General features: G+C 47.3%; 45 protein-coding genes (1 of these 45 only partly in view). 24 read left to right on the top strand and 21 right to left on the bottom strand.

The annotated features are described in order from the left end of the window. Together DFP83_RS05330 and DFP83_RS05325 are read left to right on the top strand one after the other, a co-directional pair. On the top strand, nt 1-1,393 hold the 3' portion of the coding sequence (locus tag DFP83_RS05330) for a RimK family protein (protein WP_110573908.1). The gene continues 65 nt to the left of window position 1, outside the view; the window shows 1,393 of its 1,458 coding nt (coding positions 66-1,458); its start codon lies beyond the left edge, outside the window; the stop codon is at nt 1,391-1,393. Next, the gene (locus DFP83_RS05325; RefSeq protein ID WP_110573906.1) at nt 1,383-1,859 is read left to right on the top strand and encodes a GNAT family N-acetyltransferase; all 477 of its coding nucleotides are present in this window, start codon (nt 1,383-1,385) and stop codon (nt 1,857-1,859) included. Before DFP83_RS05330 ends, DFP83_RS05325 begins: the two co-directional genes overlap by 11 nt. Here DFP83_RS05325 and glpQ read toward each other — a convergent pair. Then, complete coding sequence (gene glpQ / locus DFP83_RS05320; RefSeq protein WP_110573904.1) at nt 1,834-2,862, bottom strand: glycerophosphodiester phosphodiesterase; 1,029 nt, start codon at nt 2,860-2,862, stop codon at nt 1,834-1,836. The genes DFP83_RS05325 and glpQ overlap by 26 nt on opposite strands. After that, nucleotides 2,859-3,917 (bottom strand): cysteine synthase A, encoded by a 1,059-nt coding sequence (locus tag DFP83_RS05315; protein ID WP_110573902.1) that lies wholly within the window; start codon nt 3,915-3,917, stop codon nt 2,859-2,861. Before DFP83_RS05315 ends, glpQ begins: the two co-directional genes overlap by 4 nt. 234 nt (nt 3,918-4,151) lie before the next feature. Here DFP83_RS05315 and DFP83_RS05310 point away from each other — a divergent pair, with 234 nt between their 5' ends. The 3 genes from DFP83_RS05310 (at nt 4,152) to cfa (ending at nt 6,872) form a co-directional block, all read left to right on the top strand. Next, nucleotides 4,152-4,490 (top strand): P-II family nitrogen regulator, encoded by a 339-nt coding sequence (locus DFP83_RS05310; RefSeq protein ID WP_006956391.1) that lies wholly within the window; start codon nt 4,152-4,154, stop codon nt 4,488-4,490. 16 nt (nt 4,491-4,506) lie between these two features. Then, complete coding sequence (locus DFP83_RS05305) at nt 4,507-5,685, top strand: ammonium transporter family protein (protein WP_110573900.1); 1,179 nt, start codon at nt 4,507-4,509, stop codon at nt 5,683-5,685. A gap of 71 nt (nt 5,686-5,756) precedes the next feature. Continuing rightward, the gene (gene cfa / locus DFP83_RS05300; protein WP_110573898.1) at nt 5,757-6,872 is read left to right on the top strand and encodes a cyclopropane fatty acyl phospholipid synthase; all 1,116 of its coding nucleotides are present in this window, start codon (nt 5,757-5,759) and stop codon (nt 6,870-6,872) included. Here cfa and DFP83_RS05295 read toward each other — a convergent pair. Beyond that, a complete protein-coding gene (locus DFP83_RS05295) occupies nt 6,869-7,915 on the bottom strand; it encodes an AI-2E family transporter (RefSeq protein ID WP_110573896.1) in 1,047 nt (348 codons plus the stop codon). The genes cfa and DFP83_RS05295 overlap by 4 nt on opposite strands. Before the next feature lie 100 nt (nt 7,916-8,015). Between DFP83_RS05295 and DFP83_RS05290 the strand changes: the two genes are divergently transcribed. The 6 genes from DFP83_RS05290 (at nt 8,016) to DFP83_RS05265 (ending at nt 15,351) form a co-directional block, all read left to right on the top strand. After that, nucleotides 8,016-9,704, top strand: coding sequence for an EAL domain-containing protein (locus DFP83_RS05290; RefSeq protein ID WP_110573894.1), 1,689 nt, complete (start codon nt 8,016-8,018; stop codon nt 9,702-9,704). Beyond that, nucleotides 9,686-11,899, top strand: coding sequence for a GGDEF and EAL domain-containing protein (locus DFP83_RS05285; RefSeq protein WP_110573892.1), 2,214 nt, complete (start codon nt 9,686-9,688; stop codon nt 11,897-11,899). The genes DFP83_RS05290 and DFP83_RS05285 overlap by 19 nt, the downstream gene beginning before the upstream one ends. Before the next feature lie 153 nt (nt 11,900-12,052). After that, nucleotides 12,053-12,772 (top strand): glycosyltransferase family 25 protein, encoded by a 720-nt coding sequence (locus DFP83_RS05280; protein ID WP_110573890.1) that lies wholly within the window; start codon nt 12,053-12,055, stop codon nt 12,770-12,772. A 1-nt stretch (nt 12,773) separates the two neighbouring features. Next, nucleotides 12,774-13,895 (top strand): glycosyltransferase, encoded by a 1,122-nt coding sequence (locus tag DFP83_RS05275; RefSeq protein WP_110573888.1) that lies wholly within the window; start codon nt 12,774-12,776, stop codon nt 13,893-13,895. Next, entirely contained in the window at nt 13,892-14,911 is a 1,020-nt protein-coding gene (locus tag DFP83_RS05270; RefSeq protein ID WP_110573886.1) for a glycosyltransferase, read from the top strand. The genes DFP83_RS05275 and DFP83_RS05270 overlap by 4 nt, the downstream gene beginning before the upstream one ends. Before the next feature lie 140 nt (nt 14,912-15,051). Next, entirely contained in the window at nt 15,052-15,351 is a 300-nt protein-coding gene (locus DFP83_RS05265; protein ID WP_110573884.1) for an ArsR/SmtB family transcription factor, read from the top strand. Nucleotides 15,352-15,497: 146 nt separating this feature from the next. On the opposite strand, the gene DFP83_RS05255 is transcribed toward DFP83_RS05265, so the two are convergent. Continuing rightward, nucleotides 15,498-16,073 carry a gamma-glutamylcyclotransferase gene (locus DFP83_RS05255; protein WP_110573882.1) on the bottom strand — a complete coding sequence of 192 codons (576 nt, stop codon included), beginning with the start codon at nt 16,071-16,073 and terminating at the stop codon, nt 15,498-15,500. Nucleotides 16,074-16,191: 118 nt separating this feature from the next. Here DFP83_RS05255 and DFP83_RS05250 point away from each other — a divergent pair, with 118 nt between their 5' ends. The 4 genes from DFP83_RS05250 to kynU are packed head-to-tail and all read left to right on the top strand — an operon-like array spanning nt 16,192 to nt 20,068. Continuing rightward, on the top strand, nt 16,192-16,683 hold the full coding sequence (locus DFP83_RS05250; protein WP_110573880.1) for an Mpo1 family 2-hydroxy fatty acid dioxygenase: 492 nt from the start codon (nt 16,192-16,194) through the stop codon (nt 16,681-16,683). Beyond that, complete coding sequence (locus DFP83_RS05245; protein WP_110573878.1) at nt 16,680-17,936, top strand: mechanosensitive ion channel family protein; 1,257 nt, start codon at nt 16,680-16,682, stop codon at nt 17,934-17,936. The genes DFP83_RS05250 and DFP83_RS05245 overlap by 4 nt, the downstream gene beginning before the upstream one ends. Before the next feature lie 55 nt (nt 17,937-17,991). Continuing rightward, nucleotides 17,992-18,840 (top strand): alpha/beta hydrolase family protein, encoded by an 849-nt coding sequence (locus DFP83_RS05240; protein WP_110573876.1) that lies wholly within the window; start codon nt 17,992-17,994, stop codon nt 18,838-18,840. After that, on the top strand, nt 18,827-20,068 hold the full coding sequence (kynU, locus tag DFP83_RS05235) for a kynureninase (RefSeq protein ID WP_110573874.1): 1,242 nt from the start codon (nt 18,827-18,829) through the stop codon (nt 20,066-20,068). Before DFP83_RS05240 ends, kynU begins: the two co-directional genes overlap by 14 nt. Here the strand turns inward: kynU and DFP83_RS05230 are convergent. The 6 genes from DFP83_RS05230 to DFP83_RS05205 all read right to left on the bottom strand — a co-directional run bounded on the left by DFP83_RS05230 (nt 20,054) and on the right by DFP83_RS05205 (nt 28,181). Further along, on the bottom strand, nt 20,054-21,658 hold the full coding sequence (locus DFP83_RS05230) for an amino acid ABC transporter ATP-binding/permease protein (protein WP_110573872.1): 1,605 nt from the start codon (nt 21,656-21,658) through the stop codon (nt 20,054-20,056). The two genes, kynU and DFP83_RS05230, sit on opposite strands and share 15 nt — an antisense overlap. Further along, nucleotides 21,651-23,285 (bottom strand): ABC transporter ATP-binding protein/permease, encoded by a 1,635-nt coding sequence (locus DFP83_RS05225; RefSeq protein WP_110573870.1) that lies wholly within the window; start codon nt 23,283-23,285, stop codon nt 21,651-21,653. The genes DFP83_RS05230 and DFP83_RS05225 overlap by 8 nt, the downstream gene beginning before the upstream one ends. A 6-nt stretch (nt 23,286-23,291) precedes the next feature. Then, complete coding sequence (cydB, locus tag DFP83_RS05220; RefSeq protein WP_110573868.1) at nt 23,292-24,299, bottom strand: cytochrome d ubiquinol oxidase subunit II; 1,008 nt, start codon at nt 24,297-24,299, stop codon at nt 23,292-23,294. Nucleotides 24,300-24,310: 11 nt separating this feature from the next. Next, nucleotides 24,311-25,693, bottom strand: coding sequence for a cytochrome ubiquinol oxidase subunit I (locus DFP83_RS05215; protein WP_110573866.1), 1,383 nt, complete (start codon nt 25,691-25,693; stop codon nt 24,311-24,313). 144 nt (nt 25,694-25,837) lie between these two features. Continuing rightward, nucleotides 25,838-27,130, bottom strand: a complete 1,293-nt coding sequence (locus DFP83_RS05210; protein WP_241971593.1) for a ribonuclease J — start codon at nt 27,128-27,130, stop codon at nt 25,838-25,840. 193 nt (nt 27,131-27,323) lie between these two features. Next, nucleotides 27,324-28,181: a LysR family transcriptional regulator gene (locus DFP83_RS05205; RefSeq protein WP_110573864.1), complete on the bottom strand. Its 858-nt coding sequence runs from the start codon at nt 28,179-28,181 to the stop codon at nt 27,324-27,326. 134 nt (nt 28,182-28,315) lie between these two features. On the opposite strand from DFP83_RS05205, the gene DFP83_RS05200 reads away from it, so the two are divergent. The 4 genes from DFP83_RS05200 to yghU all read left to right on the top strand — a co-directional run bounded on the left by DFP83_RS05200 (nt 28,316) and on the right by yghU (nt 33,186). Then, nucleotides 28,316-30,313, top strand: coding sequence for a ligand-gated channel protein (locus DFP83_RS05200; RefSeq protein ID WP_110573862.1), 1,998 nt, complete (start codon nt 28,316-28,318; stop codon nt 30,311-30,313). Between the two features lie 3 nt (nt 30,314-30,316). Beyond that, nucleotides 30,317-31,360: a PepSY-associated TM helix domain-containing protein gene (locus DFP83_RS05195; protein WP_110573860.1), complete on the top strand. Its 1,044-nt coding sequence runs from the start codon at nt 30,317-30,319 to the stop codon at nt 31,358-31,360. 1 nt (nt 31,361) lies between these two features. Next, on the top strand, nt 31,362-32,192 hold the full coding sequence (locus DFP83_RS05190; RefSeq protein WP_110573858.1) for a DUF4198 domain-containing protein: 831 nt from the start codon (nt 31,362-31,364) through the stop codon (nt 32,190-32,192). A 130-nt stretch (nt 32,193-32,322) separates the two neighbouring features. Then, entirely contained in the window at nt 32,323-33,186 is an 864-nt protein-coding gene (gene yghU / locus DFP83_RS05185; protein ID WP_110573856.1) for a glutathione-dependent disulfide-bond oxidoreductase, read from the top strand. Nucleotides 33,187-33,360: 174 nt separating this feature from the next. On the opposite strand, the gene DFP83_RS05180 is transcribed toward yghU, so the two are convergent. Further along, entirely contained in the window at nt 33,361-34,791 is a 1,431-nt protein-coding gene (locus DFP83_RS05180) for a YdgA family protein (protein WP_110573854.1), read from the bottom strand. A 183-nt stretch (nt 34,792-34,974) separates the two neighbouring features. Between DFP83_RS05180 and DFP83_RS05175 the strand changes: the two genes are divergently transcribed. Then, complete coding sequence (locus DFP83_RS05175; RefSeq protein WP_110573852.1) at nt 34,975-37,164, top strand: OsmC domain/YcaO domain-containing protein; 2,190 nt, start codon at nt 34,975-34,977, stop codon at nt 37,162-37,164. Between the two features lie 158 nt (nt 37,165-37,322). Further along, a complete protein-coding gene (locus tag DFP83_RS05170) occupies nt 37,323-38,123 on the top strand; it encodes a CsgG/HfaB family protein (RefSeq protein ID WP_110573850.1) in 801 nt (266 codons plus the stop codon). Nucleotides 38,124-38,142: 19 nt separating this feature from the next. Here DFP83_RS05170 and DFP83_RS05165 read toward each other — a convergent pair whose 3' ends face one another. After that, the gene (locus DFP83_RS05165) at nt 38,143-39,099 is read right to left on the bottom strand and encodes a DMT family transporter (RefSeq protein ID WP_110573848.1); all 957 of its coding nucleotides are present in this window, start codon (nt 39,097-39,099) and stop codon (nt 38,143-38,145) included. A 154-nt stretch (nt 39,100-39,253) separates the two neighbouring features. Here DFP83_RS05165 and DFP83_RS05160 point away from each other — a divergent pair, with 154 nt between their 5' ends. Beyond that, a complete protein-coding gene (locus tag DFP83_RS05160) occupies nt 39,254-40,279 on the top strand; it encodes a LacI family DNA-binding transcriptional regulator (protein ID WP_110573846.1) in 1,026 nt (341 codons plus the stop codon). 44 nt (nt 40,280-40,323) lie between these two features. On the opposite strand, the gene DFP83_RS05155 is transcribed toward DFP83_RS05160, so the two are convergent. The 4 genes from DFP83_RS05155 to DFP83_RS05140 all read right to left on the bottom strand — a co-directional run bounded on the left by DFP83_RS05155 (nt 40,324) and on the right by DFP83_RS05140 (nt 48,985). Then, nucleotides 40,324-42,711 (bottom strand): glycoside hydrolase family 15 protein, encoded by a 2,388-nt coding sequence (locus DFP83_RS05155; RefSeq protein WP_110573844.1) that lies wholly within the window; start codon nt 42,709-42,711, stop codon nt 40,324-40,326. Nucleotides 42,712-42,726: 15 nt separating this feature from the next. Continuing rightward, nucleotides 42,727-44,226, bottom strand: a complete 1,500-nt coding sequence (locus tag DFP83_RS05150) for an MFS transporter (protein ID WP_110573842.1) — start codon at nt 44,224-44,226, stop codon at nt 42,727-42,729. Continuing rightward, complete coding sequence (locus tag DFP83_RS05145) at nt 44,226-46,058, bottom strand: alpha-amylase family glycosyl hydrolase (protein WP_110573841.1); 1,833 nt, start codon at nt 46,056-46,058, stop codon at nt 44,226-44,228. The genes DFP83_RS05150 and DFP83_RS05145 overlap by 1 nt, the downstream gene beginning before the upstream one ends. A gap of 95 nt (nt 46,059-46,153) precedes the next feature. Continuing rightward, nucleotides 46,154-48,985: a TonB-dependent receptor gene (locus tag DFP83_RS05140; RefSeq protein WP_110573839.1), complete on the bottom strand. Its 2,832-nt coding sequence runs from the start codon at nt 48,983-48,985 to the stop codon at nt 46,154-46,156. Between the two features lie 667 nt (nt 48,986-49,652). On the opposite strand from DFP83_RS05140, the gene DFP83_RS05135 reads away from it, so the two are divergent. Next, on the top strand, nt 49,653-51,272 hold the full coding sequence (locus DFP83_RS05135) for an alpha-glucosidase family protein (RefSeq protein ID WP_110573837.1): 1,620 nt from the start codon (nt 49,653-49,655) through the stop codon (nt 51,270-51,272). A 227-nt stretch (nt 51,273-51,499) separates the two neighbouring features. Here the strand turns inward: DFP83_RS05135 and fic are convergent, their stop codons facing one another. From fic to DFP83_RS05120, 4 genes are all read right to left on the bottom strand, one after another. Then, nucleotides 51,500-52,603, bottom strand: a complete 1,104-nt coding sequence (fic, locus tag DFP83_RS05130; protein WP_110573835.1) for a protein adenylyltransferase Fic — start codon at nt 52,601-52,603, stop codon at nt 51,500-51,502. 560 nt (nt 52,604-53,163) lie between these two features. Then, nucleotides 53,164-54,156: an ATP-binding protein gene (locus DFP83_RS13595; RefSeq protein ID WP_198679846.1), complete on the bottom strand. Its 993-nt coding sequence runs from the start codon at nt 54,154-54,156 to the stop codon at nt 53,164-53,166. 111 nt (nt 54,157-54,267) lie between these two features. Further along, nucleotides 54,268-54,801, bottom strand: coding sequence for an ATP-binding protein (locus tag DFP83_RS13590; RefSeq protein WP_198679845.1), 534 nt, complete (start codon nt 54,799-54,801; stop codon nt 54,268-54,270). Between the two features lie 173 nt (nt 54,802-54,974). Further along, a complete protein-coding gene (locus DFP83_RS05120; protein WP_110573833.1) occupies nt 54,975-56,180 on the bottom strand; it encodes an AAA family ATPase in 1,206 nt (401 codons plus the stop codon). Nucleotides 56,181-56,368: 188 nt separating this feature from the next. On the opposite strand from DFP83_RS05120, the gene DFP83_RS05115 reads away from it, so the two are divergent. Then, nucleotides 56,369-56,845, top strand: coding sequence for a hypothetical protein (locus DFP83_RS05115; RefSeq protein ID WP_110573831.1), 477 nt, complete (start codon nt 56,369-56,371; stop codon nt 56,843-56,845). Nucleotides 56,846-56,913: 68 nt separating this feature from the next. Here DFP83_RS05115 and DFP83_RS05110 read toward each other — a convergent pair whose 3' ends face one another. Further along, complete coding sequence (locus DFP83_RS05110) at nt 56,914-57,345, bottom strand: hypothetical protein (RefSeq protein WP_110573829.1); 432 nt, start codon at nt 57,343-57,345, stop codon at nt 56,914-56,916. Between the last annotated feature and the right edge of the window lie 326 nt (nt 57,346-57,671).

Here is a 57,671-nt window from a genome sequence, read left to right as displayed (position 1 = left end):
GTCTTTGCTTACGGCTCACGAATATCTGCAAACTCCTGCGGCGAGTAAAAGCCATATTCTCAATTTGTGCGATGACTTAAGTTACCTATCGACAGGTTATTACGTCAGTTTGCTTGCTGAAGCGCGTGGTCAGCGCGTGCTGCCTTCGGTAAACACGATTAATGATCTTAACAACTTTAATCATTACCAATTATTAGCGAACCCGGTCGATAAAGCAGCAAATAAATTTCTTACCAAGCAGACGGATAGCTCTCTTCAACTCGTCGTGTGCTTTGGACAGACTGCTATTGAACCGTTAAAACACTTGGCAAGACAACTCTTTGATCGTTACCCGTGCCCAATTATTAATATTCATTTCGTCAAAGAGAACGACCGTTGGCTGATCCAGTCCCTCAGTGCCGGTCGTCTTGCTGACTTAACCGATGATGAACAAACCCTGTTTGGTGAGTCATTGGATTTGTTTAATAAACGTGTTTGGCGAAAGGCCCGTGCTAAAAAAGAGTATCGTTACGATTTGGCTATCCTCTACAACCCAGACGAAGCCATTCCGACAAGCGATAAAAAAGCATTAAGCCTATTTATTAAAGCGGCCAAAGAGTGCGATATTGAAGCTGAACTTATTACCGCGGATGACTTTAACCGTCTGCTTGAGTTTGATGCGTTGTTTATTCGTGAAACAACTAAAATTAGTCACTACACGTACCATTTTGCCAAAAAAGCAGAAGCAAACGGTATGGTCGTCATTGACCATCCTGACTCTATTGTTAAGTGCGCTAATAAGGTCTTTTTGAAAGAGTTATTAGACAAACATCAGGTCGCTACACCGAAAACTGAGCTGTTGCTGCTTCAGTCCGATATCGATTACAAAGAGCTCGGTGAACAACTGGGTTATCCTGTTGTGCTTAAGATTCCTGATGGCTCATTCTCGATTGGTGTTGAAAAAGTTGAAAACGAAGATGAGTTCAGAGCAGCTGCAGCGCGATTGTTTGAGCAATCTACCATCTTACTGGCGCAAGAGTTTTTAAAGACAGATTTCGACTGGCGTATTGGCGTACTCAACAACCGCCCTATTTATGCTTGCCAATACTTTATGGCACGTAATCACTGGCAAATCTATAACCACAGTGAATCCAGTCGCGCTAAGAGTGGTTCATTTGAAACCTATGGTGTGCATCAAGCCCCCAAGGAAGTCGTTAAGCTCGCGCTGCAGGCAACCAAGCTCATCGGTGATGGGCTGTATGGTGTAGACGTCAAGATGACACAAAAGGGTCCCGTCATTATTGAAATCAATGACAACCCGTCAATTGAATCCGGCGTCGAAGATAAGTTGTTAGGCTACGAGCTCTACCGATTAATTATGGCTGATTTCGGACGTCGGTTGGATGAATACTGATAGCAATCTCAGCATACAACCCTGCCAGCGCGATGATATCAACGCGCTGGTCGAGCTCGAAAATCAGGTGTTTGACTATTCTCGCATCAGTCGGCGTAACTTTAATCGTCTGCTTCGCAGCCCCGCAGCTCAGATGTTGCTGGCAAAGGACCACACCCAGCAGCTTGCCGGCTATGTGGTTATTCTGACACGGCGAAACAGTCGATATGCACGTATTTACTCCATTGCCGTCGCGCCCGCGTTCCGCGGTCAAGGGGTCGCTAAACGCTTAGTGAAGGACGTCATCGAGACACAGCGTCAGCAAGGTCGTCATGGACTATCACTGGAAGTCAAGTTGGACAACAAACACGCTATCCAACTCTACCAATCCTTTGGCTTTGAAACCATTGATGTGCTTGCCGGTTACTACGATGATGGTACCGACGGATTAAAAATGCGCCTTACTTTTGATCCGGAAAGTCGCTGAAGACACCCTCAACACCGGCTTCCTTAAGCCAACCACGTAATTGCTTGAGCGACTCGACGCCTTCAGGCAATTGATCAGCTCTCAGCGTATAAACGTGAACTTTAAGACCGACTTTCTTGGCATTATCAAGTACGTCGGTCCACTCGGGCTGTCCGTCTTTAACTCCTTTCAATACATGCCCTAGCCACAATCCAACGTGATCCGCATAGGATGTCAAAGATTCCATTCCCGCATAAGTTCTCAGCGCATCATAATCAACCGGCGTTTCAGCCCACGAATTGTCAGCAATCAACTGAACCAATGGGAAATCACAGTGAAATTCACGCTTTACGCGACGCAACGTCTCGGGATCAAATGACTGTAAATAAATAGGTGTCGCCTGTTGCTTATCGGAGTAACCATTTTTATTGAGCACGTTCATTACAACCGCTAATGGATCGTAATCCTGATCGCGATACCACCGAGCCGCTTTCACTTCGATGTACACACCGGTGTCCTCGCCTCGCACTCGATTCAGTTCTTGAATCAGATTCAATGATTCGGCCAGGGTTTGTATCTTAAATTCGACTTGGTCATTTTGAAATCGTTCTGGGTAACGCGGTTGTCCGTCACTCTCTTTTCGCGACGTCAGCTTCAGTTGCTTTAAGTGATTCAAAGTAAAATCGACCACATAGTAACTTCCATCCGGACGGTGCCGCTCGGGAAACACCTCTTTCACATTGCTAATTGCATCAAGTTGCACATCGTGCAAAACCACCGCTTTGCCGTCGCGACTCAACTGAATATCCTGCTCGATATAGTCGGCACCCAACGCATAGGCCATAACGGTTGCCGCCTGCGAGTGCTCGGGTAAATAACCCGAAGCACCACGGTGCGCAATATCAATAAAAGTCGGTAATTTAATAGGCTCAACAGCGAGCTGTTCTGTCGAGTTATCGGCCTGCGCCCAGGTTGTTAATGACCAAGCTAATGCCCCTACTGCGACACCCAATGTCCACTTCATGAATTATCTCCCGACCAGTTAACAGCTATCAGCCGTTCACCGAGCTGCTTATATCGCGCCGCTAGTTGGTCAATAGGCTCCGGTTCGACAGCGAGACCTTTTTGCTTTAAGTAATCATTGTTGTAAAGCTTACTCGCAGACCGTTCACCCAGGTCGCAGGCAAACGTCACAATATTCCGTCCAGGCTGTCCATTTAAAGCGGCGGCAAAAGCCGCTGCCAAATTAAGTGCTGAGCTACTGCCAAGTACGAGACCATCTTGCTCGCGTACATAGCGAGAAATACTAATCAGGTCCTGATCTGGCAAATTAACAGCATGGTCAATACGCGCCTGTCTAAAGTTATCCACCAAGCGCATAATGCCGATCCCTTCGGTCATTGAGCTGCCATTAGACACATACTCGCCAGTTCTTAAGAACTCAAAAATCCCAGAACCATCGGGGTCAGCAAGCCATACATCGATATTAGGGTTTTGCTCTTTTAGGTAGCGGCTATTACCGCCAATGGTGCCGCCAGTGCCCGCAACCGAAACAAAGGTATCAATATTGCCATTAAGCTGTTGCCAAATCTCAGGGCCGGTGTGCAGGTAATGGGCACGCGCATTACTGGTATTTTCAAACTGATTAGCCCACCAGCAGTCGTCGCGTTCTTCGGCAATTCGACGCGCTGTATGATAAAAGTGGTTCGGGTTTTTAAACGGCACAGGGTCAACAGTCTTTAATTGACCACCATGCAGTGCAATCATGCGCTCTTTCTCAGGCGACTGATCATTTGGCATAACCGCCAACATATTCAGTCCAAACGACTTCGCCACCAGCGCTAAGCCGATTCCGGTATTACCGGCAGTGCCCTCGACGACTGTCATGCCAGGTTTGAGCTCGCCGCGTTCCATTGCATCTTCAATCAGTTGCTTGGCAGCGCGATCCTTTATTGAGCCACCGGGGTTCTGAAACTCACATTTTAAGTAGATGTTACTACCACTCAGTTCAGACAGTGAGTGCACTCTCAGCAAATCCGTTTGCCCGACGAGATCACTCGTGCGTTGACCTACCAACATTTATACAGTCCTCTACTTCGTTATTGCATAGTATGCAGTATCCCTGCTGAGTAAATTCGGTTCAACTCTATTTGCATTGGATTTACTGCACTCTAGAGGTGCGATTGCACCACAGTTACGCCTGTTTGCTGAGCGCACCTATCAATAGATTATGTAACCAATTGTTTTATATACGTTTTATATTTGGCACGGTTTGTGAATTAACATTTCATCTACATTAACGGAGTGCTGGCTATGAAAATGATTACTGCATTAATTAAGCCGTTCAAATTGGACGATGTGCGTCAAGCGTTAGCCGATATCGGCTGTACCGGAATGACGATTGCCGAAGTACGCGGTTTTGGACGGCAAAAAGGTCATACTGAACTGTATCGCGGCGCCGAATATCGCGTCGACTTTCTACCTAAAATTAGGCTTGAGCTCGCCGTCAGCGATGACCAACTCGAGCGCGCTGTTGAGGTCATTTCTGAAGCAGCTCACACCGGCAACATTGGTGACGGGAAAATTTTTGTCACTCATCTCGAGCACTGCGTACGCATCCGTACCGGTGAAGTCGATCAAGAAGCCCTTTAATTAAGGAGAACATGTGATGGATTCTACTTCACTCGCAAGCACCGAATACGCGTTAAATACACTCTATATCCTGTTGTCAGGCGCGTTTGTCATGTGGATGGCAGCTGGCTTTGCAATGCTTGAGGCTGGTCTCGTGCGCAGCAAGAATACCACTGAGATCTTAACCAAAAATATCGTGCTGTTCGCTTTGGCGTGTATTGCCTACCTAATTGTTGGTTATAACCTGATGTATGGCGCTGGCGGCTCCGATAGTTTTGCCGACGATGCCGACTTTTTCTTTCAAAGTGTTTTTGTTGCCACAGCAATGTCGATTGTTTCCGGTGCTGTTGCAGAACGCATGAAGCTACTCGCGTTCTTCATATTTGCGGTTGTGTTGTCCGCTGTTATTTATCCCTATCAAGGAAGCTGGAGCTGGGGCGGCGGTTTCCTCGCCGAGGCCGGGTTTGTTGATTTCGCCGGTTCAGGGATCGTGCACATGGCAGGCGCAGCGGCCGCACTTGCAGGCGTTTTACTGCTTGGACCGCGCTTGGGCAAATATAAAAATGGCAAACCTACCGCGATTCCAGGCGCTAATATGCCACTCGCCGCTTTGGGCACTTTAATTCTTTGGTTTGGCTGGTTTGGATTCAACGGAGGCTCTCAACTCGCCATCCACGATATCGACAATGCCAACGCTGTCGCGCGAGTATTTGTCAACACCAACACGGCTGCGGCGGCAGGCGCCGTGGGCGCTTTATTGATGACTGTATTTATTTGGCGTAAAGCAGATTTAACAATGATTGTTAATGGCGTATTGGCGGGTTTAGTGGCCATTACTGCGCAGCCTCTTACACCGGATCCGATACACGCAGCGGTGTTTGGTTTTATCGCCGGGTTGCTGGTGGTTATCTCGATCATCACGCTCGACCGACTGCGAATCGATGATCCAGTGGGTGCCTTATCCGTACACGGTGTAGTAGGTTTATATGGCTTGATGTTAGTTCCGTTTACTGACTCGAACGCTACTTGGTCAACACAATTGTTAGGTGCTGGTAGTATTTTTGGCTGGACTTTTATCACGAGTCTCGCTATTTGGTATCTGTTGAAAGTCACAATTGGCATTCGTGTCAGTGAAGAACAAGAGTACCTGGGCGGTGATATCAGTGAGTGTGGTATCGAGGCGTACCCTGAGTTCACTGGCTCAACAAAGCGTTAACGAATAGCGTTTGCCTGTGGCCTACTCCATTGTTAAGTTAAGAAATACTTAATACGAAAGGGTTAAGTCTCATGGCATCATCAAAAGAATACTGTAACGAACTACTTAATAGAGCCGGCATTCAGATTAATGGTTCCCACCCATGGGATATGCAAGTTCACGATGACAGCGTTTTTGACCAAGTGTTGTCGCGTGGCAACTTGGGGTTGGGCGAAGCTTACATGGCAGGGTTATGGGACGCTGAGCGCTTAGATCAGTTTTTCCACCGCTTGCTTCGCTCGGGCGTGCAAGATGAAGTCAATCCTGCTCGCCTGATCTTCCACTCGCTGAAAAGCCGGCTGTTCAACCTGCAGGACGATAAGCGCGCATGGGAAGTCGGACAGAAACACTACGATATCGGTAATAACCTATACCAAGCCATGCTTGATGAACGCATGGTATACACCTGCGGCTATTGGCGTAACGCCGACAACCTCGATGAGGCACAACGCGACAAGTTAGAACTCAGTTGTCAGAAACTTCAGCTCAAGCCAGGCATGAGGATACTCGATATAGGCTGCGGCTGGGGTAGTTTTATGCAGTATGCCGCCGCAAACTTTGGCGTCGAATGTGTCGGTGTGACGATATCAAAGGAACAAGTACGGTTAGGCGAAGAGCGATGCAAAGATCTGCCTGTGGAGTTTCGCCTGCAGGATTACCGTGATTTAGATGAACCTTTCGATCGCATCATTAGCTTGGGCATGTTCGAGCATGTCGGTCAGAAAAATTATGAGGACTACATGGAGGTCGCTCGACGCTGCTTAAAAGATGATGGGCTGTTTCTGTTACATACCATCGGCAAGAACGTATCGGATACGGCCGCTGACCCGTGGATTAGTCGCTATATTTTTCCAAACGGTGAAATCCCTTCAATTGCGCAAATAGGGAGCGCGCTTGAAGAGCGTTTTGTTTGCGAGGACCTGCACAATTTCGGTGCTGATTATGACCGCACATTAATGGGTTGGTTTAAAAACTTCGATGACGCTTGGCCCCAGCTACAAGATAATTACGAAAAGTCATTTTATCGTATGTGGAAATATTACTTACTTTCCTGTGCGGGCGCGTTCCGCGCCCGCGACATCCAACTCTGGCAATGGGTGCTCAGCAAGGAGGGTATTGAGGGTGGTTACCAACGCCCGTTTGTCTAAGAACCCACATTAAATTCGTTTGTGAACATATCCCAAAACGCTAAAAACAGGGCTGCAATCAGCGGCCCTATGACGAATCCTGTAATCCCAAACAAGCTCAATCCGCCGAGCGTTGAGAATAGCACGATATAGTCAGGCAATTTAGTATCTCGTCCTACGAGTAATGGGCGCAACACATTATCTGCAAGCCCGATAATAATGACACCGTAAAGCACCAACACAACACCATCAAAAATGGCGCCCGTCGCTAACAAGTATACTGAGACAGGTAACCACACAATTCCGGCGCCGATGGCAGGGATAAGTGATAAAAAGGCCATCACGACTCCCCATAATACGGGCGCTGGAATACCCAACAATGCAAAAATAATCCCGCCGAGCGCGCCTTGCACCATAGCAACAACAATATTGCCTTTTACGGTTGCCCGCGTAACCTCAGCAAACTTCTTAAACAATTGATGCTCGCGCTCATCACCTAACGGAAGCGCTCGCACCATCAAACGGATTAACTTATTACCATCACGCAGTAAGAAAAACGTCAGATACAGCATCAGACCTAGGTTCATCACAAACCCAAAGGTATTCTGCCCTACCACTAACGCTTCCTGCGCAAAAAACTGGCTGGCGCTCATCGCCCAGTCAGAAATACGCTGGGGAAGCGATTCTATATCGATTCCGAGTCGTGCTAATATATCGGGTAGGAATGGAAGCCCCTTCTCAATTTTGTCCACGACTTGCGCGATACTTACGTCACCAGAGGATAACCTTTGATAGAGTTGCACGCCCTCTTGGATAAAGGAATAGGCAACCGCAAGGACTGGAATCACGACAATAACGGTCGCAACAAGTAATGTTAACAATGCTGCTCGATTACTACGACGCCCGAGCATCCGCTTTAGCCGTATTTGAAGTGGGTAAAAGATGACTGCCACCGCACAAGCCCAAAAAATTGATGCCCAAAACGGCTTTAGTATCAGCGCAAATGCAACACTCACTGCTAGCAGCATGAGCAAAAACGAACGTGTTTCCAATTTATCTTGCATATTTATTCCGTTTAATAGAAGCTTGTGACGTGAGCATGTCCCATATTAGTAAATGATTTACGCTTAAGATAGTGCGAAGATCGCACATATATGGAAGCAAATGGACGATACATCAAACCCTTACAGCTTTTCGACATGGTGTCGAGAAACACTTGTAGAATTCACTGAGTTGAATGCAGAAAAACAAGTGTTCAGCGGATTCCTCATTGCTGTGTTCATTACAGCTTGTGTGCAACTGATCGAATACACAGGTGGTTTACCGAGTGTTTTCGAACACCTCATTTATTTGCCATTAATATTTGCCGGTCTTTTGTTAGGTCCCCGTATAGGAGGTTTAGGCGGTTTTGTTACTGGTATTGCACTGACACCGTTATTTTTCCCCGCTGAACTGATTGACCAAACAAGCGTTGTCAGTGATTGGCCAGTCCGCCTTTTAATGCTGACCTTAACACCGCTGATTGCAGGACTTATAAGCCGCTCTGTTCAGCAGCTTCATCACTTAGAAAATAAAGCTAAAAAGACGTTTCACGGTACTGAGCTCCCTAACCAAGAGGCCCTGCTCGAACAAATTAATGCATGGTCCGAAAATAACACAGTCCCTGAAAACGCCTTAATGGATATTATTAACCTGCGGTTAAGTAACATTGACAAGCTTCGCAACCAAGTCGGTCACCAAAAAGCCGATAAAATTGTTGCTGAGTTAGCAAGGCAACTGAAAGAGGCGCTAGGCGCCTCAGCACAAATTGGTCAGACCGCAACGAATGAACTTGTCGGCTTACATGCCAATACAGAAAACTCTCGCGAAGAGTTGCAAGAGAAACTACAACAATTACTCAGCCAACCTATCGTTATCGATGGGACAGAGTTCAGCCTCGATACCACAGCCGGTGTATTTCGTGTCAAACGTGAGAACACCAAAGACAAAGCAAACATGGTCATTCATGATGCCCACCAACATAGCTATCAAGCGGCTGAAAATAATCAGGCTTTTTCCTTTTTGGATCAAGATGGCGATCTAGACGATGAGCAAGATGAACCCTTGTCGAAACAGCTTATCTCAGCTATTCAAAATGAAAACATAAAGCTCTACTATCAACCAAGGCTAAATACGAGCTCTGGCTATTTTTCAGTTATCGAAGCCATTGTGCGTTGGCGCGATAATCAGCGCGGCTACTTATCAACGGAAGACTTTAAGCCGCTGATAGAAGAGCCTGCGCTAGCTAAGCAATTTACCGGTTGGGTGATCAACACAGCATTTAGTGATATCGCCGAATGGATGAAAAAAGACTACATTGTTAGGCTATCCCTTCACATTACACTGAATGATGTGTTAGAACCCACAGTGCTTAACGCTGTAGCAAAAGCGTTAAATAAAACTAAGTTTCCGCCATCTAGCCTCAGCTTAGAGGTGAGCGAGCGATCGCTTGTACGCATTGGTGACCAAGCGAAAGCCTATTTAAAGAAGCTTCGCTCCATGGGCGTCACCATTATCGCTGATCAATTTGGTGAAGGACAACTGACTCTACAAAGTATATTTGTACTCCCAGTAGACGCGATAAAACTATCAGAAAACTTAGTTATGAAAGCAACATCCAATAGCGATAAAAAGCGCACCCTAATTTCGATGATAAAAATGGCTCGTTCTCGTGGTCTTAAAACAATTGCAACGGGCGTTGACAATCGCGCTAAATTGTTACTATTAAAACACATTGGGTGTGATGAACTTCAAGGATCGATTTTAAGTAAACCGACGGACAAAGATGATATTCCATGGGCAAGAATCCGATAGAAAACACAGATCAGCAAGCAACCACTTCAACACAATCACGCTGGCTAATCGCCTACGCTGTAACCACGTCTGCAATAATCATTCTTGCCACGATAGTACTCTATTTCTATCCCTTTGATGTCAAAGCCATACATTATGGCGTTGTGACGCTCTGCGTTGCAGTAGTCGCCGAATCAGTTTTCTTTATCTGGCGAACACTACGCGCCTCTAACGCGACGATTAAGTCGATGCAGTCTTCGATTAATCAACTCGACGAAGGCTCAACTATTATTTACGAACTTCATAAACAAGATGGTTTTTACCAACCTGTGTATGTGAGTTCTAATATAAAGCAAATCTTGGGTTACTCCGTTACAGAATCATTGCAACCCAACTGGTGGTTCGAAAACGTGCATCCAGAAGATCGCGCACTTACGTTGAGTGCGCTGTCTAAAGTTGAAGCGAATCATACCTTCGTTCATAGGTATCGCTTTAAGACCAAGTATGGAACCTATATTTGGCTTAGAGATGAGCTCCGTACGTTCCAAAACAACGTCGATAAAATCGCAGGTCAATGGTCGGATATCAGTCAAGATCTAAGCTGGTTGCAAGACAATAAAGCCATCACTCAACGGCACTTGATTGGCTTTGCAGAGTTAAATGGTGACGACACTATTTTCAGAGCCGACACTAACTTTCGCAACTTGATTGGGTTGAAGGATAATGAACCCAGTACGCACCATATTTTAGATTTTATTTCGCCAACAAACTTCAACAGTGACACTCCTACCCTAGAAACAGGCATAGAATATCTGGTCGAATTTAATCGCCCGAGCGGTCAGGTGTTACATGGGCTACTTAAAATCAGTGAGGACAAACAAGGTACTATCCGTTTTGTCACGCTTATCGATCTTTCCGCGTTTACATCCGAACAACGAAGACTTAAACAGATCGCATATACACAACCTCTCACTGGATTACCCAATATTGAGCAACTCAAACTTGATTTACAGGCATCGTTGGAACGCGCCAGAGACGATGAGTTAGTTGCTGTATTGAACGTTAACATTAGGGAGTTTCATAAGGTAAACGATTCTTATGGTGTAACCAATGGCGATCGCGTTTTGCAACGCGTAGCACGACGCTTTCAGAATGTACTACCCAATAACGCATCACTCTACTGCGCTTGGGGCGATGACTTTTGGATTTTATTGTCTGATGTTAAAGAATATATGGAACTGCAGAGTTTAATGGATGAGCTTAGTCAATCACTTAATAAACCGCTTATGCTTGAAAAGCACATTCAACTTCAGGTTGCTGCAAATATTGGTGCCTGCACTTATCCATTAGATGCTCTTGATACTGCTTCGCTGCTATCATATGCGAGCTCTGCGTTGCAGCGCGCCCGCCGTTTGACGCACGCAAGCCAAGTCATTTTTAATCAACAAATGGCGAGTGACTCGTTTTCTCAGCTACTCGTCAAACAGCAGTTGCAACAAGCTCTTGAGCAATCGCAGTTTGAGGTTTACTTTCAAAAAATATCAGACTTCGAGGGGGCGAACCGAGGTTATGAAGCGCTTTTGCGCTGGAACCATGAAGATCAGGGTGTAATACCCGCCTCGGAATTTATTCACAGCTGTGATGAGGCGCTTAAACAACGCCTCGGTCTGTGGATTATTGAGCAAGTCATTACCAGCCTCTCCTCCATTCCATGTACGCCTGACGGCAAACGCTATGTGGCAATTAACCTGTTTTCCTGCCAGCTAGATAGCGAATTTGTAGAGCAAATGAAGGAGTTCTCTGATCAACTGAAAGCTCAAAATGCGCATATTTGTTTTGAATTAAAAGAAGCATCACTTATCGATCCATCAGATGACTTACGTGCGACTCTGAGAGAACTAACCAATGCTGGTTTTTCACTGACTATTGATGATTTTGGAGCAGGTTTCGCCGGCTTGACCTACTTACGAGAATTTCCGATATCTTCGATAAAAGTGGACCGTGAATTTATAAACGCGCTAGATAGCGATCGGGGTTACGCGATTGTTGATGGCATCGTCGAACTTTCTCACCGTGCTAAAATTAAGGTACATGCTCTTGGTATCGAGACTGAAAAGCAATTCGCTTTGGCTCGGAAACTGAATTTTGATTTTTGCCAAGGGCGTTTCATTCATTCCGCACAAGCGCTGAATGAGCTTATTACTCACACCGACTAACAATTAGCCGCTTGAGCGGTAAGCTCGGCGGTCTCAACGGGGGATGAATTGCGTCCCCCCAAAAAAACGTGTTTAATAGAGTCACTTTAAAACGGCTTCCGCATACACTGCATATAGCTGTGTTCATAAACACTCACCCAGACAAAACACTGAATGAACTACAAAACCTTTTTGATCAACTTAGATCGCTCGCCGCAACGCTTGGCAGATGCTAAAAAACAGCTCGATGCGCTTGATATGTCATTTGAGCGTGTCAGTGCGGCTGACGGCAGCCAACTCACGCCAGAAGAGCGTGCTTGTTTTGATAAAAACACGGCCCAAAAGCGCTACCATTATGATCTGACGTGGGGCGAAGTAGGATGCTATTTAAGCCACCTTAAATGCTGGCAGAAAATCGTCGATGAGAAGCTTGATTACGCGATTATTCTCGAAGATGACCTGCATTTACAGGACGACTTTAACAAGGTCCCCGAACTGTTAGAGCAGCTCAAAACGCCGTGGTCATTTATCAAACTCGGTAATCCATTTAAGCCTCGTAAAGAGACCCCAGTTGAAACGCTCGCGAGGTTCAATCTTGTTCGCTATGATAAGGCGCCTTCTGGCACCTGCGCACAAGTGGTCAGTTACCAAGGTGCTAAAGCACTGCTTGCTGCTCGATCACTTTTTTTCCGGCCTGTTGATGTTGATTTACAATGGCAATGGGAAGTGCCAATTAAGATTCTCGGTTTAACGCCCTATGTTGCTGGGCACAACTTAAGCTTTGACAGTGATATCCAACAAATCGACCAACGCAAAAACAAAGCTAAGAGAAGCGGAGTGCGTTTGCGCGAACAATTGCGGTTTTTCTATCATTCGAAACTACGTGGAGAATAGTATGCGCGCGCTAGTTCATGTCATTCCCACTTTAAGTAGTGGAGGCGCTGAGAAAGTATGCGTACGGCTGCATAAAGCCGCACTTGAGCATGGCTACCCATCACACCTTATTGTGCTCAGCGAAATCTGCTCATATGACATCGAGGGCATTCCCAACCTACACCGGCTCGCACTGAATAATGCCAAAAACCTCGACCTCATTTGGAAGCAAAAAAAAGCACTAAAGCTTTTAGCAGAATGCCTGCAAACAATTGAACAACAACAGGGCATTCTTGCGGTCTACGGGCATTTGGACGAAGCCAGTATGTTGCTTCGCAAACTTTCCATCAATGCCCCTGTGCTGCACATCGTACACACCTCAATTGCCAACGAACTAGCAAGCTATCGACGCATGAGTTGGCTCAAGTTTAAACGCCTTAAAAGCAAAAAGAAGGCACTCATTGGTCAGCACCTGATCGCGGTTTCGCCTTCACTAAAAAGCGAAACAGAACAAGAGCCTTGGTTGAACCCACGCAGCGTAACGGCAATCTTTAACCCGTTTGACGTCGAAGAAATCCGCCGCCTGGCTGATGTGAGCAGTACACCGCCCGTCGCTGACGAATATGTCATTCATGTTGGCCGTTATGCTAAAGCTAAGCGCCATGACATCTTGTTTGACGCGTTCGAACAGATGCTTGAAACATCACCGCAACTCAAGCTGGTCCTGTTGTGCCGTGTTTCCTCAAAGCTCAAAAAGGAATTAGCGCGACGTCAACTCACAGAGCAAGTCATCCTTCCAGGGCAAGTCGATAATCCTTACCACTGGATGAAACACGCCAGATTGCTTCTGCTCAGTTCGGATTACGAGGGCTTGTCGAATGTGCTCGTCGAGGCATTGGCATGCGAAACGCCTGTTGTCTCGACTGACTGTCCCTCAGGGCCGAGTGATGTACTGAAGCAGTTTCATGAAGACTGGTTAGTGCCCTGTCGTGATGCCCACGCACTGGCAGAACGCGCCAGCGAACTGCTAAAAACCTCACCTAAAGTGGATTTGACCGCTTGGCCATTGTTGCAAGAAATTGATTCAAAACGCGTTCTTGAAAACTATATCAATGCTGCAAAATCGGCGGGGACCCAGCAATGAATATCGTCCATGCAATTTTGACGCATAGCTTTGCTGGCAGCGAGCGTCACGCAGTCGACCTTGCAAACCTGCAAGCGCAAGCAGGACATACTGTGAGCATTATTTTGCATCGTCGCGGCACAGAAAAGCGTGAAAATGCAATCGTTCAACATGTCGATGACCGCGTTAAAGTTCATGTTGTCGACGGCTTCCGCTGGCTAGCAACGCGCCGCTGCCGCCAGCTGATTGGCAAGCTTAAACCAGACGTCGCTCACGCACATTTAAGTGCAGCATGCAAAGCACTCAAAGGTGTCAAAGCAGGATGTCTTCGGGTGGCAACCTTACACATCTACTATAAACCTCAGCAACACCAACACTTGGATGCATTAATTGCAATCGCTCCTTGGCAACTTGATGCCATTCCCGCTGAGCTTCGTGAACACACGCGGCAGATCAACAACTGGAGCCAACCGGTTGCAGCCAATCCAGATGCACGTCAGCGCCTTCGCAACCAATATAAGATTGCCGAAGATGCCGTTGTTTTTGGTGCACTCGGTCGCGTGGTGACTAGCAAGGGACACGATACGCTCGTAGAAGCATTTAAATTGGCCAATATTCCCAACAGCCGACTGGTTATTGTTGGTGATGGCAAAAACTGGCAGGCTATTCGGGACAGTGCAGACAGCGACATCATCATGCCAGGGTTTTCAGCGTACCCTCATGACTGGTTGAACTGCTTTGATATTTTTGTAAGCGCGGCCAATAGCGAACCTTTTGGATTGGTATTTTTAGAAGCGATGCACGCAGAGCGACCCATCGTTGCAACAGCATCAGAGGGCGCACAGTACTTGCAGCCGTACTTCAACTACCCATTGAGTGAACGGGGCAATGCGCAACAACTCGCGCAACAGATGCGTCAGGCGGCTCAAAGTCCAGCACCGATCCAGTATGATATGAGCGCCTTTGAACCTGAGGCTAAGTGTAATGAGGTTGTTGATTTTTATCGAACAGAATATCGCCGATTACAGCAACAGTGAGTCATCACTAAAAATATGATCGCACCCGCGTTTAATTCATCCCGCTAAACCGTTAAATAAACTCGTTGCTGATACAAATGACTAGCGAAGGCGAATCGGTTTGATATTATTCATCGTGTTCTTTGTGATGGTATAGAGTTATGAATCCGGAAACGCTAAAGGCTTCGTCGCAAGAGGCCGCAAAAGTCATGCAGCTGCTATCGCACCCCGATCGCTTGTTGATATTGTGCTTGTTAAGCGAGCAAGAATGCTCTGTGGGTGAAATTGAGCAACAACTCGACATTCACCAACCGATGCTTTCCCAACATTTAAATCGCCTCAGGCAACAAGAACTCGTATCTACGCGCCGCCAGGGTAAGTATATCTATTATCGACTGTGCGATGGTAATACCAAGACTATCATGGAACTACTCTACCAGCTTTACTGTCCAACCAATTAATTAAGTTGGCGTAGGTAACCCGTTAATGACAGAACGACATCGTGTGTACCAAGTGTCGGCGAATCGCGAGCGAGCAAGCCACAAACTCCGTTATGTAGAACGCTCTGTGGCTAGTGACGGCGAATGTCGATTATGTGTAGGCGTACCTACTCCTGCCCCTTCAACAAGGGTTCAAGATGTTGTCGAATCCCCTCAACGTGCGGATCGACCACGCCCAGATCACGAAGCCCCTGAGAAAGCTTAAGTAGGTACTCACTGTTTTCACCACTCGGACCACGGCTTCGCGCAATGTGCGCCGCTATATCGCTTAAAGGTGCATCCCCGAGAAAAGCCGCATTGTCCTTACTGGCGATATACACCAATCCATCCGCTTGATGACCATCATTAAATTGCATCGGCGTAAAAAAGCGTAGGTAGCCATTCTTTTCACGATGATCGAGGTGTTCAAACACTTCGGGTGAAACACGATAAGCCATGCCCGTACATTGCTCACCCGGAGTTTCAATCAGCGTAAGCACGCGTCCTGGAGATTCAGGGGTACCGCGATGGTCATGCGAGCCTTGCCAAAAGCGACGACTCCAACCCGTGATACTGGCGGGTTTGCGTTCAAGATAAGGGAAGTCAACCTTATAAATAAGCGAGCCATAGCCAAACAGCCATACCGACTCATAGGCTGACAAATCTTGACGTTGTTTATTTAACGAACTGGTATCATGAGACATCGAATACTCCTTTCAGATACACCTCAATACGCCTAAGTCTAACAAGCTTTTGTAATTGACAGTAGCTTGGCTTCGTTGCACTCTTACTCGCATTAAATTCTGTCAAAAAGGTTACTCTATGAGCCGCTCACTCGTCGAGCACTTGGCACACTATGCAAAGTATCATCGTGACTCGCGCAATATACTAACCCATCTTATTGGTATCCCGCTGATTGTAGTGGCTATTCTGACCTTGCTTAGTCGCCCTGAGTTTAGTGTTGGATACCTATTATTGACGCCAGCCAACTTAGTGGTATTTATTGCAGTAGTCTTCTACATACGACTCGATATACCTCTTGGACTGCTGATGACCGTGCTTCTGTGGCTAGGTTTGTCCGTCAGTCGTGAGCTTGCTGCACTCCCGACAACAGCATGGCTGGTATTTGGAATCGGGTTATTTATCGTCGGCTGGATCTTTCAATTTATCGGTCATTATTTTGAGGGTAAGAAGCCTGCATTTGTCGACGATATTATGGGACTCGCTATCGGCCCATTATTTGTAGTCACCGAAGTTATCTTCTTTTTAGGCTTACGCAAACAACTAAAACATGAGGTTGAGAAACGTCAGTGAGTTACCCGGATTGGTTTATCGAATGGGCCGAGGGGCGTCCGTACGCGTACACACTCAGTGCATGTATCTTGCTTGCTTTAGCAGTTTGGTTAGCACAGTTTTTTACCAAACACATCTTGCTACGCGGTGTGGCGCGACTCTTAACACGCACTGAAATAGGTCGAGACCCCAGTGTGGGGCTTAAAAAAATTATCAGTCGACTCTCGCAAGTGGTGCCTGCATTACTGCTTACCGCTGGTATACATTGGGTTCCAGACCTGTCTGATACCGTCATTACTATCGTGCAAAATGTCGCGGTGGCGTACATCGTACTCACCATCGCGCGCGCATTTAGCGCTGCAATGAGCAGCATTAATGAACTATACAGCCGTCGCCCCAATGCTCATTTAAAACCGATTAAAGGCTATTTGCAGATTGCGACCATTGCTGTATATCTTATCGCGGCGATTTTGATTATCGCAGCACTGATCGATAAATCCCCTGTAATCCTGCTATCCGGTATTGGTGCCATGGGCGCGGTCACCATGCTTGTATTTCAAGATACGATTTTGTCTTTCGTTGCCAGTATTCAGTTGTCTTCAAACGATATGATTCGTGTAGGCGACTGGATCGAAATGCCCCAGCTCAATGCCGACGGTGACGTTATCGACATGGCGTTACACACCGTGCGCGTGCAGAATTGGGATAAAACCATTACCACGATTCCTACTAAGCGACTTATTTCGGAGTCGTTTAAAAACTGGCGAGGTATGCAAGAAGCAGGCGGTCGTCGTATTAAGCGCAGCTTGTTCATCGATCAGACAAGTATTGGTTTTTTGAGTGAGGAAGATAAATCCCGACTACGTAAGTTTAAAATTCTAACGCAGTATCTAGATGACAAAGAGCAAGATATTAAGAGTTGGAATGAAAAACTGGTCAGCGAAGGTCATGATCCCATCAACAGCCGTAATGTCACGAATATCGGTACGTTTAGAGCTTATGTACAAAAATATCTCGAAAGCCATCCGCAAATTCATCAAGACATGACGCTGATGGTCCGCCAGCTGAGTCCCACAGCGCAAGGTTTGCCGCTCGAGATTTATTGCTTCACTAAAACCATTGCATGGGTTGATTACGAAGGTATTCAGGCCGATATATTTGACCACTTATTGGCGATTTTACCCGCCTTCGGTTTAAACGTGTTTCAAGAGACCTCGGGTCAAGATCTACGCATCAGCATGCGCGAGTTTAGCCACCGATCATTGCAGTCTTAAGGACAAAGTTGTATGGTTTTTGCAAACTCATGAAACACCGAAGCAAAAACCATACATGAAGCCTCTTTTTACATCACTAATAACGGCGCTATCAATCACTTGTATAGCGCCATTGGCGTGTGCAGCTCACGATCAGGCAGACATGCCCGTGCCCTACGGGTCGATTACTGAGCTCAGTTATACGGCAGCGGGCGAGACGATCCGCTATGGTGATGACAGTAGCCAGTTTATTGAAGTCTGGCGTGCCGAGCAAAAGCCTAAAGGGCACTTAATATTTATTCATGGCGGCTGTTGGTTGAGCGATTACGATATTCAACACGCCCGACCCTATATGTCAGCATTAAACCAGACTGGTTATCACGTCTATGGTATCGAGTATCGACGAGTCGGTAATGGCGGCGGCTGGCCGACCAGCTACCAAGATATCAGCACCGCTGTTCAACGCATCTCTGAACAAGCGAAGACAGATGAACTGAAAACCGTGGTTATGGGCCACTCAGCAGGTGGACACTTAGCACTGCTTACCGCCGCAGATGAGCTGCTTGCTGACAATATCGACGCCGCAGTGGGTCTTGCCGCAATCAGTAATATCGTAGAGTACAGCCAAGGCACCAATAGCTGCGAAGCCGTCACTGAGCGATTTATGGGAGGAATGGTACAAGACCACACCGACGCGTATCGTGATGCCAATCCAGCGACGCAGCAGTTTAACAGTCCCGTTTATTTGTTACACGGTAGCGACGACCCTATCGTTAATCCGCACCAGTCGCAGGCTTTGGCTGAGCGCGTGCAATCCGTTTATGTCCAATCAGGCGCTGGCCATTTCGACTGGTTACATCCAAATACCGCGGCATTTGCTCGTACTGAGCAGCTATTAAAGGATATTTTTAATGAATCAAACTGATTATGCGCAACTTGATCGCGACGATCCCCTCGCTCATAAACGTGACGACTTCCAGTTGCCGCCTGACATCATTTATTTCGATGGCAACTCATTAGGTGCCCTACCAAAGCGCGTCGCCGAGGTCGTTAATAAGACAACCGCGACACAGTGGGGCGGTGACCTGATAAAAAGTTGGAATCAACATAACTGGGTGAGCTTACCTACCAGCGTAGGCGCTAAAATTGCTCAGTTAATTGGAGCTCGCGCTGACGAGGTTATTTGCTGCGACTCTATTTCGGTCAATTTGTTTAAAGTCATCTGTGCCGCAATGAGCGCAGTCGGTAGTCATGACCGTCGCATTATTCTTTCAACCCGCGACAACTTTCCGACCGACCTTTACATGGTGCAAGGCGTTGAAGCATTTTTAGGTCAACAACGCTGTGAACTCAAACTGGTTGATGAATCCGAACTCATCGATGCGATTGACGATCAAACTGTGGCGGTATTGGCAACTGAGGTTAATTTTAGAACAGGCCGTCGACTCGATTTGGCAAAACTTGCCGAGGTTGCTCACTCATTTAATGCGTTAGTTATTGCTGACTTGGCGCACAGCGCTGGGGTCATGCCGATTCAACTCAATCAGTGGCAAATTGATTATGCCGTTGGCTGTACTTACAAGTACTTAAATGCAGGGCCAGGAGCCCCCGCGTTTGTTTATGTGAACCAACGCCACCATGCGGCGCTCAAGCAGCCTCTACAAGGCTGGTTTGGCCATAGCCGCCCGTTTGACTTTAATCCCGACTACCAAGGCGCGGCTGGCATTCAGCGTATGTTGGTCGGTACGCCACCGGTTATTTCTATGCAAGCGGTGAATGCCGCGCTGGATTGCTTTGATGGCGTTTCATTAGAGCAAGTTCGCGCCAAATCACTACAGCTCACTCACGCGTTTCAACACGGCTTAGCATGCCATGATTGGGCATCCGAGTTCGAGCTTATCTCCCCCCCTCAAGCACAACACCGAGGCAGTCAGTTGAGCTATGCGCATCCTCACGCTTACCAAATCTGCCAAGCGCTGATTGACCGAGGTGTAATCGCCGACTTTAGAGCGCCTAATTATATCCGCTTTGGTTTTGCACCGCTGTATAATCAGTTTCGTGAAATCCAAGTCGCATTAGAGCAACTCGCCGACATTATGGAGAGCCAGTCCTATTTGGATCCGCGCTGGCAACAACGCCTAGCTGTGACTTAATTGAATCACTTGATGCGCCTCGTGTGCCTGCACAAATGCAGGCACATGGTGGCTTGCAACCAGTACGATAGTCTGCGGACATACACGCATTAATCGCATCGTGATTCGTTCAGCCAGCGCAGAATCTAAGCCTGAGAAAGGCTCATCAAGAATCAATAGTGGTGCCTCTTCAACTAGCGCACGTGCCAACGCCAGACGTCTATATTGTCCCCCAGATAAACGCACGCCCTGCTCGCCGATGGGCGTATGCAGTTGCGCGGGGAGTTGTCGAATACGTTCCGCCAGTTCGACCCACTCGAGGACAGTCCACAGTCGCTGTTCGCTGATTTCTCGCCCGAGTGTAAGATTATTAAAAGTCGTATCGTCCAATACATCGGTATGCTGTGTGAGATAGCTAAAACGCGCCAATTCAGGTACCGCGATCACACCATCAACCGCGTGATGCATGCCTGCTGTTGCATTGAGTAATGTCGACTTCCCCTCACCTGACGGTGCAGATAACCATAGCCATTGTCCGGCTTGAGCTGAACAACTCATTGGGTTAAATAGCTGTCGACCTTGACGATAGACACTAACCGCTTGGAAGCTTAACGCGCCATCATCGGACTGGATGACGGACGCCACCGACTCATCACCGGTTGTTTTGGCGAGTAGTCTTCGGCTCGCCAGCGCTGTTCGACCATAACTTTGCCATTGTTGGGGGAGTTCAAGTAACAACTCTTGCCACGCCAACGCAGCCAACAACAGCATCACAACCTCAGCCGTACTCACTTGCTCAGCACTATCAGCAAATAACTGCAACGCCAATAAGTAAATCGCCACAATAGCGCCATGGGTGAGCCACTCAAGGTATAGTTTAATGCGGTGTGTACGCTGTTGCTCGGCGTTAAAGGCGCGCTCAGTCTTGGCAGAGTACTCGCTAATAGATTGGCTTTGCTTTTCGAACTGTTGCCACGCCAGCGTCTCTTCCATTGACTCAGTAAGCGCCATCCCACGCGAACGCATACGTTGCTGATACTTCTCAACGCTGACCGCTTGTAGCAACGAGTATGTGGCTAACCGCGATATCGCCCAGCTAGCAGCTAACCAAGTCGCTATCACGATGCCAGCCAGTGCCAAGCTATAAAAGCTAAACCAAATCGCAAAACATAGGCTCACCGCGGCGGTCGTTATTGTTGGCATGGCTAACCGCAGCCATAGGTTATCCATTGCTTCGATATGTCGCGTTAACCCCTGAATCGCATGCGCCACGCGAAACCGAGCAAGCCCTTGATAGGCATCGCGCTGAAAATATTTAAACCAAGCAATGCGCCAGCGCGCCTGTATTTTTAACACCAGATCATGATTAACTAGTCGCTCAACATAACGTGCCACAGTCCGTGTTACAGCGAAGAAACGAATACCTGACCCAGGTGCATAAATATTGACCGTGATGAACAGTGCTGAAGCAGTGATAAACCACCCCGATAGCGCTAGCAGGCCAATCCCAGCAACAACCGTAACTAACGCTAAGGCAAAGCCAAATATCCACTGCCAACGATGATCGTAGAAGCTTTTTAGCCAAGGTTGAAAGCCCACCGGTCTAACCATCGCCGCCCCCAAGGTTTAACTTAATGTGATGGTCTGCCCGTGCGATCAGGTCTTCATCATGAGTCGCAACGATCACTGTCCGACCGCTCTTGCACAAGCTGCGCAGTTCTCGACGAATCACATCCGCTGAGTCGCTGTCTAGATTTTCTGTCGGCTCATCTAATATGACCACGGGGTATGAACTCAGTAAACAGCGCGCTAACGCCAAGCGGCGCTGCTCACCACCCGACAGCCCTGCGCCACGCTCACCTAACATCGTATCTAGCCCATTCGGCGCCGTCGCTATCGCCTGATCAAGCCCCACACGCTGCAAAACTGCCTGTATGTCACGAAACTGATCCTCACAATACAACAGCACATTACTGCGGATACTCGCAGGCAACAAAAAAGGCTGTTGCGAAAAGTACGCAATAGGCTGTTCAGTCGCCTGCCCATGCAGGACGGTACCTTGATACCTCTGCAAACCAAGCAACACTCGGAGAAGCGTACTTTTACCCGCACCTGAAGGTCCAGATATCACGGTCAAAGCACCTTCGGGTATCGTTAAATCGGGGTAATGGATGCCTTCGTCAGCACTGATGAGCGCACAAATGTCTCGTGTAGCAAAGCTGATGCATGGCTCTGCCAATGCCGTCTGCGCCTGCCACTCAGCCGGCTCATCGGCATTAAGTAACGTCGCTGCACCCATAGCGGCTGCACGGTCGTGATAAGTCTGCGCAAACTGCCGCAAGGGTGCAAAATACTCGGGGGCTAACATCAGCACTAACAAACCGCTGAATAACGTCAGTTCATCAGCACCCAGCCAATTTATGTAACCCAGCAGACCAAACCCGACATACAGCGCCACTGCAGCAATAGCCACGCTGGCGAAAAACTCTAAAACAGCTGATGATAAAAAAGCTAATCGGAGTGTTTTCATATTAGCGCGACGGTACGTTTCACCCGCTGCCGCAATGGTATGTGTGGCAAAAGTTAAGCCACCGAATAGCTTGATGCTTGTCGCGTTCTTCAACATATTGGTAAACACGCGACTCAATGCCACGTTGCTCTGTACATGCTTTTGGCTGATTCGCTCTGCCCCAATACCGACTAACGCCATAAATACGGGGATAATAGGTCCAGCGACCAGCAACAAAACGCCGACGACAGGGTTGAGCCAAAAACACACCAACAAAATCATCAACGGACTTAACACAGTGAGATACCGTTGCACGAAATAACGCTCGAAATATCCGCGTAACTGCTCAACCGTATCAACCAACATTGAGCCATCGGCACGGTCAATGTTACGCCCCTGTCTACATTGAGCCTGCCAACGCTTGAGTAGACGCTGACGCGCATCGTGTAACGCCAAGGCCGCCGCCTCACTCTGCCAACGTTGTCGTTGCCAGCTCATTACAGCACGGATAAAGGTCGCAACGATTAACAATAACCACTCGGTTGTCAGCGTACTCAGGGGTTGCTCAAGCGCGAGTATGCGATACGCCAACTGAGCGATGAGGTAGAGTTGTAGGATAACGCTCACTGTGTGCAAGACGCCAAACAGCAGCGCTCGACGCGTCGAACGCTGCACAACCGCTTGGATCTGTTTTAAATAGTTCGCCGCAGAGCGAAAGTTATCACTCATAAGTGGTTAATGATAACCTTGATCGGCCTTCACTTTGCCGCGGAATACCCAATACGTCCATGCGGTATAAACCAATACAATCGGTATTACGAACAATAAGCCCAACAGTAAGAACAGCTGCGACTCATGTGCAGATGCGGCTTGGCTGAGCGTGTAATTCGGTGGCACCACATAAGGCCATTTGCTTGCTAACAGACCTAAGTAGGTAAAAATAAACATACCCATGGTGGCAATAAAAGGTGTCCCTTCGCGTTTTGCTTGAATAGAGCGATAAATCCAGAAAGCACACGCTAACGCCAAAATAGGTAATAGCCAAATAGGTGTGATATGAGAGAACCAACGCTCTGCAACAAAGGGGTCAACAAACGGTGTCCACACGCTAATCAGGGCAAAGATCAGTAGTACTGCCGCAAGCAGAGGTTTGACTAACCGATAAGCCCACTGTTGAGTGGAGCCCTCAGATTTCATGACCAACCATGTCGCGCCAAGTAGCGCATAACCGGCAATCAGGCCAAGCCCGGTGAGCACGGTGAATGGCGTCAGCCAATCCAAAGCGCCTCCCACGTAGCGCATATTCTCGGTTTCAAAGCCCTGTATGTATGCGCCCACGACCGCACCTTGTGCAAAAGAAGCCACTGTCGAACCGATAGCAAATGCCCAATTCCACAAATAGCGTGAGCTGTGTGCTTTGAAGCGAAATTCGAACGCAACACCGCGGAAAATAAGGCCCGCCAGCAACAAGAACACGCCAATATAGAGCGCCGGCAGAAATATACTGTAAACCAATGGGAAGGCGGCTAATAACCCCGCACCACCCAGTACGAGCCAGGTTTCATTACCATCCCACACCGGCGCTACTGAGTTCATCATAATGTCGCGGTCTTGTTCGCTCGGCGCAAGCATAAACAAAATGCCTTGGCCCAAGTCAAAACCATCCATTAGTACATACATGATGACGCCGAACGCGATAATCGCCGCCCAAACGTAGGTTAAATCAAAAATGGGTTCGCTCATGATGATGCTCCTTAATCAAAGTCGGCTTCTGCAGCAGAGAGTGGGCGCTTCGCACGATGTTTATTATCATCATGTTGCTCAGCCGCTTCGGTACCCGCACGGATAACCCGTGTTAAGTAATAGGCGCCAGCTGCAAACACACAGGCGTAAACCGTGATATAACCAATCAGTGAAAACAACGCCATGCCACCTGTAAGCGAAGGCGTGAGGGCTTCAGCTTGCGTCATTTGCCCGTAAACCAAATAAGGCGCACGACCTACTTCGGTCACAAACCAACCCGAGAGTACGGCTAAGAAAGGTGCCAGTGACATGAGCCGTAGTCCTTGCAAGAACCAACGATTACGTGCGTAGGCTTTCTTTCTTCGCAGAATGAGTCCAGTAACCGCAAATAGCACCATCAACATCCCCATCGCTACCATCACTCGGAAGGACCAAAACACGATAGGTACATTGGGCTGCAGTTCTCTAGGCATTTCTTTGACGCCGGGGACTTCGCCATCCCACTCGTGGGTTAAAATCATGCTCGCCATACTGGGGATGCCCACTTCAAAGTGGTTTTTCTGTGCCTCTTGGTCAGGAATGGCAAATAACAGCAGCGGTACATTCGTTTGCGTTTCCCAGTTGCCTTCCATCGCTGCCACTTTAGTCGGCTGGTGCTTCAGCGTATTGAGTCCGTGCAGATCACCGACAAACACTTGGAGAGGCGCGATAATCAGTAACAGCCATAACGTCATTGAAAGGGCTTTACGGTGCAGTTCAGTATCGCGTTTTTCGAGAATAAACCAAGCGCTGACACCCGCCACTACGAAGCCGCCAGTCAGAAATGAGGCAAGCCCCATGTGAGTAAAACGATACCAAAACGAATCGTTAAAAATTGCAGCAGACCAGTCGACTACGTGATAGAAACCGTCACGTACTTCAACCCCAGCCGGTGTTTGCATCCAGCTATTCGCCGATAAAATCCAAAAACTGGAGATAAAGGTACCGATTGACACCATCAGTGCAGCAAAAAAGTGTACGCCATTAGGCACTTTGCCGCGCCCGAACAACAATACACCCAAAAAGGCGGCTTCTAGGAAAAATGCCGTGACCACCTCGTAACTCAGTATCGGTCCTAAAAAGTTCGACGTCGCCAGTGCGAAGTTACTCCAGTTGGTACCGAACTGAAAGGACATAACAATCCCGGACACGACACCCATACCAAAGACAACAGCGAACACCTGCGTCCAAAAGGCACCGAGGCGCTCCCATTTAGGGTTATTCGTTTTGAATGCCAATCCGTAAATAAGCGCAATATAAGATGCCAAACCGATGGTAAACACGGGAAATATGGCATGAAAAGACACGACAAACGCGAATTGGATTCGCGAAAGCACGAGGGGGTCAAGATCCATAATACGATCTCCTTAGCCAATGACGTTCTAAGTCAAATTAAACAACCTTTTTTGAAAGGTCATTACATATTGTTTAACACGCTTCTTGCTGCTCTGTCGTGCGTTGGTTTTGATGCATATCAATATGCTTATAAATATAATATTCTATTCGCGATTCAGCGCAATCCGGCCCGCTTTTATAGCGTTTCTTCGTACACTCGGCTGTAAGCCAATTTTAAATAGATCGCCATTCATCCCTGTCAGCGTCATTCTTACACCCGCCTGTTTTGCGACATCAGCGTGTGCTTTAAGGTGCTCAGGTTCACCATGGGTCGGTATCACCATGCGTGGCTTCACCCACTGATAAAGTTGTTTGAGTTCTTCTTGATTGGGGTGTCCCGAAGCATGTAAAACACGCGGACTTTGCTCAGCGAGCACCACCTCGATGCGTCGGGCATTGAACTTATTGGTGAGCCGTTGAATGGCTAATTCATTACCCGGTATAATAATAGCGCTCATGATGACTTTGTCACCTTTGTCTAACGCGAGGTGGGGATGGCTATCTTCAGCTAAACGATTGAGCGCCGCACGCGCCTCACCTTGACAGCCCGTAGCCACAACTAACACTTCGTTCGGGGGTAAGTAGCCCGCATGTGTGTGATCGATCAGTTCGATATGTTCAGGCCATAAACCAAATTGCCGCGCCAAACCAACATTGCGCTCCAATGAGCGACCTAACACCGCAATATAGCGACCTGACGCTTCCGCAACGCGGGCTAGGGTAATTAAACGCGCGATGTTACTACTGAAACACCCAACCACCACACGTCCGCTTGCCTCTTTAGCTTCAGCCAGTAGCCCGTCGTAACAGTCAGCCTCAGATGTGGACCAACCCGGTTTCATGGCATTTGTCGAATCCCCCACCACCGCATCAATACCCGCAAGACCGATACGCTTAAACAGTCCTTCATCAAAGGCATCTGAGGTGATCGGTTGTGCATCTATTTTCCAATCACCCGTATGCAACACACGTGCAACTGCCGTTTCGATGACCAGCCCAAAGGGCTCTGGCAGTGAGTGTGTAAACCGAACCCAAGTGACACTGAATGGACCTATCTGGACCGTTTCGCCGCCGTTCACTTCGATAATAGGTACTAAATCAGCAAAGGCAGTGTAGGCGAGTTTTCTGCGTAAAACAGCAGCGGTATAAGGGGTGGTGTAAATCGGTTTTTGCCAACGCAGCCACAGGTCTTCAATAGCACCAATATGGTCTTCATGTGCGTGGGTAATAATAATGGCTTCGAGTTCGTCTTTGTTGTCTGTGATAAAACGCGGATCAGCACAGACGACCTCGTGTTTGAAGCTGTTGGGTTTGTCAGGATTAAGGGGTTCATCAAAGGAGACACCACAGTCGATCATCAACCAGCGACCCGCATGACCGTAAAGGTTCATGTTCATGCCGATCTCACCTGTCCCCCCAAGGGGCAGGAACCACATGTCGACTTCGCTTGGATACAACGTGAGTCTCCTCTAACTTACTAAGTAAGCGTTAGATATGCGAAACTAGTAACGTTGATGCTACTCCTTTTGGATTACTTTTACACGTTCAAACAGCGATTAAATTGTCGCTTAATGTCAATCAAATACAACACTAAACCTGCTTAAACCAATCCTCGATCACTTTCATTACCAAGCGGGTTTTAGCTGGAATACTCTCTCTAACAGGCAACACAGCATAAACACTGTATTCAACACCCGCCCAATCGGGCAGTAAACGCACTAAGTCGCCAGACTCAATACGTTGTTTTATTTCGGGCTCCGGTAACAAACCAAAACCGACACCATCGCATGTCAACTGTACGGTCGTTTGCATGTTATCCACCTGAATACGCGGCGCTGGCAGTGGTAAATCATAGGTGTTTGAAAAGTGTGCAATGAAGATTTCATCTCGCAACTCTTCAATACTGCTGATCGCGCGTTTAGCCAGCGGATGCGAAGCTGCCACGCACGGAATGAGGTGCCAATCTATAAGGTGGTGCGAATACAACGACGAGTCTGGTAATGGTCCAATTCGTATCGCCAAATCAACACCGGCGGTGACTAAATCAAGCGGCTCATCGGTCATTGATAACTTGAATTGCATATCAGGAAATTGCTCAGTCAACTGACGCAGAGGCTCACTCAGCAATCCTCCACCAAAACCGACCGGTGCCATAATCTTCATGATGCCCGCGGGGGTTTGTGTCAATTGCTCCATGCGCTCTTGATTTTTTGATGCAATATCTAAGACATCTAAGCACGACTGATAAAAGACTTCGCCCGCTTCGGTCAAGGTCATCACTCGCGTGTTGCGATGAAAAAGTGCCAGTCCATTGTCTTTCTCAAGTTTTCTGAGTTGTTGGCTGACGGCAGATACGGTCATATGCAGCTCGCTTGCTGCCGCACTCATGCTCTTTAACTCGACAGTGCGCGTAAACGCCTTCATTGACCGAATCATCTTCGGGTTCATAGCTTAAGCACCTCTTAAATATGCTTACAAATAAACGAGATTGCACAAAACACTAATATACGTATATTTGCAAATAAAAACTATTCTCATTTCTATATACGGAGAACATTGTGAATCTATCAAACACTCGCCGCATGAAACTGTCAATTATTGCCATCGCAATCAGTGCTGTCACTTTATCAGCAAATGCGAGTCCGCAACAGTCAGATCAGCGCGCAACTCAGCCTCATAAACACAAAAAACCCATGGAGGTTTTAGTCGTCACGGCATCCGGCGTCGACAAAACGTTACGCGACGCCCCCGCTTCGGTCAGCGTCATTTCTGGTGAGCAATTATCAGAACGCTTTTATAAAGATTTAACCGATGCCCTTACTGACGCACCGGGCGTTATTGTTACCAACGGCGGTGACCGTCAAGACATCAGTGTGCGTGGTATGGGTAGTCAATACACACTCATTTTAGTTGATGGACAACGTCAAACCTCGCGCGAAACCCGTCCTAATAGTGACGGTCCTGGTATTGAAGGCGCATGGACACCTCCGTTGGCTGCCATTGAGCGCATCGAAATTATCCGCGGACCGATGTCATCCCTTTATGGCTCAGATGCGATTGGTGGTGTCATTAATATTATTACCAAGAAAACGCCCGAACAATGGCGCAGCGAAGTGCGTGTCGACTCTATCGTGCAAGAGCGAAGTGAATCAGGTAACAGTTATCAAGTAAACCTGTTCACCTCTGGCTCATTGATCAAAGACACCCTCGGTCTGCAACTGTACGGAGGCTACACTCGCCGCTTTGAGGATGAGATTGTTGAGGGTTATCGCGGTAAAAAGGCCGATCATGCCACTGTCAAACTTGCATACACGCCGACCGTCGATCACGAGTGGCTATTCGAAGCGGGTAGCAATTCACAAACCATTGATGCCACATTAGGCAAAACAGTTGAGCCGCTTGCACCCGGCGAAAGCTGTGGTCGGCGCGGCTGTCCTGAATCATCCACGCTCGAATATGACAATCAGAGCTATTCCATTGCACATAATGGTCAATGGGGGCTGGTAGGTGCGCGCAGTTACCTCAAACGGGATGAATACGATAATAATGCGCGTCAGATGTACATCACCAATACCGATTTTCAGACTGTCTGGAATGTACCTCTAACGCTGGAGCAACCGATCACTCTTGGCGCCGCTTATTTAAAAGAAGAACTCGACGATCGCACCAGTAATCAAATCAGTGACCGCACACAAATCGATAGCTCACAATGGTCGTTGTTTGCAGAGTCAACATGGCCTGTAGCACGCCATTTCGAGCTAACCACGGGCTTACGCTATGATGACGACGAATACTTTGGTAATCAGTGGAGTCCTCGTATCTATGGTGTCTATCACCTGTCACGCGCCAGCACGTTAAAGGGCGGTGTATCAACTGGATTCCGCGCACCTAACTTACGCCAAACGACCGCAGATTGGGGACAAGTCAGCCGCGGTGGTGATATTTACGGTAACCCTAACCTACAAGCGGAAACGTCAATCAACTATGAATTGGGCTTATACACCCACTTCAGTCGTGCGATGAAAAGCTCGGTAACCCTATTCTATAACCAGTTCGACGATAAAATTTCGCGCATTGCATGCCCAGCTTCGCAGTGTACCGGGGGTCCTAATCAATTTGGCTCAATGCCAACGACCTACGTGAATGTCGACGAAGCGATTACTCAAGGCGTTGAGGCGACCTTTGATGCGCGCTTAAATCGAGCTTGGAAAGTAAGTGCTAACTATACCTTCACCGACTCAGAGCAGAAAACCGGGGAATATAAAGGCGAACCTCTAACGCAATTGCCCAAACACCTGCTACAAACCTCTCTCAACTGGAAACCGTCGGCAGCGCTCAATACTTGGTTACGCATTCATTACCGAGGCGAGGAGAGTCAACCCACGACAGGACCATCGAGCGGCTCACTGATTGCACCTTCCTATACTTTGACAGACTTGGGAGCCAACTACTTCCTTACACCTGATGTTAAGGTCGGAGTCGGTATCTATAACCTCTTCGACAAAAAGATTGGGGTGGAGGAATACGGTTACATCGAGGATGGACGTCGCCTTTGGGTGTCACTGGGTTGGAATTTCTAATCCATGCGCGCACGTCAATTCTGGAACATTAAAAATTGGCACTGGGTCAGCTCAGCGATTTGTCTCGCCGGTATGCTGTTGTTTGCCGTCACAGGTATCACCCTCAACCATCCCACCGTGTTTGAGGGGGATGCTGACCTGATCAGCATCGAGGCTCAAGTACCGCCCGCCATCATGGCAGGCTTGCATGCCGACAGGCCCATCAGTCAGGCATTTCGGCAGTGGTATCAAACCACCACGGGAAATACCCTGCCCGAAACGCTGAATGCACAATGGAGTGAATTTGAAATGTACGTCTCCTTACCGCGCGCCGGCGGTGACCGCTGGTTCTCCGTCGATCGTGAGTTGCACACGTTTTATCAAGAAACCACCGATCGTGGCTGGATCGCTTATCTCAACGATCTGCACAAAGGGCGCAATACTCATGTTCTATGGACACTCTTTATTGATGTGTTCGCCATCGCCAGCGTACTTTTCTCGGTCACCGGGCTACTGCTTCTGAAGAAGTACGCAAAAGGTCGTAAAACAACCTGGCCTCTTGTCGCTGCTGGTATTGTAGTGCCCATACTGCTGCTGCTTCCTAACCATGCCTCAGCGAATGAGTTGAGCGTTCAATTACCTCGTCTCACCGTCTCGGAATATCATCCGCCGTATCTCGCTGTTTGGCTCATGGATGCCGAGCGCAAGAAGGTTGCCGACGTGGCCATCTGGTATGACACCCAATTAGCCGACCATGAAGGAGAAAAGTGGTTAAAGGATATGCGCCTTTGGTGGCGTCGCAGCGGCCGCTTTCTAACCATGCCCGTCGATGGCGCCTCCGGCGCAACACGCCAACCTGGCTCGCACCGTATCGATTTGACCACTCTCGTCGACACGATCCGTGCGCGTCCTCCGCAGTCATACACACTTTACGTTGAGGCCGCTCGTGAACTCGGCGGGCGTGAGGTACTGCAATTTAGCTTTGAATGGCCATTAAACCAACCTTTTAAACAGACTGAGCAAGGTCGTCACGAACTCGCTACTGTACAACTTACTTTGGAGCCTTAATATGTTTACATCTAAAACAACACAACTGATCTTGATGGGTGTGCTCATGACCTCAAGCTTTGCGGTCAATGCTCATCGACTATGGATAAAGCCAAACACAACCGCAGTTTCGGGGCAAAACGAATGGGTTACTTTTGACGCAGCCATTGCCAATGGCATTTTCAACCCTGACCACTTTGCCATGCCGCTCGATCGCCTGACCGCCTACAATCCCGATGGTCAGCCCATTCCACTGCAAAACTCAGCAAAACTGAAGTATCGCAGCGTGTTTGACTTGCAGCTGACACAACCAGGAACCTATGAGGTCAGTATGAACAGCCGTAGCTTGCAAGCGAGCTGGCAAGACGAGGACGGTCAGCGGCAGCGTTGGCCTGGGCGTGGCGAAATAGGTACGCTCGCGGGCTTTAAAAAACATGTGCCAACCTCCGCTAAAGACCTCACAGTCACCGACAGCGCCCGCCGTGTCGAAGTCTTTGTGACCGCAGGCGCACCCACGCGAGAGGTTATTACTCCAAGTGGCAAAGGGCTTGAACTCAATGGGCAAACACACCCCAATGACCTCTATACAGGTGAGCCCATTTCACTCGGCTTTTTATTTGATGGTCAGCCAGCCGACAAGGCGCAGGTGACGGTGGTAAGGCAAGGTGAAAAATACCGAGATACCAGCGAAACAATGCGTTTCACGACAAACGCACAAGGTTCAATTGAAGTCAGCTTCGATAAGCCGGGCATGTACTTTGTCGAAGTCGAATATCAAGATAATCAAGCCGAAGCGCCTGCAACTATCCGCTCAGGCAGTTACTCCGCTGTTTTTGAAGTGCTACCTCTTTAACCGATGCGGGGCACACCTGTGCCCCGTCTTTTACATTCTGTCGCTACTATTTCCTTTCTTCGGTAAATCCAACCCGCAAAAACTTTGGTATCTTCTAGACACGTTGTCTAAACCTAACCAAGGATCAACTATGTCAGATAGCAATTATGTGCCCCCCAAAGTGTGGGAATGGGAACCCGGTAATGGCGGAAAATTCGCAAACATTAACCGCCCTATTGCTGGAGCAACCCATGATAAAGCCTTGCCCCAAGGTAAGCATGACTTACAACTTTACTCGCTCGCAACGCCCAATGGTCAGAAAGTGACCATTTTGCTGGAGGAGCTGCTCGAAGCTGGCGTTAAAGAAGCAGACTACGATGCGTATCTGATCAACATTATGGAAGGTGAACAATTTTCCAGCGGTTTTGTCGAGATAAATCCTAACTCGAAAATTCCAGCGTTGCTGGATAACAGCACCCAACCAGGTACTCGTGTATTTGAGTCGGGATCAATTCTGCTCTATTTGGCAGAAAAATTCGGACACTTTTTGCCTACGACGCCTACGGCAAGGGCTGAGTGCCTGAACTGGCTGTTCTGGCAAATGGGCAGTGCGCCTTTATTAGGTGGTGGCTTTGGACACTTCTATGCGTATGCCGACGAGAAGCTGGAGTATCCAATTAATCGTTTTACGATGGAGATAAAACGCCAGCTTGATGTGCTTGATAAGCAGCTAGCCAATAACGAGTTTGTTGCAGGCGATGAATACAGTATCGCTGACATGGCTATCTTCCCATGGTACGGCGCTTTAGTCCGCAACGAGGTGTACGAGGCTGCGGAATTTATTCAAGCAGATACGTACAAAAACGTTCAGCGCTGGGCGGAGCAATTATCACAACGCCCCGCGGTAAAACGCGGACGCATGGTTAACAAAACTTGGGGTGACCCTGAAGGACAGCTGCACGAACGCCACAGTGCAAAAGACTTTGAAACTAACACACAAGATAAAATAGGCTAGAAAAGAAAAAGCCCCGAGTAAACACTCGGGGCAAAATATATCCAGGGAGTATAAATCTGTTGTCTGGTGTTCTCCAGAAAACGACTGCAATTATCAATATCTACGGTGACAACTTCGTTTCGGATTCATGACAATTTAATGAATCCCACACCTGTCATCACCGTTTAACATCACTTACTGTTGCTGTAATGCTTGCAGTATGGGTAGCTCGTTACCATTAAGCACGAATTCACCGTCTTGCATTGTAAAGTTACTCACATACGCATTGTCTTGTTCAGTGAGAAAACCTTGTTGCACAAAGGTTGAAATTACTAACGGTGCTTGCTGTTCAGCGATTTGCTGCATTTGCACAGGATCTTGTTGAGCCGGCGGTAATTGAGAACGCAACTGAACAAGAATCTGTTGTTGTGCCAACCACAATGCCAATGGCTTTTCGATACTCACGTTTGCTTCACTGTTGATATGAGTTAGCCAAAATACTTGATCGTCGATGGGGTCAGGCAACTGATCAACATCCGCTAGTTGCATGACCATGTCGGCATTCACATCACCTTGCTCAAGTGAGGCGCTCAGCTTATCAATTTTGAAGTTTGGATTATCATCGATAATCTTAGGTAGCTGATCCAAAAAGAACGCTGTTTGCTGTTCAAAGAGTATCGCTGGATCAGTCGCCGTATCTTGCTTAGCGGCAAACTGCTGAAACGCTTCTAGCACGCCGATATCTAAGTTATCCATCGACATGTCGAAGTGGATATCATTGGCATTGAGTGCCGATGACTCAAACGATTTGAGCAGCTGATTCACAACAATGCTCGTGGTGTCCTGGTCTTCGTTAATGTCTGAACGACTTGTTAACTCATAACCTTTCAAAACCAGTGGTTGCGTCATTTCGACATCTTCAAATGACACTTCGTCAATCGTAAAAGATGAGGTACCTTGATAAACGGTTCCTGCTAACAACGCTGCCAACGACGTCTGGGCGTTGAGCTCAAGATTCATTTTTGACATTTTAAAGCGAGCTTTATCGTCAATTGAGACAGTCATGTCTTTAAAGCCACCGCTGTAGGCAACTTGATCTTGCCCCACCGAGCCCTGACCTTGATAGCCTGAAAAATTAAACGCGATACCTTCTTTGTTCTCAACTGACGTGAGTTCAGGCGCCCAATCACGATACTCTGCGTCGCCAAATAAACCAATCGAACCGGTCATCTGGTAGATCGCCTCATCATCGTTCCACTTAACGAATTTACGTAAATCATCGCCTGAGAAGCTAAGCTTCCACGCCGCAAGTCCAATACCTGGGTTGTACTGTGTAAGAAGCAAGCCGTGCTGAGCATCAAAGTTAAGATCAAACTCAACTCTCTCAGGTAGGTCATTAGTGTCGTCCGCCATAGTTCCCAAATCCAATGTTACATGGATAACGCCCGACGATGTAAAGTAACCTTTATCAAATTTAACAACTTCAGCTTTATACGCGGGTTGCGCATTCAGCGCCGCTATCTGCTCATTTAAATTCGTTTCTAATGCACTACCCGTGAAGTATGGACTCACCGCAAATACGCCCGCTACAACGACAGCGCCACCTAAAAGTGCCTTTTTACTCATATTTTGTCTCACGTTTTTTATCAGAACTTAATGTAACAATTTTGTTGCGAGTGTATCGCATCTGCTAACAAAGCGCATTAGGAAATATCTGAAATTTTAACCATTTTCACCATGACGCACGGAGCAAAACACGCGATAATGGCGGCTTTGTTTTATCACTAAAGCCAAGCAGGTCGAAGCGCCATGGAAATCAAAGTAAACTTTTTAGAAAATCTCAAACTTGAAGCAAAGTTTGATGATTTTACCGTCATTGCCGATCAGCCCATTCGCTACAAAGGTGATGGCTCTGCGCCGAGCCCCTTCGACTATTTTCTTGCGTCATCTGCGTTATGCGCAGGGTATTTTATACGCTTATACTGCAATGCCCGCGATATTCCTACCGAGAATATTCGCTTATCACAAAATAATATTGTCGATCCCGAAGACCGCTATAACCAAATATTTAAAATTCAGGTCGAACTACCAGAAGATATCTCTGACAAAGATCGTCAAGGCATTTTACGAGCGGTCGAGCGCTGCACCGTTAAGCGGGTTGTGCAAACCGAGCCTGACTTTCAGATTGAGGCCGTAGATAATCTTGATGACAGCGCGCAAGCGCTTCTGATGGGAACTTCCGATGAACAGCACACGACCTTCATCAAAGGTAAAGACTTACCCCTGGAACAAACCATCGCCAATATGACCCAAATACTAGCGGATTTGGGTATGAAAATTGAGATTGCCTCTTGGCGTAATATCGTACCAAACGTTTGGTCTTTGCACGTGCGTGATGCCGCATCGCCGATGTGCTTTACCAACGGCAAAGGCGCGACTAAGGAAGCTGCCTTATGCTCGGCGTTGGGCGAGTTTATTGAGCGTCTTAACTGTAATTTCTTCTACAATGATCAGTACTTTGGGCAAGAGATTGCTGAAAGTGAATTTGTTCACTATCCCAACGAGCGTTGGTTTGAACTGACTGAAGACGACAGCCTGCCTACGGGTATTTTAGACGAGTACACGCGCGCTATTTATGACCCAGAAAATGAGTTAGCGGGCTCAAACTTAATTGACACCAACTCAGGTAACGTTGAGCGCGGTATTTGTGCGCTACCGTTTAAGCGCCACTCGGACGGCGAAGAGGTATACTTCCCTTCTAACTTAATTGAGAACCTCTACCTAAGTAACGGCATGAGTGCAGGCAATACGCTCGACGAAGCGGTTGTCCAATGCCTATCTGAAATATTCGAACGCGCAGTCAAACGCGAAATCATCGAGAATGAGATCGCTTTACCTGACGTGCCGGACACCGTTCTTGAGCGCTTTCCCAAACTTGTAGAAGGTATCAAAGGGCTAGAAGTGCAAGGCTATCCAGTATTAGTAAAAGACGCCTCGTTAGGTGGTCAGTTCCCTGTTGCGTGTGTAACATTAATGAATCCGCGTACAGGGGGTGTGTTTGCATCTTTCGGTGCCCACCCGAGTTTAGAGGTTGCCTTAGAGAGAAGCCTAACCGAGCTGCTACAAGGCCGTAGTTTTGAAGGTTTAAACGACTTACCTGCGCCGACGTTTAACCAAATGGCGGTCACCGAACCGAATAACTTCGTTGAGCACTTTATTGACTCATCAGGTGTAGTGTCGTGGCGTTTCTTCAGCGCGCGTTCAGAGTACGAATTCGTTGACTGGGATTTTTCCGGCTCAAACCATGAAGAAGTTGACACCCTGTTTGGTATCCTCGCTGATTTAGGCAAAGAAGCCTATGTCGCCGTTTATAACGAACTCGGTGCACCGGCGTGCCGTATCCTCGTACCAGGTTACTCAGAGGTGTATCCCGTTGAGGATTTAATTTGGGATAACACCAATGTCGCGCTGCAGTTCCGTGAGGATATTTTAAACCTCCACCGACTTGATAATGAGGCACTTGCCGAGTTAGTCGAACGTTTAGAAGAAAGCCAGCTCGACAACTACATGGATATCATCACGCTTATCGGTATTGAGTTTGATGAAAATACGGTATGGGGTCAGCTGACCATCCTTGAGCTTAAATTGCTTATCTACCTTGCCTTAGGTGAGCATGCACTTGCCTTAGAGCATGTGGAAATGTTCCTGCAGTACAACGATAACACCGTTGAGCGTGTCTTATTCTATCGTGCCGTAGAGGCGCTGCTTGAGGTCGAACTCGACGAAGAGCTTGAACGGAGCGACTTTATCTACAACTTCCGCCGCATGTTTGGGGATAAAACGATGGATGCTGTCGAAGGTTCAGTCGATGGAACTGTGCGCTTTCATGGTCTCACGCCCACCGACATGAATTTAACCGGGCTTGATCGTCACTTGCGTTTGATTGAGAGTTATAAAAAACTGCATGCCGCGCGAGCGCGAGTTGCCGCTGCCCAGTAACCCACTCAATTGAGTGAACCAAGCCGGCTTTTACGCCGGCTTTTTTGTATGCACACCACCGCTAGCAATCGCTTACACACAAGTCATCCATCTCGATTTGCCCCTCGCGCATTCATCAACAAACTTAAAAGCTCTCATTAACACTTGATAGTATTTCTATGAAAAACCAATCAAATCAATTTCTTATTGCTTGTGTTTGCAGTGTCTCTTTAGCCGCGTGTGTCAGCACCGACCCCAGTTTAGGCGGAAGCTCGGGTAACACGATTACGGGCGCCGCAGGCGGTGCCCACAGTCAAGGTGAGAACAATGCGCTCGAGCGCTGCGAGGCGCCACTCGGTACGCTGTCTATTTACGAGGACACCAACGAAAACTGGTGGTACGACTATCGCCGTATGTATCCGCAACTGGGCACGACCGTTCCCCTGATCCGAGTCATGATTCAACAGTCAAACTGTTTTGTTATTGTTGAGCGTGGCAAAGCCATGCGTGCGCTGCAAGCCGAACGCGCTCTGATGGAGAGTGGCGAACTACGCAGTCAAAGTAACTTTGGCAAAGGTCAGCTCGTAGCTGCAGACTACACAGTCAGCCCTTCGATTCAATTCTCGGAAAGCGGCACACAAAAAGTCGGCGGTTTGTTGGGCGGCTGGGTCGGAGTCGTCGCTGGCGGGCTATCCAGCAACGAGGCAGCGACCACCTTACTACTTGTTGATAACCGCTCGGGAGTGCAAGTCTCAGCAGCGGCAGGTAACGCCAAAAATTGGGACTTCAGTGCCTTTGCCGGCGTCTTTTCCGGTTTATTAGCCGGTGTTGGCGGTTATACTGATACGCCCGAAGGAAAGGTTATTTCAGCCGCATTCATGGACTCCTATAACAACATGGTCAAGGCGCTGAAAAGTTATCAAGCGCAAGATGTGAGAGGAGGCCTTGGCCGTGGAGGTGCCTTGGGCGTAAACGAATAACATAGCGCACAGCAGTGGCTTAGTCAGTAAGTCGCTGCTGTGACTCTACAACTGATTTCCTGCGATTCGACTCAATACTTAGCACGGTAACAGAGCTCAATATCAGTACCACACCCAACACTTGTACCCAATCAAGCAACTCTCCTAAAAATAAAATACCAAATAATGCAGCCGTGATAGGTTCCGCCATGGCTAGAATCGAAGCGCTACCTGGCGCCGTATAGTTAAGACCCACAACATAACAAATAAATGAAAGCCCACCGCCTAAAACACCGATAGCCAGCAGCAACCATAAGGATGATGGTGAGGCTGTTTGCTTAATGCCACCCGTATCGATAAGTAACACCAAAACCAGAGATAACACTGCAAAAGCAACCGTCAGTATCGCTTGAGGGCTGCCATGAGGTGCGGCATATTTAAAGCCAAAAACAAACACAGTGTAAGACACGCCGGATAGCAGCCCCATGATCACGGCGAGCCCGCTTACCTGCCCGACGTCCAGTGCATAGGCCTGAGTGAGGAAAACAATACCGACAATAACAAAGAGGATTGCTAGCACCTTAGACCAAGAAGGCGTTTCGAGTCCCAACAAAAAGGAAATTATGAAGATAAACACCGGTGCGCAATACATCAGCGTTGCGGCGACTGTGACGCTCCCCTCGGCAATACTAAAAAAGTAAAAAGAAAAGTTGCCTGCGACACCCAACCCAGCTACGACAGACCAAAACCAGAACTGACGGTTTAAATGCCCTACATCGCGCCGTGTAAGAAACAGCCAAACACCGACAAAAACCAGCCCGAACGCTCCTCGACATAACGCAACCGTCGTTGCACTCCAGCCTTCATTGAGCAATATGGCACCGATACCACCAGAAATTCCCCAGCATACGGCTGCAAATGCAACGAGTATCGTGCTCCGTGCTACCCACTTACCCGGAAACGCCAGCCGCATTGGCGCATGCAAACGAAAGCCCATAATTCGCCTTCCATCGATGAAGTGGCGTGTAGAAACAGCATGCCATAGATACTGATTTCCGCGCAAATCAATCAAATTTATTGGTTAAGACTTCTCTTTAACGGCGCTTAGTTGTATCGTTTCGGATAATAAAGCATGCCATATAAGGAAGTAAATGAAGGGTAAGCCTACATCGTTCGATATCGCGCATCACGCAGGTGTTTCGCAGTCGACCGTCTCTCGTGCATTACGCGGTAGCCCACTTGTAAGTGAAGAGACACGGAAGAAAGTCGCCGAAGTTGCACGCAAGTTAAACTACAAGGTGGATAAAAATGCCAGTAACTTGCGTGCCCAACAAAGCTCTACGCTTGCTGTGTTATTGTACGAAGATCCCACGACCGATGACTCGCAAATCAATCCCTTCTTTTTGTCGATGCTCGGCTCAATCACCCGAGCCTGTGCAAAGGAGGGTTATGATTTGCTGGTTTCCTTTCAGTCGAGCAGCAACGACTGGCATGTAGACTATGCCGAAAGCCATCGTGCTGATGGCATCATACTACTCGGCTACGGTGACTACATTGACTACCGACCTAAATTTGAACGCTTATTAGCCACCAAAACTAAATTTGTCTGTTGGGGAGCCTGCGTCGATGGTCGCCCTGAGCTGACGGTGAGCTGTGATAATCAGCTCGGAGGGAGTTTGGTCGCCGATCACTTTATTGATCTCTGTCGCACCGACTGTGCATTTATAGGCGATACATCCCACCATAGCCCAGAATTCAGCGCTCGCTTTCAGGGGTTCGAAACGCGTTTACAAGCACACGGTAAACACGTAAGTGAGCGAAAAATTGCTACTGCAATCTCAACCGAAGAATCAGGCTACCAAGCGACTAAGTCACTACTTGCTAACAACATAACCTTTAACGCGCTCTTTGGCGCCAGTGATTTAATTGCAATTGGTGCTATCCGAGCACTGCAAGAGTCAGGTCTACGTGTTCCTCAAGATGTCGCCGTGGTCGGTTTTGATGATATTCCTATGGCGCGATTTTGCACCCCTCAGCTTTCAACTGTTCAACAAAATACAACCGTTGCTGGGCAGATGTTAGTAGACAACTTACTCAACCTAATTTCGGAGCAAGAGATCGATCTCAATAAAAGCATCTTGCCGCCGAAGCTAATGTTGCGCCAATCAAGCCAATAGCCAGATGAGCGCCCCACTCCAACAGCGGCAAACGGGGAGATTGATTAATCTGCTAAATGCTGCTCAACAATCGGATAATTGTCCCACACCGATTCATTAGTTAATGAACGCAGTAACTTAATGTACTCTGCATGCGTCCAAGCAAGCGGCGTTGCTGAGTTAGTTCCCTCGCCGATATCATACTCAAACGGGTTAGCGCCCACACCATCCCAAGCTTGCTCAGGTAGCATCATGCCTTGATTAGCAAAAGACTCCATGCCCAAGACATAGGTATTTTTAATACGCTCAAACTGCGAGTCGGTCAGCTCACCATCTCGCAACTTAGCCGCTGCAATTTCATAGTGACCGCGTTCACCTGTAAAGAACGGCCATACACGGCCTCGTTGACCCTCGGTCTGTTGACCCCCTTCAGCGTAATTAGTGCCTAGGTTTTGATCTTCACCATAGCCGTCGTTACCGTAACGGCGCCAGCCTGGGAAAGTTTGCCCTTGCTCATTGGTGAAAGTGTATTTAACACGCAGCGGATGCGGCAGGCTCTCATCATCATATTCCGGTAAAGAAGCGATGACCGAGGGACTATCCGCAGGGCGCACGCCGTAACGCACCAACTCCAAAAAGCCGCCGTCTAATATCAGCTTTTTGTCCATACCAGGGCGTCCGTTGTTTGCCCCAAGCTTAGTATCCGCGTTTACATTTTTGTCTTGTGCAATACGTACAAAGTACTCACCATCAGCCGCATCGCCTGTTAACGTGCCCGCTGTGGTAAACATCAGCGCTTCAATATCTTGCTCGTACTGCTTGGCGGTTTCTAGATAGCGTTCAGCGTTATCATCATCACCGCTCAACTTTGCAATTTCACTGGCACTGATAAGCCCAGCCACCACAGCCGCTGTGGTAGATGGTGAATAACCCGCTTGCTCCTCCCAACGCTCCTGCTGGGTATAAGGTGGGGTAATCTGAGTGTCATTCCAGAGGATCTTCGCTAAACCGCCTTCCACTAAGAAGTCAGCCGCCGGCTTAAGCATGGAGTCATACCACTGAACGAGCTCGTCTTTTGTCAGCACATCGTCCTGATAAAGCTTCCACGCGAGCATAATCGGCATTGAGGTTTGATCGAGCTGAACAGCCACCCACTCTAGTTCGCCATCCACATGCGTCTTTTGCAAAAACCAGCCGGTGTCGCCTTGGTTACCCGGTGTGTTCTCGCTCACCTGCACCTTAGGCAAGTAGTTGAATGCCGCTTTCGCAGTTTGTGTATCGCCCATTGCAAGAAATGCCATCGCAACTTGATAAAAGTCACGCACCCACACCGCTTTATAACCGGTCTTTCCTTGCTCAGCAGAAACTGTGTCGCCCCACGGATTAGACAGTGACGCAATCAACGCGCCCGCGTAGGTTTTATCCTCTTGTGCTTTAAGCACTAGAGCACTGGTATTGAGCAGCTTGCCACCATCAGTAGTCGCAGCGTACATTTCTTCGAGTGCGAGTCCTTGTAAATAATCTCGCCAACCGACTGCATCACCCGCGCCATTGTAATGCGCTAGTACTGCCTCATATCCCCGCTGCAACGTCTTTTGACTTTGCTCCATCGCTACGTGTTCAGTGTTGCCGTAGCTGAGTACTAAGTCGAACTCGGCGCTCTCGTTGATTTCACCAAGCGTTGCACTCATCGAGACATTACCTGTTGAGTCACCCGTCGTTTGATAAGCAGTTACCTCGCCCCTTGCCTTTAGTTGCGAATAACGATCCGATTCGCCCATAAAACCAACTGAGCGCTGTTGCAGTGGCTGCGCACTCTGCAGCGTTAAGAAGTGTTCACCTGAGTAGGCAAGCAGTCCGTTCTCGGTCACTTTGGCACGATCATCAACACCGTCATTATTGATATAAGGATTAACCTGCACGTGAGCGGTTAAGCCTGGCTGCTCCGACTCAAAACGCACACGTACCATCAGCGACTGCGCATCCGGGTCAGTAAAGATGTCTTTTATAATACGGAAACGACCTTGCTTGTCTTCGCTCGTCACCCGGTACGCCAACGATAAGGGACGTCCTTGCTCGTCAACGTCCAGATACTCGACCGTGTTTTTGAGTCCATCAGCTTCACGCACCACAAAGTCTTCGCCGCTAACGATAAACTGCATATCACGTATTTGCGCTTGATGAATTAAGCCAAACATCGTTTCTGTAATCATGCCTTTGGCTAACGAAAACCAAACCTTGGATACGGTTCCAGTCGCACTATCGTCATCATAGTGACCGTCCTGATAGGCTTCATATGACGTGCCGATACCGGTCTTTCCAGAATAAGCCCAGAAGGGCATCTCACCGGGAGCCCCCGGTGCCACCGAATGGGTCTCAGTCGCCGCATCACTATTGCAACCTGTTAATCCCGCAACCAGCAGTGCACTGGCAATTGCATTAAGTAGTTTCACTGTATCACCCTTAAATCAGTTGTTTATTTTTACCCGCATCACCGACACTGCGGCCAACACAAAGGACACCCCACCAATGACAAGGGCGAAAATCGGCTGGTTCGCAAAGCCGTGCTTTAAAATCAGGCCAAGAACACTGGCAGCAAGCAGTTGCGGAATCACGATAAAGAAATTGAAGATCCCCATGTACACACCCATTTTTGCACTCGGCAGTGCATTCGCGAGCATGGCATACGGAAGGGATAAAATAGATGCCCAAGCAAAACCAATACCGACCATCGGCAGCATTAACCAAGCGGGCTCACTGATAATGAGGAAGCTCATCAGTGACAAAGCCCCTAAGCACAAATTAAAACCGTGGGCCGCTCGAATACCTAAACGTTTTACCATCATGGGAATAATTAGCGCAGCAAGCGCCGCGAAACCGTTGTAAGCGGCAAACAATACGCCAACCCAGTCAGCACCATCGTTATATGCTTTAGAGGTTACATCGACACTGTGGTAGTGGTAACTGGTAACTGCAGCGGTGGTGTAGATCCACATGGCAAATAAAGAGAACCAACTAAAGAACTGAACCCAAGCCAACTGTCGCATCGCGGTTGGCATTGTGAAAACATCATGCACAACAGTGAAGAAGCCATTAGCAATGTAGCCTTGCCGTTGCTGCCAAGCAGCTAGTCCCTGTAACATAGCAAATACGACCAGTAGCCCGCCTAACAGATACAACTCTTTCTCTAGTCCCAATACACTGACCACAACCATTATCAGCACGCCTAGCGAGCCGCTTACGACCAATGATTTTGCAAAGTTGATGGAGGATTTAGCGGTGCCTTGCGCACGTTCTTCTGTATCATCTGTAAACGCTGCAAGCTGTTTGGGGCTGTATTCTTTCGTTGTGAACACTGTCCACATGACACAAATCAGCAGAAACGCGCCACCAACATAGAAAGCGTACTGAACTGAGGTGGGAATAACCCCTTCGGCGGCGGTGTTACTGACATCAAACCAGTTAGTCAGCACCCAAGGCAAACTGGATGCGATGACCGCACCAACACCAATAAAAAAGCTCTGAAGTGAATAACCCAGCGCCCGCTGCTTGTTTGGCAAGTTATCGCCGACAAGGGCTCGGAATGGCTCCATAGTGACATTAATCGAGGCATCCATAATCCAGAGCATACCCGCCGCAACCCATAAGGTGGGTGAGTTAGGCATGACCAACAATGCCGCGGTGGTTACGATGGCGCCGTAAAAAAAGTACGGACGGCGGCGTCCCAAGCGTCCCCAAGTCTTATCACTCATATAACCGATAATCGGTTGAACGATCAGCCCTGTCAGCGGCGCTGCCACCCATAAAATCGGTATATCATCGATTTTTGCGCCGAGCGTTTGGAAAATACGGCTGACATTCGCGTTTTGCAACGCGAAGCCAAACTGAATGCCCATAAAACCAAGGCACATATTCCACATTTGCCAGAAACTCAGTGTGGGTCGTTCGTTTTGGCTATTAGTATGCATTAGCGCTCACTTCCTAGCTCTACCACACTCACACCTTGATATGGCAACGTAATTGAGAGTCCATCAGATGTGTACTTCGGCGTTGCTCCCAGCAATGTCTCACCACTAGACGCGTTCAGTGAGATGCTGACTGATTGTGGTTGCTTAGCGAAGTTAGCAACAATAAGCAGACGCTGCTCGCCGTTGGTGCGAATAAAGCTCACCACGTGCTTGGCATTTGAGTTTGCCACGGATTCGAAGTCACCGTCAGCAATCGCTGGGCGTTTGTTGAGTGCCATCAGCTCAACATAGAAGTCACGCAACGCTTGTTGTTCATCGCTCAGTTGACCACCATCAAAGGCACCATTATTCATCCACTGCTGGTGAGCCGGGACCCCAATGTAATCAAAAATACTGGTACGTGTGGGATCACCAAACCCGGGCTCCTCAGAGCCATCCTCACCCACAGTTTGACCAAAATAGATCATGCTAGGGCCACGACCGACTAGCGTAGACACCGTCATCGCCGGTTTACCCCAGTTCATATCACCGGCAAAATCTGGACTCGCGATACGTTGCTCGTCATGATTCTCCAAAAAGTGCAGCATATGTGTATCGATGTCTAACACCTTTTGGTGCTCCGCCATCAGCGCATCCGCATCGGCTTTACCTTGAATAATCGCTTTGAGCGTATCGTAGAATCCAACTTTGTCGTACAAATAGTCCATTTTGCCCTGTTGGATATACGACCGATATAAGGTGGGGTTGTAGACCTCAGCGAGCAAAAACGCATCCGGGTTCTTCATCTTGATCGATGAGTTCAGAAAACTCCAAAACTCTACAGGAACCATCTCCGCCATATCGTAGCGAAAACCATCAACGCCTTTGCTCAACCAATAGTGAGTAATGTCTCGAAACTTATACCAACTGTCGGGCAACTCCTTTCCCTCCCAGAACGCATGGTGCGCTCGGTAGTCTTTCTCGGCATAGCCTGCAGGTAGACGAGGAAAATCATAGCTTCCATCCGTTTTCACGCCGTAGTTAATCTTAACGGTTTCGTACCAATCATTAATGTGAGGTTGCGCCTCGCGCGCGCCATTACCGGTCCATTTCGCAGGACGCTCAACAAATTCACCATCGGCTTTGGGATGCGGCAGACCGCCTAGTACCTGATAGTGGTCATCTTGTGGCACTTGAAAGTCTTGCCCAACAACATAGTAAAAGTTGTTATCTCTACGGTACGTTACGTTGGTGTCATCGTGAGCACCAAAATCGTGCACACCTTCGGGGTTTGAAACGGAGTCATAGTCACGCGCTACATGATTCGGCACGATGTCGATGATCACCTTCATTCCGTGATCATGTGTTCGCGCTATCAACGCTTCAAACTCTTCAAGGCGCTGCTCGGGGTTAACAGCTAAGTCGGGGTTAACATTGTAGTAGTCTTTAACAGCGTAAGGCGAACCCGCGCGCCCTTTAACCACGTCCGGGTCGTCGCCAGGTAAACCGTAGTCACTGTAATCGGTAACCGTCGCATGGTGTAGCACACCGGTATACCATATGTGGCTCACACCCAGTTCTTTAATGCCAGTGAGCGCCTTATTATCAAAATCGGCGAACTTGCCAACACCATTTTCCTCGAGCGTGCCCCACGGCTTATTTGTGGTTTTTGTATTACCGAATAGGCGCGTAAACACCTGATAAACCACCGGCTTTTGAGTAATCTCAGTGCCTTGCTCCGTCGTCTTATCCTTCACGCGCGGTTGCGATTGCTCACGCTCGTCGCCACAACCTATGAGCAGTGCGGTCAAAGACAGCGCGCACACTGTCTTACTTAAGTTAACGTTATTCATCAATCCACTTTATTTTTTGTTTTTGCTTGTGATTGAGTTGCAAGAAAGCCTCTGACTAAAATCAGAGGCTTCTCAACACGCGGGTCTAACTGCAATTACAGTTCATAGCTAAAGCCAAGTAGGAACACGCGACCGTAGTCTTGATAATCACGCACTTGCAGAGCGTTATCGCCTTGTAACGAGATAAACGGTTCTTCGGTGATGTTCTGTACTTGGAATGTCACCTGCAGTTTCTCTAAGCCTTTAATACCTGACTCAGCAAAGTCATAGCCAAACTGCGCATCCCAGATCGTCTCACCCTGAATATCAACTTGTTGTGTGGCAAAGCCAACACCGTAGATATCGCCTTTAAAGTCACTGCGTTTACGCATACTGGTGCGTGCACTAAAGCCGTAACGCTCGTAGTAAAGTGTCAGGCTTTGGATACTGTCAGATAGGCCCGGCAGTTCGTAGTCATTACCATTGGGATCTTCAAGATCCTGCTCAACGCCCGTATAGCTAGCAAGGAAACCAAAGCCTTCTAATGCATCCGAGAACTCGCTGAATGGAAGTGTCAGTGCAAGCTCATAGCCCCACAACTGACCACCGCCACCGTTAATTTTTCCTGAGCCCGTCGCTGTGCTATTCGGCGGAATTTCACCGGTTGACGGATCGGGGACACCCGTCATATCGATTTCGTAGTTGCCATCAAAGATCCATTCATTCAGATCTTTATAAAATAACGCAGCCGAGAAATACCCTTCAGCGGTGTAGTAGTTTTCGTAGCTCAGATCAAAGCCCGTCGCTTCTTTAGGCTCCAAATTTGGGTTGCCGCCATAAACCGACCAGTAATTACCGTTTTCGTCTGGCTGCTGAGCATTATAAGTCGCGTTAATAGATGCATTCATCTCATCTAGGCGCGCCCGAGAAATCGTTTTTGCAGCACCGAAACGCAGCATCTGCTCTTCATCAATCGCTAAGATGAGGTTTAAGCTTGGCAAAACGTGTCCATAACTATGACTTACATCTGTCGGTTCGGCGACCACCAAACCGTCTACCACGTTAAATGCATTACCTTGCGAGGACTGTTTGGTATGTACATAACGTAAACCAATATTACCGGTCACAGGCATGCCAGCCAGTTCAGCATCAATATTGCCTTGCACAAATGCTGCTGTGACATCTTCTTGAACCGTCCACGACCGCGTTAAATGCTTCGGATCGGTGAGACTCTCACGTAATAAATTATAATAACCATCGGCGACCAAACCGCGAGTGTCATACGCAATCATTTCACCCATCCCGATAAAACCGAGATCAGCCGTTCCAACGCGGTACTCCTCTGGCACCGCCATAAGTCCTACATTATCTGGGTAAGAAAAGTCAGCGAGAGTCAGATAGTAACCCTCTGAATCTTTTGTTTTCTCACGCTCACGGTACGTTACGCCAAATTCGACACTCTTAAAGTACGCATTATTTAACGCGCGTGTTGCATCAACCTTAAACGTATTCAGCTCGTCATCGACCAATGGTGCATTAATGAAGCCATCTTGAGCCGTATTCTCGTACGGCGTACCGACTAAACCATATTCATTGTTAAGCGCAGCACTGGCGCCCCAAGACAAAGGTCCACCGAGTTGCATCAGGTTAAAGTCGCTGTAATCCAATTGATGGGTAAACTGCGCTCCAGTATTACCTGGCTTGAAGGTATAACCGATGTTATCGGCGATACCATTGTTGTCACCACGCCCGGTTCCCGCGTAGCTCTCAATACTCCAGACTTGTCGTTCAACAGCAGAACGGCTGACATCAAACTCAAGTGTCCAGTCGTCATTTAAAAAGTATTCAAGGTTATAACCAAACTGTGATAATTCAGCCGAACGCTCTTCAAAGTCGTTACGTAAAACAACACGTTGCCCTTCGGTGATGGCACTGGTGACAAACCCTGACTCAGGGTCAATGGTCGCTGTTGCTGGATCAATTGAGCCCTGGCCCCAAGCAAAAGGAACCTCGATGCCGCGTAGAATTTTTTCGTCTGCAAAATCCACATAGAGCGCATCAAAGGTCATATTCACCGAGTTGCTCGGTGCATACTCAAGCACCAGCATGGCTGAATCACGCTCGAGCGTTGATGAGCGAACATAAGGCTTAGCGCCCCCTAAAATAGACAGTGTTTCGCCGGATTCTGCAGTAAATTCGGGATAGCCCCACGAGTTCCAGCGCTTTTCTTGGTTGGGGGAACTCATTGTGGTGTAAGCGAAAGCGACACCAAAAGTATCGTCGGCGAATTGGTCAATATACGACACCGTACCGCGGAGGCCTTGATCCTCGCCATCGGGGTTTAACTTGTCGAATCCTGTTTGTTCGACCTGAGCGTTGATTCGGAATACCTGTTCATCTTTAGACAGCGGGCGTGCAGTTTGTAAATCAATGACACCCGCAATGCCCTCGCCACTGAGTGAGGCACTTGGCGTTTTATAAACCGTCACACCACTCATAATTTCTGATGGGTAGATATCAAACTCTACACCGCGGTTATCGCTAATGGATACTTGCTGCCGTCCATTAAAGGTGGTTGTACTTTCATTCTCACTAAAGCCACGCACACTCACACGTGAGGCTCGTCCATCAAGGCGTTGGGCTGTCAAACCAGGCAGTCGTGCGATGGACTCAGCAATCGATGAATCTGGCAACTTGCCGATATCTTCTGCTGAAACCGATTCAACAACAGAGGTCGAAAACCGTTTTGTGTTAATCGACTCAACGACACTTCGACGAAAGTTACTCGATACCTCAATAACTTCGACATCGTTTTGCGCTTCTTTCTGCTCAGCAGATTGTTCTTGTTCGTCTTGTTGTGCATCTACCTGCTGTGCATAAGTAACTTGGCTCACAAGTCCTGTACTGAGTAGAGCGAGTGTTAGCATACTTGGCTTGAACGTTAACATAGCGTTATATCCCAATTGACCGTTTTATTATAACCATCTTGGTTAATCACAACGTTGCACTTCCTGAACATGAGCGTTGCACCAATTTGGTTCTTGTTGTTGTCGGCGAAATACTAGCCCCCGTAATAAAATATTAACAAATTTATGCATACGTATTCAGTGTCGCTTAAACGTTCAATTTTTGTGTGCTTAGTTTAGAGAAAGCCTTGAGAACCAAGCAGTAGCGCGCGTTTAGATTACACAAGGCTTCAATGAATAAAGAGCAAGAAGAATTGAGTACAAAAAATTGAGTTTTAGCGCGAAAATTTGTTTTCACTCAGTGAGTAATCTCTCAAGGGTGTCACATAAGCGTCATACTAGAATGCTAGGGCGATCACGTTGGGTTGTTTGTCTTATTATTACCGCATGCACCAAAATAGTGCTCTAGCCCTTTAAATTAGTGCAACAGAGACTATTTCATATCTCGCCAATTGCACGCTAATAGAGATCATTAGAACACTGAGTCACTCGTTTTTAGTAACTCGCTCATCAATCTAAATACAGGTTTTTAAGGTATCACTTTACGTAAACGTAAACCTTGCATACGTATGCAGAACTTTTACAAAGCTTCATACCTTGCCGTATTCTCTTCCAGACAAGAAAAATAACCGATGCTCTGGAGCAATATATGGCGAACCCACTTTGGTGGAAAGGTGCTGTGATCTATCAGATCTATCCCCGCAGCTTTCAAGATACAAATGGCGATGGAATCGGCGACATTCGCGGTATTATTAGTCGCCTTGATTACATTAAAAGCCTTGGCGTTGATGCCGTTTGGGTTTCCCCCTTCTTTAAGTCGCCGATGAAGGACTTCGGTTACGACATCAGTGATTACCGTGATATTGACCCAATTTTCGGTAATATCGACGACTTTGATGAACTTATCGCAGAGGCACACCAACGCAACATCAAGATTATCATCGACCAAGTACTGAGCCACACTTCAGATCATCACCCATGGTTCTTAGCAAGCCGAGAATCGCGCACGAACGAACACTCAGATTGGTATGTATGGGCTGATCCTAAAGAGGATGGCACGCCGCCTAACAATTGGTTGTCTATTTTTGGTGGTCCTGCGTGGCAGTGGGAACCCCGTCGCGAACAGTATTATTTACACAACTTTTTAACTGAGCAGCCGGATTTAAACTTTCATAACCCCGAGGTGCGTCAAGCAGTACTCGATAATGTTGAGTTTTGGCTTAAAAAGGGTGTCGATGGATTTCGCTTAGACGCGATTAACTTTTGCTTTCATGATGCCCAGCTAAGAGACAATCCAGCAAAACCTAAACATAAGCGTCAAGGTCGTGGCTTTAGTGAAGATAACCCTTATGCGTTTCAGTATCACTACTACAACAATACGCAGCCCGAAAACCTCGAGTTTATGCGCGAAATCCGTACCTTACTTAATCAGTACCCAGGTACCGTGAGCCTCGGTGAGATATCCTCAGAAGACTCCCTCGCCACCATGGCAGAGTACACCAGCGGTGGCGATAAGCTACACATGGGGTACAGTTTTGAGTTACTGACTGACGACTACAGCAGTCGTTACATTAGGCACACCGTCGAGACCCTCGAAGCCAACATGCGCGAAGGCTGGCCGTGCTGGGCATTCAGTAATCATGACGTCGAGCGTGTTGCAAGTCGGTGGGCAACCAATGGGGAAGTGAATCACGAGCAGGTAAAAATGCTCACTGCACTGCTAGGTTCATTGCGCGGCAGCGTGTGCATGTACCAAGGCGAAGAACTTGCCCTTGGTGAAGCAGAAGTGCCCTACGAGAGCCTACAAGACCCCTACGGCATTACCTTTTGGCCTAACTTCAAAGGTCGTGACGGATGTCGCACGCCAATGCCTTGGCAGGATAGCGAACACGGCGGCTTCACCGAAGTGGCACCATGGCTTCCCGTGAGTCCTGCGCACCGGCAACAAAACGTTGCCAAGCAACAAAAAGACACCGACTCAACGCTAAACGCTTTTCGTGAGTTCATGGCATGGCGCCGAGCCCACCCAGCACTCATTGCTGGCGACATTCGCTTTATCGAAACCAGCGAACCCGTACTCGCCTTTTACCGAGAGCATGACGGTGAAACTTTACTTTGCTGCTTTAATTTGGCGGCCGAACCTGCATCGATGCCGCTGCCCCAGGCAATCCAGCATGACTTTAATGACTGGATAATTCACAGTAATGGCACTGTGCAAAACGACACACTTCACCTACCGGCATTTGGATGCTACTTCGCTAAGCTTTGACTTTGAATAAAGGGGGCTGCTTTAAAAATGGTGGCCCCTCGCAGATTTGAACTGCGGACCAACCGATTATGAGTCCTGCATTGGTGGGTTTTCTAACACTCAGCTTCGGTTAAAAATATTCGGTTTTTCAGATGGTTATGTATTAACTGAATGTTTTTGATCCGACGCCGGTTTTGACGATTTTGATCTTAACTTCCGCTGTAACTACCGCTTGAGATTAGTTTGCTTCAAAAAGGTTTAATACGATTACTGTCTTTTGTCATTAGCGTCATCAATCGCGGATGCACAAATAATTTTTCCTTTCCTGAATCGACCTCTTGCAGCACGCCAATATCGGCTAACTGCTTTAAATAGGTTGAAGCGGTCTGACGTTTTGCAATATCACGCTCAACCAGATTGCTAATACGGCAATAAGGCTGTTCAAAAATAAGCTGAACAAGCTCGTAGCTGTATATTTTTGGTAGCTGAGCCTTTACATAATCGGTGGTGTTTTCCATGAGCGTTCTAATCGCTGTGATTTTTTCACAGGTCCATGTTGCGGTTTGCTCGACACCTTTTAGCATAAATAACAACCACTCTTCCCAGCTCTGATCTTTAGTGACTTGGTTCAAGAGGCGATAATAGTCTTGCTTATTATGAACGATGAAGCGACTCAAATACAAAATAGGCAGTGTTAGAAGACCCGATTCAATAAGGTATAAAACGTTTAAAATACGACCTGTTCTGCCATTCCCGTCATAGAAAGGGTGTATAGCTTCAAATTGATAATGGCTAATCGCCATCTTTATCAGTGGATCCAGATCGTCGTCATTATGAAGGAATCGCTCCCAGTTGGTTAACAAGTCGCGAATCACATCTTCACCGTTTGGCGGCGTATAGATAGTTTCGCCTGTCGTTTGGTTTCCTATATAAGTCCCCGGTACTTTGCGAATATCCATTTCGGAGTGCTTTAAAGTACTGCATACCTCAATAGCCGTCGCCGTGCATAGCGGCTTTTTCTCAAGTTGTATAAAGCCTTGGTATAACGCGGTTCGGTAACGTAATGCTTCCTTGGTTGCATGATCAGCACCTTTACCCCCTTGCGCATACTGAAAAAGCTTATCGGTCGTGGTAACAATATTTTCAATTTCTGAACTATCTTTTGCTTCAAGCAATGGCAGCAGGTTAATTAACATGCTTTGGTTGGGAATGAGCTCTCCAGCCTTTTTTAACTCCGCTACAGCAGCACGTGCAGAAATACAGGCCTTCAGCACAGCCCTAGTTTCTACGACATCTAGGTTGGGTGGTAATGTCGGTAATTGGTTGTACGGTTGCTCTGCTTGCCAAGTCATGCTTAAATTTCCAGTCTAAATCGACATAAAGAAACGATGAGTTCAGTTTATGTCGTTCCAATCGACATATCAATTTAACGTGTCGATTTTTTCTTATTTTTTCGACATGAATTATTTTTAGGTCGAGATCATCGACACACCAAGCCTTATCAACCCAAACAAATGGATAGCTGTCACAGCACAATATTGCTAACGTTGTAAAAAGCAGGGTTGCATGAGCTATTCTAAAAAGTAGCACAGAGGTAGCACCAACCAATTTTGGTTAGTGGTAGTTAACATTGAAAGCCTTTAAATATGGTGGCCCCTCCCAGATTTGAACTGGGGACCAACCGATTATGAGTCCTGTATTGGTGGTTTTTCTAACATTCAGCTTCGGTTGAAAAAACTAGTTTTTTCAGTTTCTTACGTGTTTCATCGATGTTTTGATCCGACGCCGGTTTTAACGGTTTTGATCTTAACTTCCCTTGTAACTACCGCTTAAAACTAGCTTTCTTAAACCTACTCATTTAGCTGTTTAGGCAAGTTTGAATGTCTAAAAATGTCTAAAAATGTCTAAAAATCTAACGTTTAGACATTTTCCAAATCTTGCCCTTTATTTCTATAACCCCTTGATTTTTAAGTGATTGAAGGAGATTTTTTACCTTGTTACTCTTCTGATCAGCCGTTAAAACATCAGGTAGTTTATCTAAAAGCAACTCGTCAATGTCTAAACGTTTAGCTTGACCAAACCTTTCAATGTACTCGGTAATCAATCTTTTATAGTGAGTGTCCCCCAGAGAGCGGTTCCGTATGTACTGTGCCTTGTCGTCGCTATGCTGGGCTATTTTCTTTGAGATATGATAGTTCGGTTTTCGACCTTCAATAAGTTTCTGTTGTTTTAAGTGTTTTGCCTGTTCATCTGTTATCGGCTTACTCTTCTGAATACGATCAAGAAGCATAATATCTTCCAGGGTTAACCCTGGAAGCTGTGCTAGCTTGCGTGCGTAGGCAGCATCAACGACTCGGCCTATGATAGTCACCTGAACTCTATTTCTAGCTAAATCGTACTCAGGTAGAGGAAAGAATTTCTTCCTCTGAATCATGAACATTTTCCGAATACCACTGCCGATGGTATCAATCATGTTTAAATTAACCATCGCATCCGCAAGAAAGCGATTACGATACCGGCTCTCAGGTGCATCAGCTTTAACAACCGATTCCACTGAATCTGGGATAAACTGGCCAACGTTACTAAAACACAGCCGACCATCTTCGAACTCAATAACTGATACTTTACCGCCTAAATTATAATCTTGGTGGGCAATCGCATTATTTAACGCTTCCCTTATCAGGTAAGGGTCATACTGGTCTACTTCTTCCGGAAACAAAGTACCTTCATTTAGGTAACGATACTTAAGATTACGAATTTTGTGGAAAACCTTATCCACATTGATTAATAGAGGACTTGTAAAATGCTCGTAGTCTTTTTCAATGCCGTCTTTGTCTTTAAGAATCCACGTAATAGTCGGAGTAGCAGGGTTAAGCCAGTGTGTTGACTCTGGCTTACCAAGCAATATAAGCGCCGCCCTTGTTATTTTCCCATTTATTGTAAGCTTTGCTTTATTTAAGAACGTCTTTGTATCCCAGGTTTCTGCTTCATCTGCAAATTTGATGTTCTTCTGGATTTATTTATCTCTGGCAGCTTTTAAAGCAGTCTCATCAAGGTCATCTATACTAGCCTCTTGAATAATTGCAGCACTCCAATCCTCAGCCATGTTTTGACGACGTATTCGTTCAATTTCGTCAAGGCTCAAAGGCCCAAGAGATTCTCCCTCACGACCATAATAGTGCCCTTCCCAGGCGATAGGAACTCCAGCGGGGGCTGCAGGAATTTCAAATAATAAAACCCGACCATTCGGATGCGAAACTTCGTGAATATTGATAAATGTATGCCGGTTTGTAGCTTTATCTGCAACTTCTTTTTTTAACGAGGAAAGCTTCCTTGCTGAGTCTCGAAATGAAGTGCCAACTACCTTTTTACTATCGTTAACACCAAAGATAAGCCAGCTACGTGCTAGGCCTTGCAAATTTGCTTCGTTACTTAGCGCAGAAAAGTACTTACCTAACTTTTTGAAGTCATAGCTGATTTTCGCTTCTTTAAACTCAACCACCTCATTTTCGTTCTCAAGCTTAAGCAATTCGCTTAGTTTTCCTATCACCACTATTTCCTCAATTCGATATAAGCCGCTCTTAAGACGCTAGCTAACAGTCCGCACCAACTTAAACATACAATAGTTCACATGGACGCCTATAAATAGCAACAAATGCAAAGCTTACCTTCTTCGGATTACTCTGTCATAACCAGTTTTATCAGGTCGTCCAGTCATCACCGTCAAATTAGTTTAGGAATCGCCTCGAGGGCGCCAGCCATATATTTTGCATACAGGTTGTCATCAGCACGCAAACCAACAACATCATCCAAACGCCAAGCGTCACTTTTTAGCTCTTCTTTTTCCACCAAATAGACCTGGTGTTTCTGCAGCAAGTTTAAGACTTCAGGAGTGTGACAGCTAAATACAATTTGCGCGCTATGTGGATTCGTTTCCTCATACTTGAATAAATCCAGCAAGTGCGGAAGCATATGCGGGTGCAAGTCGTTATCAATTTCGTCAATCACGGCAATACCACCATTTGCAAGTACAGGAAGCAATCGGGCCAACAAAGCAAATGCAGACTTGGTACCGCTCGACTCTTCCATAAAACGAAGCTCAAACTGGCCTCGTTGGCTTTTATGGATGCCATACGGAATTGCAATCTGCTTCTCTTCTCCGGAATCTCTTTCGAAGACCGTTTCTTGCCGCACTTCAACACTCTGTAATCCAAGATCTAATTCAGATAAACAGTCGGCTAACTGAGCTCGAAGCTTATCATTTTCAGCTAATTCTTCCGCGGCTTGCAACAAAGCACCATCATCATAATTATGACGCCCAAATACATTTAGGTTATGACTAATACCGTGTGCAAACTGCACAAACATATCCGCTTCGGGCACATCGTAACTGTATGCTGCAGCCAGCAGTGACGCATTTCGGCGAATTTCTTTAGCTTTTTTAGGCGAAAATGAGAAGTTTTGTTGCTTATAGCTCACGTCAATCTTGCCAGCTTTGTTTTCTTTAAACTCACGCACGAACAAATAGCTATAGAGATGGCTTGTCTTATGATAAAGCGCCTCCGAAACGACGAGTCTGTCCTTGAGAGTCAGCGAGTACTTATACTGCTCACCATCCAAAACAAAACGCAACTCAAAGGTGGTTGGCTGCTCTTCATAAAGCGCATGCGCTCGATAAGGTAGTTTGACATCTGGGTCAGCGTGCAGAAATGATGAGGACAAAAACCAACTCAAAAAAGCCAATGGCTTTATAAACTGCGTTTTCCCTGAGCCATTAGGACCAATAACCGCTAACGCCTTATTCAAGCGATCGCCACCTTTAAGCGGAATATCATAATTTGAACTGGCTGGCTTTTTACCCATTTCAAACGAGAGGTAAACCTCGTCTGCAAAGCTATAGAAGTTTGAAAACGCTAAATCAATTATCATAGTAAGCCAACTTAAACAAAATTTTGTTAATCATTGTTCACTATATATAGATTTGCAAGCTCTATAACTGATGGGGGTTATCTTTTGTTTATCTAAAGTGCCCAACAATGTCTACGCGTTTAGCATGCGTTATTCTGGTATGCTTCACTATTGGCGGTAATAATATCAATGACTAAAAGGACCTTGTTATGGATAACAGCGTTATATTTATTGTATTACTCCCCGCTTTAATCTCTGGCTTCGCTTCGGCAATCATCGCGTCCCAAAAAGGGCGAGACGGGTTTGGTTGGTTTTTAGTAGGAGTTTTCTTCGCGCCAATAGCGATCCCGTTTGCTCTTATAGCCAATCCAATACGCGGTAACATCGAATCTTTAAAAACTTGCGACTACTGCAGGGAACTGGTTAACCATAAAGCAATAAAGTGTCCACATTGTCATTCGGAACTAACAAACTACTCAGAAAAAACCTCAGAACCGAAAAAAGACGACAAAGAGAGAGCGACAGGGCAAACTTCAGCCAGAGATAGGGTTCTAGCTAAAGCAGAAGAGCTTGGTTTTGAAGTTTATGCTCCTGAGGGGTCAAGCCGCATCGTATTTAGAAAGAACGGTAAAAAGCATGAGTTCCTAATTCTAAAGCGCGCGCAAGATTTCTTGGAGCGCCAATAAATAACAAAGACTAAAAGAGTCATTCGACTGTAGGGTGGCCGGTTAACACCGGCAACACTTTTAGGTACTCACCGGTCTTGGTTATCAACTTTTCTTTCAACTCTCGACACAACCGATAGGATTTGTCCTAAGGCAAAAAACACGACGGCACACACAACACCGTTTACGATTGCTCCAATAGAAGCTGCAGGGAAAGGAGCGTCACCTCCGTATTTAGACGTTTCAGGCCAAGCCACAAATGCCACGATGACTCCACATATAAGCGATAACATTGCTAAAACCCATAACACACCTGATAAGAATGGTTCTGGCTCACTGGTTTCTACACTCGCTTTTTTATTTTGCGTCGACTTTATCTCGTCTGACTTCTTTTTCGCTATGTATTCTGCCGACTTTTCGGTTTGATAACATTGCTTACAATGAATAGTGTCAAACTCATATCTGACATCTAGCCTTTTCTCAATCGGGCAACCACAAATTTCACATGAATATTTCGCCATAACTTCATCCTTGATAATTGATTGTCTCTTACATCGTATCCACTATTTTCGTTTTGGCCAATTTGCCACTACATACAGTAAATAATCAGCGCAACCATGGTGAGAAGGCAAAGCGATCGGTATCGATCGTATAAGAAGACTCTTTTGCGTAACTTATAGTCGAGCAAAAGAAAGCCTAGCAGCTTTTGTTTAACAGGCGAAGCTGCTAATAGAGTAGCACAGAGGTAGCACCAACCAATTTTGGTTAGTGGTAGTTAACATTGAAAGCCTTTAAATATGGTGGCCCCTCCCAGATTTGAACTGGGGACCAACCGATTATGAGTCGG

The sequence above is a fragment of the Idiomarina fontislapidosi genome (assembly GCF_003226255.1).
GTDB lineage: Bacteria > Pseudomonadota > Gammaproteobacteria > Enterobacterales > Alteromonadaceae > Idiomarina > Idiomarina fontislapidosi.
The sequence above is the reverse complement of the archived record's forward strand: the minus strand, read 5'-3'. Positions and strand labels throughout refer to the sequence as shown.

Excerpts from the sequence above, each read along its gene's own strand:
- DFP83_RS05315 (WP_110573902.1), bottom strand. The coding sequence starts at position 3,917 with ATGTTGGTAGGTCAACGCACGAGTGATCTCGTCGGGCAAACGGATTTG.
- DFP83_RS05210 (WP_241971593.1), bottom strand. The coding sequence starts at position 27,130 with ATGAACATGAACCTTTACGGTCATGCGGGTCGCTGGTTGATGATCGAC.
- DFP83_RS05295 (WP_110573896.1), bottom strand. The coding sequence starts at position 7,915 with ATGCAAGATAAATTGGAAACACGTTCGTTTTTGCTCATGCTGCTAGCA.
- DFP83_RS05285 (WP_110573892.1), top strand. The coding sequence starts at position 9,686 with ATGGGCAAGAATCCGATAGAAAACACAGATCAGCAAGCAACCACTTCA.
- DFP83_RS05205 (WP_110573864.1), bottom strand. The coding sequence starts at position 28,181 with ATGAACCCGAAGATGATTCGGTCAATGAAGGCGTTTACGCGCACTGTC.
- DFP83_RS05120 (WP_110573833.1), bottom strand. The coding sequence starts at position 56,180 with ATGATAATTGATTTAGCGTTTTCAAACTTCTATAGCTTTGCAGACGAG.
- kynU (WP_110573874.1), top strand. The coding sequence starts at position 18,827 with ATGAATCAAACTGATTATGCGCAACTTGATCGCGACGATCCCCTCGCT.
- DFP83_RS05255 (WP_110573882.1), bottom strand. The coding sequence starts at position 16,073 with ATGTCTCATGATACCAGTTCGTTAAATAAACAACGTCAAGATTTGTCA.
- DFP83_RS05240 (WP_110573876.1), top strand. The coding sequence starts at position 17,992 with ATGAAGCCTCTTTTTACATCACTAATAACGGCGCTATCAATCACTTGT.
- DFP83_RS05190 (WP_110573858.1), top strand. The coding sequence starts at position 31,362 with ATGTTTACATCTAAAACAACACAACTGATCTTGATGGGTGTGCTCATG.
- DFP83_RS05160 (WP_110573846.1), top strand. The coding sequence starts at position 39,254 with ATGAAGGGTAAGCCTACATCGTTCGATATCGCGCATCACGCAGGTGTT.
- DFP83_RS05135 (WP_110573837.1), top strand. The coding sequence starts at position 49,653 with ATGGCGAACCCACTTTGGTGGAAAGGTGCTGTGATCTATCAGATCTAT.
- DFP83_RS05170 (WP_110573850.1), top strand. The coding sequence starts at position 37,323 with ATGAAAAACCAATCAAATCAATTTCTTATTGCTTGTGTTTGCAGTGTC.
- DFP83_RS05270 (WP_110573886.1), top strand. The coding sequence starts at position 13,892 with ATGAATATCGTCCATGCAATTTTGACGCATAGCTTTGCTGGCAGCGAG.
- DFP83_RS05225 (WP_110573870.1), bottom strand. The coding sequence starts at position 23,285 with ATGAGTGATAACTTTCGCTCTGCGGCGAACTATTTAAAACAGATCCAA.
- glpQ (WP_110573904.1), bottom strand. The coding sequence starts at position 2,862 with ATGAAGTGGACATTGGGTGTCGCAGTAGGGGCATTAGCTTGGTCATTA.
- DFP83_RS05305 (WP_110573900.1), top strand. The coding sequence starts at position 4,507 with ATGGATTCTACTTCACTCGCAAGCACCGAATACGCGTTAAATACACTC.
- DFP83_RS05145 (WP_110573841.1), bottom strand. The coding sequence starts at position 46,058 with ATGAATAACGTTAACTTAAGTAAGACAGTGTGCGCGCTGTCTTTGACC.
- yghU (WP_110573856.1), top strand. The coding sequence starts at position 32,323 with ATGTCAGATAGCAATTATGTGCCCCCCAAAGTGTGGGAATGGGAACCC.
- DFP83_RS05325 (WP_110573906.1), top strand. The coding sequence starts at position 1,383 with ATGAATACTGATAGCAATCTCAGCATACAACCCTGCCAGCGCGATGAT.
- DFP83_RS05290 (WP_110573894.1), top strand. The coding sequence starts at position 8,016 with ATGGACGATACATCAAACCCTTACAGCTTTTCGACATGGTGTCGAGAA.
- DFP83_RS05140 (WP_110573839.1), bottom strand. The coding sequence starts at position 48,985 with ATGTTAACGTTCAAGCCAAGTATGCTAACACTCGCTCTACTCAGTACA.
- cfa (WP_110573898.1), top strand. The coding sequence starts at position 5,757 with ATGGCATCATCAAAAGAATACTGTAACGAACTACTTAATAGAGCCGGC.
- cydB (WP_110573868.1), bottom strand. The coding sequence starts at position 24,299 with ATGAGCGAACCCATTTTTGATTTAACCTACGTTTGGGCGGCGATTATC.
- DFP83_RS05115 (WP_110573831.1), top strand. The coding sequence starts at position 56,369 with ATGGATAACAGCGTTATATTTATTGTATTACTCCCCGCTTTAATCTCT.
- DFP83_RS05230 (WP_110573872.1), bottom strand. The coding sequence starts at position 21,658 with ATGGTTAGACCGGTGGGCTTTCAACCTTGGCTAAAAAGCTTCTACGAT.
- DFP83_RS05310 (WP_006956391.1), top strand. The coding sequence starts at position 4,152 with ATGAAAATGATTACTGCATTAATTAAGCCGTTCAAATTGGACGATGTG.
- DFP83_RS05150 (WP_110573842.1), bottom strand. The coding sequence starts at position 44,226 with ATGCATACTAATAGCCAAAACGAACGACCCACACTGAGTTTCTGGCAA.
- DFP83_RS05195 (WP_110573860.1), top strand. The coding sequence starts at position 30,317 with ATGCGCGCACGTCAATTCTGGAACATTAAAAATTGGCACTGGGTCAGC.
- DFP83_RS05265 (WP_110573884.1), top strand. The coding sequence starts at position 15,052 with ATGAATCCGGAAACGCTAAAGGCTTCGTCGCAAGAGGCCGCAAAAGTC.
- DFP83_RS05215 (WP_110573866.1), bottom strand. The coding sequence starts at position 25,693 with ATGGATCTTGACCCCCTCGTGCTTTCGCGAATCCAATTCGCGTTTGTC.
- DFP83_RS05280 (WP_110573890.1), top strand. The coding sequence starts at position 12,053 with ATGAACTACAAAACCTTTTTGATCAACTTAGATCGCTCGCCGCAACGC.
- DFP83_RS05165 (WP_110573848.1), bottom strand. The coding sequence starts at position 39,099 with ATGGGCTTTCGTTTGCATGCGCCAATGCGGCTGGCGTTTCCGGGTAAG.
- DFP83_RS05275 (WP_110573888.1), top strand. The coding sequence starts at position 12,774 with ATGCGCGCGCTAGTTCATGTCATTCCCACTTTAAGTAGTGGAGGCGCT.
- DFP83_RS05180 (WP_110573854.1), bottom strand. The coding sequence starts at position 34,791 with ATGAGTAAAAAGGCACTTTTAGGTGGCGCTGTCGTTGTAGCGGGCGTA.
- DFP83_RS05250 (WP_110573880.1), top strand. The coding sequence starts at position 16,192 with ATGAGCCGCTCACTCGTCGAGCACTTGGCACACTATGCAAAGTATCAT.
- DFP83_RS05200 (WP_110573862.1), top strand. The coding sequence starts at position 28,316 with ATGAAACTGTCAATTATTGCCATCGCAATCAGTGCTGTCACTTTATCA.
- DFP83_RS05175 (WP_110573852.1), top strand. The coding sequence starts at position 34,975 with ATGGAAATCAAAGTAAACTTTTTAGAAAATCTCAAACTTGAAGCAAAG.
- fic (WP_110573835.1), bottom strand. The coding sequence starts at position 52,603 with ATGACTTGGCAAGCAGAGCAACCGTACAACCAATTACCGACATTACCA.
- DFP83_RS05110 (WP_110573829.1), bottom strand. The coding sequence starts at position 57,345 with ATGGCGAAATATTCATGTGAAATTTGTGGTTGCCCGATTGAGAAAAGG.